This is a genomic window from Streptomyces sp. NPDC107522 (assembly GCF_055657525.1).
On record NZ_JBVKAU010000006.1, the window covers coordinates 1 to 55,587 of the forward strand.

54 protein-coding genes, 1 rRNA gene and 2 pseudogenes (1 of these 57 only partly in view) are annotated in these 55,587 nt (G+C 70.0%); 20 read left to right on the forward strand and 37 right to left on the reverse strand.

The window, feature by feature from the left end; genetic code table 11:
* Together rrf and ACZ7L6_RS20185 are read left to right on the forward strand one after the other, a co-directional pair.
* Positions 1-105 (forward strand): 5S ribosomal RNA (gene rrf, locus ACZ7L6_RS20180); the annotation flags it as partial.
* Positions 106-175: 70 nt separating this feature from the next.
* Positions 176-721, forward strand: a complete 546-nt coding sequence (locus tag ACZ7L6_RS20185) for a GNAT family N-acetyltransferase (protein WP_471925732.1) — start codon at positions 176-178, stop codon at positions 719-721.
* Positions 722-747: 26 nt separating this feature from the next.
* On the opposite strand, the gene ACZ7L6_RS20190 is transcribed toward ACZ7L6_RS20185, so the two are convergent.
* The 6 genes from ACZ7L6_RS20190 to ACZ7L6_RS20215 all read right to left on the reverse strand — a co-directional run bounded on the left by ACZ7L6_RS20190 (position 748) and on the right by ACZ7L6_RS20215 (position 8,195).
* Positions 748-2,565 carry a type IV secretory system conjugative DNA transfer family protein gene (locus ACZ7L6_RS20190; protein WP_471925734.1) on the reverse strand — a complete coding sequence of 606 codons (1,818 nt, stop codon included), beginning with the start codon at positions 2,563-2,565 and terminating at the stop codon, positions 748-750.
* 13 nt (positions 2,566-2,578) lie between these two features.
* Positions 2,579-3,991 carry an ATP-binding protein gene (locus tag ACZ7L6_RS20195; protein WP_471925736.1) on the reverse strand — a complete coding sequence of 471 codons (1,413 nt, stop codon included), beginning with the start codon at positions 3,989-3,991 and terminating at the stop codon, positions 2,579-2,581.
* Positions 3,992-3,997: 6 nt separating this feature from the next.
* Complete coding sequence (locus ACZ7L6_RS20200; protein WP_471925738.1) at positions 3,998-5,554, reverse strand: SCO6880 family protein; 1,557 nt, start codon at positions 5,552-5,554, stop codon at positions 3,998-4,000.
* Positions 5,551-6,876, reverse strand: a complete 1,326-nt coding sequence (locus tag ACZ7L6_RS20205; protein WP_471925740.1) for an energy-coupling factor transporter transmembrane component T family protein — start codon at positions 6,874-6,876, stop codon at positions 5,551-5,553. Before ACZ7L6_RS20205 ends, ACZ7L6_RS20200 begins: the two co-directional genes overlap by 4 nt.
* Complete coding sequence (locus ACZ7L6_RS20210; RefSeq protein WP_471925742.1) at positions 6,866-7,699, reverse strand: hypothetical protein; 834 nt, start codon at positions 7,697-7,699, stop codon at positions 6,866-6,868. The genes ACZ7L6_RS20205 and ACZ7L6_RS20210 overlap by 11 nt, the downstream gene beginning before the upstream one ends.
* A 187-nt stretch (positions 7,700-7,886) precedes the next feature.
* On the reverse strand, positions 7,887-8,195 hold the full coding sequence (locus ACZ7L6_RS20215) for a hypothetical protein (protein WP_004000049.1): 309 nt from the start codon (positions 8,193-8,195) through the stop codon (positions 7,887-7,889).
* 870 nt (positions 8,196-9,065) lie between these two features.
* Here ACZ7L6_RS20215 and ACZ7L6_RS20220 point away from each other — a divergent pair.
* Complete coding sequence (locus ACZ7L6_RS20220) at positions 9,066-9,371, forward strand: hypothetical protein (protein ID WP_471925744.1); 306 nt, start codon at positions 9,066-9,068, stop codon at positions 9,369-9,371.
* A gap of 156 nt (positions 9,372-9,527) precedes the next feature.
* On the opposite strand, the gene ACZ7L6_RS20225 is transcribed toward ACZ7L6_RS20220, so the two are convergent.
* Positions 9,528-10,130, reverse strand: coding sequence for a TetR/AcrR family transcriptional regulator (locus ACZ7L6_RS20225; RefSeq protein ID WP_471925746.1), 603 nt, complete (start codon positions 10,128-10,130; stop codon positions 9,528-9,530).
* A gap of 90 nt (positions 10,131-10,220) precedes the next feature.
* Between ACZ7L6_RS20225 and ACZ7L6_RS20230 the strand changes: the two genes are divergently transcribed.
* Positions 10,221-11,141, forward strand: a complete 921-nt coding sequence (locus tag ACZ7L6_RS20230) for an oxidoreductase (protein ID WP_471925748.1) — start codon at positions 10,221-10,223, stop codon at positions 11,139-11,141.
* A 36-nt stretch (positions 11,142-11,177) separates the two neighbouring features.
* Here ACZ7L6_RS20230 and ACZ7L6_RS20235 read toward each other — a convergent pair whose 3' ends face one another.
* The 4 genes from ACZ7L6_RS20235 to ACZ7L6_RS20250 form a co-directional block, all read right to left on the reverse strand.
* On the reverse strand, positions 11,178-11,525 hold the full coding sequence (locus ACZ7L6_RS20235; protein WP_471925750.1) for a DUF1330 domain-containing protein: 348 nt from the start codon (positions 11,523-11,525) through the stop codon (positions 11,178-11,180).
* A gap of 114 nt (positions 11,526-11,639) precedes the next feature.
* On the reverse strand, positions 11,640-11,867 hold the full coding sequence (locus ACZ7L6_RS20240; RefSeq protein ID WP_471925752.1) for a DUF397 domain-containing protein: 228 nt from the start codon (positions 11,865-11,867) through the stop codon (positions 11,640-11,642).
* Positions 11,860-12,102 carry a DUF397 domain-containing protein gene (locus tag ACZ7L6_RS20245; protein WP_471925754.1) on the reverse strand — a complete coding sequence of 81 codons (243 nt, stop codon included), beginning with the start codon at positions 12,100-12,102 and terminating at the stop codon, positions 11,860-11,862. The genes ACZ7L6_RS20240 and ACZ7L6_RS20245 overlap by 8 nt, the downstream gene beginning before the upstream one ends.
* 11 nt (positions 12,103-12,113) lie before the next feature.
* Entirely contained in the window at positions 12,114-12,959 is an 846-nt protein-coding gene (locus tag ACZ7L6_RS20250; RefSeq protein ID WP_471925756.1) for a helix-turn-helix domain-containing protein, read from the reverse strand.
* 185 nt (positions 12,960-13,144) lie between these two features.
* On the opposite strand from ACZ7L6_RS20250, the gene ACZ7L6_RS20255 reads away from it, so the two are divergent.
* The 4 genes from ACZ7L6_RS20255 to ACZ7L6_RS20270 all read left to right on the forward strand — a co-directional run bounded on the left by ACZ7L6_RS20255 (position 13,145) and on the right by ACZ7L6_RS20270 (position 16,370).
* The gene (locus ACZ7L6_RS20255; protein WP_471925758.1) at positions 13,145-13,573 is read left to right on the forward strand and encodes an ATP-binding protein; all 429 of its coding nucleotides are present in this window, start codon (positions 13,145-13,147) and stop codon (positions 13,571-13,573) included.
* A gap of 36 nt (positions 13,574-13,609) precedes the next feature.
* Positions 13,610-14,401: a trypsin-like serine peptidase gene (locus ACZ7L6_RS20260; RefSeq protein ID WP_471925760.1), complete on the forward strand. Its 792-nt coding sequence runs from the start codon at positions 13,610-13,612 to the stop codon at positions 14,399-14,401.
* 36 nt (positions 14,402-14,437) lie between these two features.
* Positions 14,438-15,445 (forward strand): C40 family peptidase, encoded by a 1,008-nt coding sequence (locus ACZ7L6_RS20265; RefSeq protein ID WP_471925762.1) that lies wholly within the window; start codon positions 14,438-14,440, stop codon positions 15,443-15,445.
* A 214-nt stretch (positions 15,446-15,659) separates the two neighbouring features.
* Positions 15,660-16,370, forward strand: a complete 711-nt coding sequence (locus ACZ7L6_RS20270) for a phosphatase PAP2 family protein (RefSeq protein ID WP_471925764.1) — start codon at positions 15,660-15,662, stop codon at positions 16,368-16,370.
* A gap of 142 nt (positions 16,371-16,512) precedes the next feature.
* On the opposite strand, the gene ACZ7L6_RS20275 is transcribed toward ACZ7L6_RS20270, so the two are convergent.
* The 3 genes from ACZ7L6_RS20275 to ACZ7L6_RS20285 all read right to left on the reverse strand — a co-directional run bounded on the left by ACZ7L6_RS20275 (position 16,513) and on the right by ACZ7L6_RS20285 (position 20,264).
* Entirely contained in the window at positions 16,513-18,114 is a 1,602-nt protein-coding gene (locus ACZ7L6_RS20275) for an FAD-binding oxidoreductase (RefSeq protein WP_471925766.1), read from the reverse strand.
* 522 nt (positions 18,115-18,636) lie between these two features.
* Complete coding sequence (locus ACZ7L6_RS20280) at positions 18,637-19,635, reverse strand: inorganic phosphate transporter (protein ID WP_471925768.1); 999 nt, start codon at positions 19,633-19,635, stop codon at positions 18,637-18,639.
* 8 nt (positions 19,636-19,643) lie between these two features.
* Complete coding sequence (locus ACZ7L6_RS20285) at positions 19,644-20,264, reverse strand: DUF47 domain-containing protein (protein WP_015659485.1); 621 nt, start codon at positions 20,262-20,264, stop codon at positions 19,644-19,646.
* A gap of 236 nt (positions 20,265-20,500) precedes the next feature.
* On the opposite strand from ACZ7L6_RS20285, the gene ACZ7L6_RS20290 reads away from it, so the two are divergent.
* Positions 20,501-20,878 carry a metal-sensitive transcriptional regulator gene (locus tag ACZ7L6_RS20290; RefSeq protein WP_471925770.1) on the forward strand — a complete coding sequence of 126 codons (378 nt, stop codon included), beginning with the start codon at positions 20,501-20,503 and terminating at the stop codon, positions 20,876-20,878.
* 15 nt (positions 20,879-20,893) lie between these two features.
* Here the strand turns inward: ACZ7L6_RS20290 and ACZ7L6_RS20295 are convergent, their stop codons facing one another.
* From ACZ7L6_RS20295 to ACZ7L6_RS20360, 14 genes and pseudogenes are all read right to left on the reverse strand, one after another.
* Positions 20,894-21,082 carry a hypothetical protein gene (locus ACZ7L6_RS20295; protein WP_471925772.1) on the reverse strand — a complete coding sequence of 63 codons (189 nt, stop codon included), beginning with the start codon at positions 21,080-21,082 and terminating at the stop codon, positions 20,894-20,896.
* 110 nt (positions 21,083-21,192) lie between these two features.
* Positions 21,193-22,032: an SCO4651 family lipoprotein gene (locus ACZ7L6_RS20300; protein WP_471925774.1), complete on the reverse strand. Its 840-nt coding sequence runs from the start codon at positions 22,030-22,032 to the stop codon at positions 21,193-21,195.
* 592 nt (positions 22,033-22,624) lie between these two features.
* A complete protein-coding gene (gene pstB / locus ACZ7L6_RS20305) occupies positions 22,625-23,401 on the reverse strand; it encodes a phosphate ABC transporter ATP-binding protein PstB (protein WP_471925776.1) in 777 nt (258 codons plus the stop codon).
* Between the two features lie 48 nt (positions 23,402-23,449).
* The gene (gene pstA / locus ACZ7L6_RS20310) at positions 23,450-24,505 is read right to left on the reverse strand and encodes a phosphate ABC transporter permease PstA (protein WP_471925778.1); all 1,056 of its coding nucleotides are present in this window, start codon (positions 24,503-24,505) and stop codon (positions 23,450-23,452) included.
* Complete coding sequence (gene pstC, locus ACZ7L6_RS20315; RefSeq protein WP_471925780.1) at positions 24,502-25,509, reverse strand: phosphate ABC transporter permease subunit PstC; 1,008 nt, start codon at positions 25,507-25,509, stop codon at positions 24,502-24,504. Before pstC ends, pstA begins: the two co-directional genes overlap by 4 nt.
* A gap of 145 nt (positions 25,510-25,654) precedes the next feature.
* On the reverse strand, positions 25,655-26,782 hold the full coding sequence (gene pstS, locus ACZ7L6_RS20320; protein ID WP_471925782.1) for a phosphate ABC transporter substrate-binding protein PstS: 1,128 nt from the start codon (positions 26,780-26,782) through the stop codon (positions 25,655-25,657).
* A gap of 244 nt (positions 26,783-27,026) precedes the next feature.
* Positions 27,027-27,449 (reverse strand): NUDIX hydrolase, encoded by a 423-nt coding sequence (locus ACZ7L6_RS20325; protein WP_471925784.1) that lies wholly within the window; start codon positions 27,447-27,449, stop codon positions 27,027-27,029.
* An 80-nt stretch (positions 27,450-27,529) separates the two neighbouring features.
* On the reverse strand, positions 27,530-28,621 hold the full coding sequence (locus tag ACZ7L6_RS20330) for a CHAD domain-containing protein (RefSeq protein WP_471926783.1): 1,092 nt from the start codon (positions 28,619-28,621) through the stop codon (positions 27,530-27,532).
* Between the two features lie 198 nt (positions 28,622-28,819).
* A pseudogene (locus tag ACZ7L6_RS20335) lies at positions 28,820-29,125 on the reverse strand (CHAD domain-containing protein); the annotation flags it as partial.
* Positions 29,106-31,484: an RNA degradosome polyphosphate kinase gene (locus ACZ7L6_RS20340; RefSeq protein WP_471925786.1), complete on the reverse strand. Its 2,379-nt coding sequence runs from the start codon at positions 31,482-31,484 to the stop codon at positions 29,106-29,108. The gene ACZ7L6_RS20340 and the pseudogene ACZ7L6_RS20335, both read right to left, overlap by 20 nt.
* A gap of 177 nt (positions 31,485-31,661) precedes the next feature.
* A complete protein-coding gene (locus ACZ7L6_RS20345; protein WP_471925788.1) occupies positions 31,662-32,606 on the reverse strand; it encodes a hypothetical protein in 945 nt (314 codons plus the stop codon).
* Entirely contained in the window at positions 32,603-33,589 is a 987-nt protein-coding gene (locus ACZ7L6_RS20350) for an ABC transporter permease (RefSeq protein WP_471925790.1), read from the reverse strand. Before ACZ7L6_RS20350 ends, ACZ7L6_RS20345 begins: the two co-directional genes overlap by 4 nt.
* Entirely contained in the window at positions 33,586-34,473 is an 888-nt protein-coding gene (locus tag ACZ7L6_RS20355) for an ABC transporter ATP-binding protein (protein ID WP_471925792.1), read from the reverse strand. Before ACZ7L6_RS20355 ends, ACZ7L6_RS20350 begins: the two co-directional genes overlap by 4 nt.
* Positions 34,470-34,856, reverse strand: a complete 387-nt coding sequence (locus ACZ7L6_RS20360; RefSeq protein ID WP_471925794.1) for a GntR family transcriptional regulator — start codon at positions 34,854-34,856, stop codon at positions 34,470-34,472. The genes ACZ7L6_RS20355 and ACZ7L6_RS20360 overlap by 4 nt, the downstream gene beginning before the upstream one ends.
* 101 nt (positions 34,857-34,957) lie before the next feature.
* On the opposite strand from ACZ7L6_RS20360, the gene ACZ7L6_RS20365 reads away from it, so the two are divergent.
* The gene (locus ACZ7L6_RS20365) at positions 34,958-35,719 is read left to right on the forward strand and encodes a hypothetical protein (protein ID WP_471925796.1); all 762 of its coding nucleotides are present in this window, start codon (positions 34,958-34,960) and stop codon (positions 35,717-35,719) included.
* A 30-nt stretch (positions 35,720-35,749) separates the two neighbouring features.
* Here ACZ7L6_RS20365 and mshD read toward each other — a convergent pair whose 3' ends face one another.
* Positions 35,750-36,676, reverse strand: a complete 927-nt coding sequence (mshD, locus tag ACZ7L6_RS20370) for a mycothiol synthase (RefSeq protein ID WP_471925798.1) — start codon at positions 36,674-36,676, stop codon at positions 35,750-35,752.
* A gap of 166 nt (positions 36,677-36,842) precedes the next feature.
* On the opposite strand from mshD, the gene ACZ7L6_RS20375 reads away from it, so the two are divergent.
* Positions 36,843-38,663 (forward strand): bifunctional metallophosphatase/5'-nucleotidase, encoded by a 1,821-nt coding sequence (locus ACZ7L6_RS20375; protein WP_471925800.1) that lies wholly within the window; start codon positions 36,843-36,845, stop codon positions 38,661-38,663.
* Positions 38,664-38,756: 93 nt separating this feature from the next.
* Complete coding sequence (locus ACZ7L6_RS20380) at positions 38,757-39,977, forward strand: LmeA family phospholipid-binding protein (RefSeq protein ID WP_471925802.1); 1,221 nt, start codon at positions 38,757-38,759, stop codon at positions 39,975-39,977.
* 95 nt (positions 39,978-40,072) lie between these two features.
* Here ACZ7L6_RS20380 and ACZ7L6_RS20385 read toward each other — a convergent pair whose 3' ends face one another.
* Together ACZ7L6_RS20385 and ACZ7L6_RS20390 are read right to left on the reverse strand one after the other, a co-directional pair.
* A complete protein-coding gene (locus tag ACZ7L6_RS20385; protein WP_471925804.1) occupies positions 40,073-40,828 on the reverse strand; it encodes a carbonic anhydrase in 756 nt (251 codons plus the stop codon).
* A 153-nt stretch (positions 40,829-40,981) separates the two neighbouring features.
* On the reverse strand, positions 40,982-43,057 hold the full coding sequence (locus ACZ7L6_RS20390; RefSeq protein WP_471925806.1) for a pectinesterase family protein: 2,076 nt from the start codon (positions 43,055-43,057) through the stop codon (positions 40,982-40,984).
* 218 nt (positions 43,058-43,275) lie between these two features.
* Between ACZ7L6_RS20390 and ACZ7L6_RS20395 the strand changes: the two genes are divergently transcribed.
* The 4 genes from ACZ7L6_RS20395 to ACZ7L6_RS20410 all read left to right on the forward strand — a co-directional run bounded on the left by ACZ7L6_RS20395 (position 43,276) and on the right by ACZ7L6_RS20410 (position 45,971).
* Entirely contained in the window at positions 43,276-44,004 is a 729-nt protein-coding gene (locus ACZ7L6_RS20395) for an ABC transporter ATP-binding protein (RefSeq protein ID WP_471925808.1), read from the forward strand.
* The gene (locus ACZ7L6_RS20400) at positions 44,001-45,110 is read left to right on the forward strand and encodes an ABC transporter permease (protein WP_471925810.1); all 1,110 of its coding nucleotides are present in this window, start codon (positions 44,001-44,003) and stop codon (positions 45,108-45,110) included. The genes ACZ7L6_RS20395 and ACZ7L6_RS20400 overlap by 4 nt, the downstream gene beginning before the upstream one ends.
* A gap of 187 nt (positions 45,111-45,297) precedes the next feature.
* Positions 45,298-45,645: a DUF6247 family protein gene (locus ACZ7L6_RS20405; RefSeq protein ID WP_471925812.1), complete on the forward strand. Its 348-nt coding sequence runs from the start codon at positions 45,298-45,300 to the stop codon at positions 45,643-45,645.
* Entirely contained in the window at positions 45,642-45,971 is a 330-nt protein-coding gene (locus ACZ7L6_RS20410; protein ID WP_471925814.1) for a hypothetical protein, read from the forward strand. The genes ACZ7L6_RS20405 and ACZ7L6_RS20410 overlap by 4 nt, the downstream gene beginning before the upstream one ends.
* Here ACZ7L6_RS20410 and ACZ7L6_RS20415 read toward each other — a convergent pair.
* From ACZ7L6_RS20415 to ACZ7L6_RS20440, 6 genes are all read right to left on the reverse strand, one after another.
* Positions 45,968-47,464, reverse strand: a complete 1,497-nt coding sequence (locus ACZ7L6_RS20415; protein WP_471925816.1) for a sensor histidine kinase — start codon at positions 47,462-47,464, stop codon at positions 45,968-45,970. The genes ACZ7L6_RS20410 and ACZ7L6_RS20415 overlap by 4 nt on opposite strands.
* Entirely contained in the window at positions 47,461-48,198 is a 738-nt protein-coding gene (locus ACZ7L6_RS20420) for a response regulator transcription factor (RefSeq protein ID WP_471925818.1), read from the reverse strand. The genes ACZ7L6_RS20415 and ACZ7L6_RS20420 overlap by 4 nt, the downstream gene beginning before the upstream one ends.
* A gap of 98 nt (positions 48,199-48,296) precedes the next feature.
* Positions 48,297-48,506, reverse strand: a complete 210-nt coding sequence (locus ACZ7L6_RS20425; RefSeq protein ID WP_471925820.1) for a hypothetical protein — start codon at positions 48,504-48,506, stop codon at positions 48,297-48,299.
* Between the two features lie 39 nt (positions 48,507-48,545).
* Positions 48,546-49,610, reverse strand: coding sequence for a S1C family serine protease (locus tag ACZ7L6_RS20430; RefSeq protein WP_471925822.1), 1,065 nt, complete (start codon positions 49,608-49,610; stop codon positions 48,546-48,548).
* 228 nt (positions 49,611-49,838) lie between these two features.
* The gene (locus ACZ7L6_RS20435; protein WP_471925824.1) at positions 49,839-50,861 is read right to left on the reverse strand and encodes a LacI family DNA-binding transcriptional regulator; all 1,023 of its coding nucleotides are present in this window, start codon (positions 50,859-50,861) and stop codon (positions 49,839-49,841) included.
* 127 nt (positions 50,862-50,988) lie between these two features.
* Positions 50,989-51,768, reverse strand: a complete 780-nt coding sequence (locus tag ACZ7L6_RS20440) for a winged helix-turn-helix transcriptional regulator (RefSeq protein WP_471925826.1) — start codon at positions 51,766-51,768, stop codon at positions 50,989-50,991.
* A 171-nt stretch (positions 51,769-51,939) separates the two neighbouring features.
* Between ACZ7L6_RS20440 and ACZ7L6_RS20445 the strand changes: the two are divergent.
* From ACZ7L6_RS20445 to ACZ7L6_RS20460, 4 genes and pseudogenes are all read left to right on the forward strand, one after another.
* Positions 51,940-52,813 (forward strand): annotated as a pseudogene (locus tag ACZ7L6_RS20445) (alpha/beta hydrolase).
* Between the two features lie 46 nt (positions 52,814-52,859).
* Positions 52,860-53,114, forward strand: coding sequence for a MoaD/ThiS family protein (locus ACZ7L6_RS20450; RefSeq protein WP_232033391.1), 255 nt, complete (start codon positions 52,860-52,862; stop codon positions 53,112-53,114).
* Positions 53,115-53,116: 2 nt separating this feature from the next.
* The gene (locus ACZ7L6_RS20455; RefSeq protein WP_471925828.1) at positions 53,117-54,436 is read left to right on the forward strand and encodes a hypothetical protein; all 1,320 of its coding nucleotides are present in this window, start codon (positions 53,117-53,119) and stop codon (positions 54,434-54,436) included.
* Between the two features lie 431 nt (positions 54,437-54,867).
* Positions 54,868-55,587, forward strand: the 5' portion of a protein-coding gene (locus ACZ7L6_RS20460) for an LmeA family phospholipid-binding protein (protein ID WP_471925830.1). Its footprint extends 18 nt past the window's final position; only the first 720 of its 738 coding nucleotides appear in the window; the start codon lies at positions 54,868-54,870; its stop codon lies beyond the right edge, outside the window.

The following is a 55,587-nucleotide window of genomic DNA, read 5'->3' on the forward strand; positions in this document are numbered from 1 at the left end:
AGCGTGAGGGAAACGCCCGGTTACATTCCGAACCCGGAAGCTAAGCCTTACAGCGCCGATGGTACTGCAGGGGGGACCCTGTGGGAGAGTAGGACGCCGCCGAACAAATCTTGAGAAAACCCCCGGCCGGGGATACCGGTTCGGGGGTTTTCTGCGTTCCGCTACCGTGGCGTGCATGAACTACGTGATCCGTTCGATACGTGCCGACGAGTGGCCCGCTGCTAAGGAGCTCAGACTGGTCGCGCTGCAGGATCCCGTCGCGCACCTCGCCTTTCTGGAGACCTACGAGGATGCCCTGGCCCGGCCTGATTCCTTCTGGCAGGAGCGGGCCGCCGGAGCCTGTGAAGGGGCCGACAAGGCGCAGACGATCATCGCCGAGGGGCCGGACGGGCGGTGGGTCGGCACGGTGACCGTACTTCTGGAGGAGCCGGGGACGACCGACTGGGCCGGCTTTCCGGTGGAGCGGAAGCAGGGGCATCTCGTCGGTGTGTTCGTACGGCCCGAGGAGCGGGGCAGTGGACTGACCGAGGTGCTGTTCGATGCCGCCCTGGAGTGGGCCTGGGAGCGGGGTGCCGAGCGGGCGCGGCTCATCGTGCACGAGGACAACGGGCGGGCGGCGCGGTTCTACCGCAGGGTGGGGTTCCTGCCGAGCGGTGTTGTGGTGCCGCTGGGCGGGAAGCCGGACGAGAAGGAACTGGAGTTCGTCCTCGAGCGGCCGTAGTGGGCGGGTCTGCTGAGCGGCTGGTCCTACACCGGCAGTTCGGTGTGCGGCCAGCGCGAGCGCGCCTGTTCCCTTGACCGGAGCAGGGCCAGGGTCGGCATACCCCGGTCCGCTCCGGTGGCCAGCAGCTCCGGGAGCTGGGGAAGCGGAGCCACGGCGGCGACGTCGTCCAGGACGAGCGTCAGTGGTGGGTCGAGGCGACCGGAGGATGACCGTTCGGCCATGCGCCGGCCGCGCTCGACCACGCTTGCGGCGAGGGCCGTCAGGAGTGGCATGGCGCCCGGGTTGGCTCGGGGGTCCTCGATGGATTCACCCACCAGATAAAGCGTGCCCCCTTCATGGACGTAGGAATCCAAGGCGAGCGCATCAGTTCGGTTTGGAGTGCAGGCCTCTCGGACGTTGACGGTGTGGAGGGCGGAGAGGGCCCTTGTGGTCAACTCCTGGGCCATGTCACGGCGTTCCGGATGGGCCGTGAGGGCCGCTTCTAGTTCGCCTGCCGCGCCTGGGGCCGCCTTCGGGTTCGTACGGAGGATTCGTACGGCGTCCTGGACCTGGGTGCCCTGGGACCAGCGGTGGACGTGGCGGATGGTGCGGCCGTCGATGGCGGCGGCGTGGAGGTAGCTGCGCAGGAGCGTTTCGGCTACCGCCGCGAGGGCCTGGTCGAGTTTGGAGGTCGGGCGGACCGGGGCGAGGAGGGCGGCCGCTCGGTCCGTTGCCGTCTTCTTGTCCTCGCAGCCTGTGGTGGGGGACCAGTGGAGGCGGGCCGGGGTGTCACAGAGGTGGGTGGGGTCGTAGAGGTGGATCGGGCCCAGTTTGGCTCTGGCGTCCTTGGTCTGCTGCCAGAGGGCTGGGTTTGAGGTGACCACCAGGGTGGGGCCTTCCGCGTCGCGTACCGCTCGGGTGGCGGTTTGTTGGCGGCTCTCCCTTGGGGCTACGAGGATTCTTTCCCAGCCGCCCACCCGTTCGGCAAGCAACGGGCTGTGGAGCCCCGCCTCAGGAGCCGCCCCCTCGCTGCGTTCCGTCGCCCCCACCACCGTCGTCGGTCGGCCCGCGCCAGGACGTACCCCCTGCGGCTGGTACCCACCCTGCCACGCCCCCGTCGCCTGCCCCTCCGCCCGCGGCGCCGGCACCTCACCCTGCGCCGCCGCCGGACCGGCCCCAGTGCCTGGGGCGCCAGCGCCCGCTGCCTCAGTCCCCGAGCCCCAAGCACCTGCGGCGCCAGCCCCCGCCCGCTCCGTGCCTGAGCCCCACGTGCCCGTGGCCCCAGTGCCGGCGGTGCCCGTACCCGAGTCCCAGGCCCCCACACCCTCGGCCGCCGCGCCTCCACCGCCCGAGAACCCCGCCGAGCCGGCTGAAGCCGCAGATCCCGCCGAGGCCGCAGACCCAGCCGACTCCACCGACTCCCGCGCACCCCCCGTCTTCCCCACACGCCGCCCCGCCCGGACCGCGCGCCACCTCGCCACCGTTCCCAGTACGAAGACAGTCAGGACGACCAGCACCATGCACTGGCCGATGAACAGGCCCCAGAACAGGCCGTAGCCCGAGAGCTGGCCCGGTGGGGTGGCCGGCCAGGCGCCGGGGATGTCGTGGGGCTTTTCGATCAGGTGGCGCATGGCGAGGGGGGTGCGGGTGAAGGTGACCCCGGACGGCCAGGTGCCGTGGGCGAAGAGGGCTGCCAGGCCCGTTGCCGTCCAGACCAGCAGCGTCATGCCGAGGAGGAAGGCGAGTATGCCGATCAGCAGGCCGTCGGGGATGCCTCCCTGGCTGCCACGGCCTTCCCGAATGGCCCGGAAATCTCGGCTGTCCCGGCTGTCCCGGTGTCCGTGGTGGTCGTCCGGTCTCACGCTGTCTGCCCCCTTACGCCACCGTCGATTCGGAGTCGCCCAGGTGTTGTTCCACGAAGGCCGCCGCTCGCTCCTCCGCCTCCAGCTCGGCGGCGCGCAGGGCATCGTCGGTGAGGTGGTCGGTCGATGATTCGGTCATCGCGCGGTCGGTGAAGACGAGGGGGCGTTCGGTCTCGGTGACCAGGTGTTTGACGACCTGGACGTTACCGTTGACGTCCCACACCGCGATGCCGGGAGTCAGGGTCGGGATGATCTCCACCGCCCAGCGGGGGAGGCCCAGGACGCGGCCCGTCGCTCTCGCCTCGTCGGCCTTCTGGGCGTAGATCGTCCGTGTCGACGCCATCTTCAAGATCGCGGCCGCCTCCTTTGCCGCCGCTCCGTCCACCACGTCCGACAGGTGGTGGACCACCGCCACGAAGGACAGACCCAGCCGGCGGCCGAACTTCAGCAGGCGCTGGAACAGCTGGGCCACGAACGGGCTGTTGATGATGTGCCAGGCCTCCTCGACCAGGAAGATGCGCTTCTTCCGGTCGGGGCGGATCCAGGTGTGCTCCAGCCAAACGCCGACGATCGCCATCAGGATCGGCATCGCGATCGAGTTGCGGTCGATGTGGGACAAATCGAACACAATGAGCGGCGCGTCGAGGTCGATGCCGACCGTTGTCGGGCCGTCGAACATGCCGCGCAGGTCACCGTCGACCAGACGGTCCAGCACCAGCGCCACGTCCAGGCCCCACGCCCGTACGTCGTCTATGGCGACGTTCATCGCCTCGGCCGACTCCGGCTCGGGGTGCCGTAGCTGTTCGACGATGTCGGTCAGGACCGGCTGGCGTTCGATGATGGTCTCGTTGACGTAGGCGTGCGCGACCTTCAGGGCGAAACCGGAGCGCTCGTCGAGGCCGTGGCCCATCGCGACCTCGATGATGGTCCTCAAGAGCGCCAGCTGGCCCGTCGTCGTGATCGCGGGGTCGAGCGGGTTGAGGCGGATCCCCATGTCCAGGGCGGCCGTCGGGTCCAGGCGGATCGGCGTTATCCCCAGCTCCTGCGCGATGAGGTTCCATTCGCCGACCCCGTCCTCGCCCTGGGCGTCCAGGACGACGACCTGGCGGTCGCGGAAGCGCAGTTGCCGTAGGACGTAGGTCTTCTCCAGGGCCGACTTGCCGTTGCCGGACTCGCCGAGGACCAGCCAGTGCGGGGCGGGGAGCTGCTGGCCGTACAGCTGGAAGGGGTCGTAGATGTAGCCCTTGCCGGAGTACACCTCGCGGCCGATGATCACTCCCGAGTCGCCCAGGCCCGGCGCGGCGGTCGGGAGGTAGACCGCCTGGGCCTGGCCCGTCGACGTGCGCACCGGCAGCCGGGTCGTCTCGACCTTCCCGAAGAGGAAGGACGTGAAGGCGTCGGTGAGGACGGACAGCGGGTCCCGCATCAGGTCCTACCTCCGAATGCCGGTGGCGAAGGGGAGTGTGTTGACGAATGCCCGGTGGTGCTCACGGTCGCACCATTCCAGCTTCAGATACGACTTTCCGGCGGACGCCCGGATGGTCCGCTTGTCGCGGGCCAGGGCCTCGGGGGTGCGGGAGGAGACGGTGATGTAGCCGACGAGGTTGACGCCGGCGGCTCCGCTGGCGAGGTCCTCGCCGCGCTGGTCGAGGCGGTTGTGGGCGGCGACGTCGCGCGGGTCGACCGTGCGGTTCATCTTGGCGGCGCGGCTCGCCTCGGCCTCGTCGTTGGTCTTCTCGGTCAGCATGCGCTCGATGGCGATCTCGGTGGGTTCGAGGTCCATCGTGACGGCGACCGTGCGGATGACGTCGGGCGTGTGGACGAGTAGGGGCGCCAGGAAGTTGACGCCGACCGGGGTCATCGGCCACTCCTTCACCCAGGCCGTGGCGTGGCACCAGGGCTGCCGGGTGGCGGACTCCCGCGTCTTGGCCTGGAGGAACGTCGGCTCCATGGCGTCCAGCTCGGCCGGCCAGGCGTTGCGTTTCGTCATCGCCTGGATGTGGTCGATCGGGTGGTCCGGGTCGTACATGGAGTGGATGAGGGAGGCGAGGCGGCCCTGGCCCAGGGGCTGCCGTACGCGGATGTCCGCCTCCTGCAGGCGCGAGCAGATGTCGGTCAGCTCGCGGGCCATGACGACCGCGAGACCGGAGTCCCGGTCGACCTTGCCGCCGTGTGGGCGGGCCGCGCGGGCCATCGCCATGGCCTCGGCAGCCAGTTCGCGCGTGTAGTGCATGCAGGCGACGAGGTAGGCGCGGTGCTGCTCGCTGCTCGTCGACACCATCGACTGGAGTTGGTCGTACGACTGCTGCAGCCATCCCGGGGCCCGGTCGTCGCCGCGTACGGCTACGTCCTTGGCGTGGGCGTCCGGGTCGGCGGGGAGGGTGCGGGCCAGCATCTGCAGGCGCGTCACGAAGCCGTCGCCGTTCGCCACGTGCTTGAGCAGGGTGCCGAAGCGGTCGACGAGGGCTTCCTGGTCCTCGGAGTCGCGCAGGCCCACGCCGGGCCCCTCGATCTCGATCGCGGCCGTCACGGTCCGGCGGTCGGCGTGGAGCAGTACGGCGATCTCGTCGGGGCCGAAGGGGGCGGCCAGCCAGGTGATGCGGCCGATGCCGGGCGGGGGGCCGACCTCGACCTCGCGGCCGTCCAGGCGGGTGCCGGCCTCCATGGCGCCGGAGCGGTAGGTCGTGCCCTGGCGGAGGGTGCGCTTGTAGCTGCGGTTGATCTCGAACCACTTGTAGAAGGTCCGGTGCTTGTACGGCACGTACACCGCGGCCAGCGCGAGCAGCGGGAAGCCCATGAGCAGCACGATGCGCGCGGACAGGACGGGGACGAGGAGTCCGCACATCATGCCGAGGAACGCGCCCGCGATGATCAGCGCGATCTCGCCGGTCTCGCGGTTGCGGCCGACGATCGCGTTCGGCCGGGCGCGGCCGATCAGATATGTACGGCGGGGCGTGACCGGATGGGACACATGGGACTCGGTCGTCAACGCCCGTCACCTCCTGAACGAGTGCTGCTGTTGCGGGTGTTGCTGGCGTGGGGGGTGTTCACGGGGCTGCTCGAACGGGGTGCGGGTGCGGCGGAGGGGACAGATCCGCCGCCCCCGTTCGAGGAGCGCGAACTGTGCGCGGCGACGCCGCCGGAGGCGGGGTTCGAGGGGCGGGGGGAGCTCGAGCCTCCGCCGCCGTTGTTGTCCGCGCGGGAGCTGTGCGTCTTGATGCCCTGGGCGACGAGGGTCGCCGGGGAGCTGATCACGGCGGCGGCCTTGCTTTCGGCGCCGCGCATGATGCGGTTGTTGCGGGTGTTCGCGATCTCGTCGCCGAAGCCGGGGACGAAGCGGTAGATCATCGCCGAGGCGAAGATCGCGAGCAGGATGATGGCGAGGCCGGAGACCACGGCGGCGAGGGAGTCGGGGCCCTCTTCCGTGGCGAGGGCGCCGGCGAGGCCGAGGACGATGACGATCACGGGCTTGACCAGGATGACCGCGATCATGATGCCGGCCCAGCGGCGGACGTGGCCCCACAGGTCCTTGTCCACGAGGCCCGCGTAGACGACGACGCCGAGCAGGGCGCCGACGTACAGCAGTACGGCCCGCAGGTACAGCTCCAGGTAGAGGATGCCCGCGGCGAGGATGGAGATCAGTGACACCAGGATCAGCATGATCGGGCCGCCGCCGATGTCGTTGCCCTTGTCGAGGGCCTCGGAGAACGTGCCGAAGAACGTGTCCGTCTGGTCGCCGGTGGCCTTCGCGAGGACGTCACTGACGCCGTCGGTCGCCGAGACCACGGTGTAGAGGATGAGCGGTGTGAAGGCCGACGCCAGCACGGTCAGCCAGAGGAAGCCGATGGCCTCCGACAGGGCCGTCGCGAACGGCACGCCCCGCACGGCCCTCTTGGCCACGGCGAGCAGCCACAGGAGCAGCGTGAGGATCGCCGAGGCCGCGAAGACCACGGCGTAGTGCTTCAGGAACGTCAGGTTCGTGAAGTCGACGGTCGCGGTCTCCTTCACGGCCTTGCTGAGCTGGTCGACGGTCCAGGAGGCGGCGTCGGCACAGCCCTTGGCGAGGGAGGAGAGGGGGTCGAGGGTGGAGGTGGGGTCGGTGAGGGAGGGAGTGCGGCTGGCTCCGCCGGATCCGCCGTTGTCTTGTTCGCAGTAGTCCTTGGCGGGGCCACGGATGAGGTCGCAAGGGTCATTGCTGGCCGAGGGAGTGGGCGTGGGTGCGGCGATGGCGCGGGTGGCCAGCAGCACGGCTGTGGTTTGTACGGTGGCGAAGACCGCGGTGACCTTGAGGAAGCGGCGGTTAGCGCGCATAGGTGAACCCTCCGTACTCCTCGACGGCCTTCGTCATGTCGTCGGCAGTGGAGGCCCTCTGGTCCCGTCCGACGGGCACGGGTCCGTCCTTCTGCTGGAAGTCGGTGACTTTCCAGTCGTGGTCGACCCACTTCAGCTGGTAGGTCGTGGTGTACCAGCTCTCGGACACCGGGTTGGTCGAGCCGTCGCCGGAGAGGCCGAAGAGGGACGTGTACCAGACCTCGACAGTGGCGGCACTCTCGGAGAACGAAGTGGTCTTGGTGCCCACTGGGATGACCCGGGAGACGAACGTCTGGCCCGCCGGTGCGGCGCCGTCCTTGTCGAGGCCGATGTTCGTCAGGAACTGCTCGCTGGAGTACGCGTTGTCCAGGTCCGCCTGTCGGCTGGCGGCGACATCGGGGGCGTAGACCGTGCTGACGATCTCGTGCCGTCTGGCCGTGTTGAACATCTCGGCGGAGCCCAGGGCCACGGAGTAGTTGGTCGCCGCGCTCTGAGCCCCCTGCTCATCACGCGTGAACCCCGCCGGAATCCCCCCGTTCTTCCCCTCCACCGGCCGCACACCACTCGCCGCCGTCGCCGAAGACTTCGGCTGGTTCTCGTCGCCCCCCGCGGAAGCGGAGTCGTCGCCTCCACGGTTCGCGAAGGCGATCGCTGCGATGAGGAGGGCCACCACGCCGACCACCGTGACCAGGCTCCGGGACGACGAGCGGCCACCTCTGCGCGCGCCCCCGTACACGTCACCGCCGCCTTCCGGCAGGCGGGTGCGGGTCTGACCCGTGCCTCCGTAACCGCCGGAGGCCTCCCGCTCGTCTCCGAGACTCATGCCGCGTACGCCCCCTCGGCGTCGGACGAAAACACGTTGGAGTACGACGGTAGCCGTGCTGGTTCCCGCATGGGCGCGGTGTGGTGACTCGACATCAGGGAAACGCAACCTCAGCCGGTGGGCACGACGGGTGGGTAGGGGGCGGGGGGACCGGGCGTGCCCGGAGCGGACGGAGGAGAGGGAACGGTCAAACGGCCATGCCGTACACGATGGTGAACAGCGTGCCCAGTGAGCCGATGATGAAGACGCCGGTCAGCCCCGCGATGATGAGGCCCTTGCCCTGTTCCGCGCTGAAGGTGTCGCGCAGGGCCGTCGCGCCGATGCGCTGCTTCGCCGCGCCCCAGATGGCGATGCCGAGGCAGATCAGGATGGCCACCGCCATCACGACCTCGATCATCACCTTCGCCTCGTTGCCCAGGCTGCCGAAGGGGCCCCAGTCCGGAGCGATCCCGCCGATGATGGTGTTGATGTCGCCCTTATCGGCCGCAAAGAGCATGTAAGTCACCGCCCCTGTTGGGTAGTTCCGCAGTCCCCTGCGCCGCGCAGAGGTCAGGCCTCATTCTCGCCGACATTGTCGCCGTCGTATGTCGACTTGGCGTCATTGATGGGCGGGATTCGTACGAATACCTCGTACGGTCACTCTGTGTATCACGGCAGGTCACGCCGGGCAACGAGGCCTGAGCGGAACCTGTCGTGTGGTTGCGTCGTTAGCCCTCTTCACGCCGTGTGCCGTTTCTGACGGCCGGTCGGGTGACTGGCTGGGTGGCGGTTCGCGCCGTTGTTCTCCGGGTGAAGGCTACCCGGCGGCGTCACCTGTGGGTCCGATGGTCCGCCCGCGTGCGACTGGTGACGGAGGGTCAACCGGTGTGCGTTCTTCCCCTCGTCCGCCTCCACGTCGGCCCGATGCTCCGGCTTCGTCCGTCCCCTCCGCTTGCAGGGCGCCGACCGCTCCGCCGCCGGCGAGCGCGTGCCCCGACGTCGAGACGACAGACGACCTGGCGTCGGCATTGGACCGGGCAAAGATCCCCTGCCCCGTCCTCGGCAGGTCGCCCAGCGGTGACGCCACCAGATGCGGTGCCGAGTTCGGGAACGGGGAGCCTGTCGAACTCGAACTCCATCTGGACACCCCCAGCAACATGGGTACCGCCCTTGCCCTGCGCCGCAACCCGCCCTACCAGCACCCCCTGGTAGCCGCCGGCAACTGGTACATCCGCGTCATGGACCCCGACTTCGCACCCCGCGTGGCCAAGGCCCTGCGCGCTGTCGTTCTCAGGCCCCTGGGCGAGACCAGTTCTCCGACCAGCCTCCGTACGAGGACCAGCTTCCCGGGATTCCGGACAAACCCACCTACAAGAACCTCGACGCGTTGGCCGACAAGGTGGACGCTGCCGTGGGATGTACGGGCCGGGACGAAGGTGTCAACGACCCGGCACTGAGCTGGAAGTCTCTGAACTGCACCACGGGCAGGGGAGGGCAGCAGCACCAAGAGCACTGCGCTGACCTCGCCATCTACGACGATGCGCGGTCGCGCGACGAGGGGCTCTGGTCGAAGATCACCGGTGGGCAGACTCCCAAAGGCCTGGTCGCCGGCTCCAACTGGTCGGTGGCCCTGTGCGACGAGGCTCTGGTGGACGACGTGGTGAAGCGAGTGGGCGGGGTCGAAGTCCGGTGACTCACCGCCAGGGGGGACGACTCCCTTCCTGCGGAGGGTGAACCGGGAAGGGATCAAGGTCCTCGCTCCACGACGCTCGGGTGAGCGACCGCAGGATGTTCGGCCGTGACCGAATGCGCACCCCACCGCGCCGGGCGCGGGGTTGCCGTTGGATCGTCAGCGGGGTTTCAAGCCGTGCAGCAAGTGGTGGACCAGGTCCTGTACGCCCGCCAGCGCTGCCTCCGGCGTCAGCCAGCCGGCCGCGATGAAGCCGGCCACTCCGTGGAGGGCGGCGCCTGTGACGAGGTTGAGGGATTCCGGGTCGCCCTCGATGATCTCGCCGCGTTTCTGGGCGTCGGCGAGGACGCGTTCGAGGCTGCCCACCGTCTGCTCGACGGCCGCCGCCATCTGTTCCGAGGCGTCGGGGTCGTGCTTGCGTGCGTACATGAGCTCCAGGAGCTCGGCGTTGTCGATGGCGAAGGTGAGGTAGGCCCGGGCCAGGGCGGTGAGGCGGGGCTCCAGGGGGAGCGCTGAATCCTCGGCCGCCGTCAGTGCCTGGGCGAGCCGCTCGTATCCGGCCAGGGCCAGGGCGTTGAGCAGGGCCTGCTTGTCCTTGAAGTGCCGGCCGGGGGCGGCATGGCTGACGCCGACCTCGCGGGCCAGTTCGCGGAGTGAGAGGGAGGCGACGCCCTTCTCACGCAGGGTGCGTTCCGCGGCGGCGAGCAGGGCGGCGCGCAGGTCTCCGTGGTGGTAGGGGCGGCTCTCGGGCATGGACACCATCGTAGCTTGATGTTGGCGGTGCCATCTTTGTTGGCGCCGTCAGCATTGTTGTCATTGACAGCATTGTTGGCGGCGCCTACATTCGAGGGCATGGCTGATGACAAGACGAAGAAGACATGGGATGCGGCCCGCCTCTCCGACCTCGCCGGCCGCACGGCCGTCGTCACCGGCGCCAACAGCGGCATCGGCCTCAGGGCCGCGGACGCTCTGGCCGGCGCCGGCGCGCACGTCGTGTTCGCCGTGCGGGACCTGGAGCGGGGCCGGGCGGCAGCGGCGACGGTGAACGGCAGCACCGAGGTGCGGCGGCTGGACCTGGCGGATCTCGCCTCCGTACGGGAGTTCGCGGACGGCTGGCAGGGGCGGCCCCTGGACCTGCTGATCAACAACGCGGGCGTGATGATGCTGCCGCAGCAGCGGACCGCGGACGGCTTCGAGATGCAGTTCGGCACGAACCACCTCGGCCACTTCGCGCTCACGAACCTGCTCCTGCCGTACGTCACCGACCGGGTGGTGACGGTGTCGTCCACCGCCCACCGCTGGTTCGGCGCGAGGATCCGCTTCGAGGACCTGAACTGGACCTCCGGCTACGACCCGAACCGCGCCTACGCCCAGTCCAAGCTGGCCAACCTGCTCTTCACGCTGGAACTCCAGCGCCGTCTGACGGAGTCGGGCTCCGGCGTCCGCGCCTTGGCCGCCCACCCCGGCTATTCCGCCACCAACCTTCAGAGCCATGCGGGGAACCCGGTGATGCGGGGGCTGATGAAGATCGGCAACAGGTTCTTCGCCCAGGACGACAAGGCGGGCGCGCTGCCGACCCTGTACGCGGCGACGCAGGATCTGCCGGGCGCGAGCTACGTCGGCCCCGACGGGCTGGCCGAGATGCGGGGCGCGCCGACGCTGGTCGGGCGGACCGCGGCGGCGAGTGACGCCGAGGCGGCGCGGCGGTTGTGGACGGTGTCGGAGGAACTGACGGGGGTGAGCTGGCCGTTGGAGCAGGTGGGCATCGAGTGACCAACCCGGACGACGCGAGGAGGCCGGCGAACGCGGTTACGTCTGCTGCAGCGCCTCCCGCATCGCCTTCGCGGTGGTGGCCGGGTCGTAGTCCTCGGGGACGCCCTCGACGAGGATGATGTCGCCCTCGATGTGCCGGGAGCGCAGGGGCGCGATCTCCTGGTAGGCGGGGGAGTCCCACCACGCCCTCGCCTCGGCGATCCCGGGGAAGCCGATCACCACGACGGCCCCGGGCCAACTGCCCTCCTTCGTCTCGTGCGGCGTGATATGCACGAGGAAGCGGCCGCCGTACGGTTCGAAGGTGGCCGGGATGCGCTCGATGTACTCGGCGATCTCCGGGTGCGGGGCGGCGTCCCGGAGGTGGGCGATGGCGTAGGCGGGCATGGCGTCCTTCCGTTCGTTCCGTTCGTTCCGTTCGGTCGGGTCCTTGCGCTCACGATCGTGGCACGTGGGTTCGCCGGGATCGATGACCTGCCAGGTAATGGGACGCCGGGGACGTCACTCCACGAAGTGGTCGAACTCGCCTGCCTGGACGCCGAGTACGAAAGCGTCCCACTTGCGGCGGTTGGTGGTGACCACGTTGTCCGGGTCGCTGGTCTCGCGGATGTAGACGGGCGCCTCGCCGTCTTCGCCCTCGCCGAAGGCGATCTCGATCCAGGGGCCGGGGCCGGTTGCCTCCGGCGGGGCGGCGCGTTCCCAGGTGAGGTTCGGGGGGATGTCAGGCACGGGCGGTTTCTTCCTTGAGGGTGGCGAGGAGGGCTTCGAAGGCGGCCGGGGTGGCCTTGAGTATGGCGCCGGTGGGGTCGCTGCTTTCGGTCAGGCGGATCGTTTCGGTGGTGGCGGCGACGTGGACGCAGGAGTCGCCTTCGCCGCAGGACGAGGACTTCTGCCACGTTCGGGCGACGTGGACGCAGGAGGCGCCCTCGGAGCAGTACGAGGACTTCTGCCAGTGGGGGTTCACGGGGATTCCCTTCAGAACTCTCGCATCACGTTGTAGATGAGGTCACGGGTTTTCTCCGGGGGGAGAGCGATGGCCTGGATACGGCCGAACAGGGTGCGGTACTTGTGCAACTGCGCCTCGGCGTCGAGGAACAGGAGGCCGTGGGCCTGGTCGAGATACACGGTGTCCAGCTGCGGTACGGAGCCGTGGGCGTAGTGGATCGACTGCCCGGATCCCGGGTAGGCGCCGACATCGAAGGTGACGGTGCGCAGGGTGATGTGGTCTCGGTCGCTCATGTCGAGCAGGTGCTGCAATTGCCGGCGGGCGACCGTGGAGCCGCCCACTCTCATACGCAGGGCGGCCTCGTGGATGATCGCCTCGTACGGGACCGGGTCGTTTTCCCGGAAGAGGACCGCTTGCCGCTTGATGCGGAACGACAGGCGGTGCTCGATGTCGGGCGGTGAGAGCTCGGTGACCGCCTGACGGAAGATCTCGAGTGCGTACTCGCGGGTCTGGAGCAGGCCGGGGATGCGGGCGGTGGTGGAGTCGCGCAACGAACGGGCGTGGTGCTCCAGTTCGGCCAGATCGAGCAGCGGCTGGGAGAGCGAGTCGCGGTACTGCTCCCACCAGCCGCGTGTGCGCTGAGAGGTCATTTCGCTCAGTGCGTCGATGAGGGGCTGGTCGGAGCAGTCGTAGTGGCAGGCGATCGTGTGGACGCGCTCGGGGCTCACGCCTACGCGACCGGCCTCCATGTTGCTCACCTGGGCCTGCTTAATGCCGAGGAGTTGACCGGCTTGGGTGGAACTCAAGCCTGCGCGCTCGCGCAGTTTCCGCAGCTCCGCGCCGAAGCGCAGTTGGCGACCCGTTGGGTTCCTCACGGGCTTGCCGCCTCCTTGCTGTCACTCACACGGGTGGTAGTGAAGGAGAAGCCTCAATTTCGGTGAAGACCTTCACTGCTCACCGCTACCTTACAGCTGGGCCCCTCGCTCAGAAGTGCACCGTCCGACGGGGCGGCACCGCCACTGAGTAACCGTCCAACTCCCTGCCGTGATCGGAGACTTCCATGGCCACCGTATCCCCGTCCTGGGCCTACACCCTCCAACTCCCGCGCGATCCACGCGCACCGGGTATCGCCCGCGCAACCCTCCGCACCGTCCTCGCCGCCCACGGCCTCGCCGACGTCACCCCCACCGCCGAACTGCTCGCCGCCGAACTCCTCGCCAACGCCCACCGCCACACCACCGGGCCCTACGCCCTCCGCGTCCGGCCGATGGACCCCGGTCGCCTCCGAGTCGCCGTATGGGACACAGACCCGAGGGTCCCACCGGGATTCGGTGCCGAAGCCGCCCTGCCTCCCGACGACGCCGAGGACGGGCGGGGTCTCCATCTCCTACGCGCATACGCGGACGCGACCGGCGTCTCCGTGCTGCGGGAGCTCGGGGCGTCGCAGGGCGGGAAGCTGCTGTGGGCCGAGTGTGAAGGGGCCGTTTGACGGTTCTCTCACCTTCGTCGGCCACAGTGGCACTCGATGAAGCGCACCTCCCGTACCTCCCCTGCCTCCCGCCTCTCGCTGTACGCCGTCACCGTCCTGCTCGCCGTCACGTCGGCCTCGGCGGCGGCCGCGGGTGACGGGCTGGGGCCCTTCGGGGTGACCGGCACGGCGATCGCCGCCGTGCCGTCCGCCCGGGTCGGGGCCCTCTTTCCCGCCGACCGCCGCTCGCGACTGAGCGGTGGCCACTTCTGCACCGCGTCCGTCGTACACAGTCCGCACCGGGATCTCATCCTCACGGCGGCGCACTGTCTGGACGACAACCCGGGGGATCTTGTTTTCGTGCCCGGATATCGGGACGGCGAGGCGCCCCACGGAGTGTGGACGCTCGGGCGGCGGTTTCTGCCCGACGGGTGGGCCGAGGGGAAGGACGAGGACAGTGACGTGGCCTTCGCGGTGGTCGAGCGGCAGGGTGGGCGGGGCGTCGAGGACGTCGTCGGCGGGAACCGGTTCGCCGGCGGGACGGCCACCGGGGCCACCGCGGTGACCGTCACCGGGTACCCCAACTCCCGTGAGACGCCGATCAGGTGCAGCAACAAGCCCGCCCTGCAGAGTCGTAGGCAACAACGCATCTCGTGCCCCGGGTTCAGCGGGGGAACGAGCGGGAGTCCCTGGGTGAACGGGGACGGGCAGGTCGTGGGGGTGCTCGGCGGACATGAGGGGGGCGGGGCCACGGCCGACGTGTCGTACAGCGTGGTGTTCGGGTCGGAGGCGGCGAGGCTGTACCGCGAGAGCGCCGGTTGCGGCGAGTCCCCGGGGGGAAGCTCCTAGACTGGCGCGGGCGGACTCCCGGTGGGCGAGGGGCGGTTGACGGTGCGTAAGGCATGGATCGTGGCGGGTGCCGCTGTCGCGGCGGGCCTCAGCTTCGTGATGCTGCTCGTCGTCGGCGTCTTCATCGTCGCCGGGAACCTTGCCAATGGAGTCGGCGGAGCGGCCAGGTCGCTGGCCAAGGGGGCCGTGCCGGCCGCGTATCGGGACCTCGTGCAGAAGTGGGGCAATCTGTGCCCCGCCATCAACCCCGCGCTGCTCGCCGCCCAGCTGTACCAGGAGAGCGGGTTCAACCCGAAGGCGCAGAGCGCGGCGGCCGCGCAGGGGATAGCGCAGTTCATCCCGGGGACGTGGGCCACGCACGGTATCGACGGGGACGGGGACGGCGACCGGGATGTCTGGGACCCGAATGACGCGATTCCGTCGGCCGCGAAGTACGACTGCACGCTCGCCTCGTATGTGAAGGACGTGCCCGGTGACCCCACCAAGAACATGCTCGCGTCCTACAACGCGGGCGCGTACGCGGTCATCAAGTACGGGGGCGTCCCGCCGTACAAGGAGACCCAGAACTACGTGAAGACGATCACCACGCTGGAGGAGAGCTTCGCCGCGCCCGTCAGCCGGGTGGATCCCAGCAAGCAGGCCGCGGGGGCTATCTACTACGCGCAGAAGAAGCTGGGTACGCCCTACCTCTGGGGTGGGGAGGGCACCGCCGCGGACGGTGGGCGGTTCGACTGCTCGGGGTTGACGCAGGCCGCGTACGAGAGTGTCGGGATCACGCTGCCGCGCGTCGCCAACGACCAGTACAACGCGGGGCCGCATCCGGCCAGGGACGAGCTGCTGCCCGGCGATCTGGTGTTCTTCTCGAAAGACCTCAGCAACTCCCGGGCCATCCACCATGTCGGGATTTATGTGGGTGGGGGATACATGATCGACGCGCCGAGAACGGGTGCTGTGATCCGGTTCGACCCGATCGACACCCCGGAGTACTTCGGGGCCACCCGGGTCACCGAAGATGGCGCGAAAGCGCTGCCCACGACGGTGTAGACGGAGCGTGAACCGTCCCCCTGAGCTGCGGCGACGGGTCTCTCTTCGATAACGTCTGAGTGATCATTCAGTGGAGTGTGGAACGTATCAGCGGGGGCCGTGCGTTCCTGGTGTCGTAGCCGGATCTACAACCACGGGGATCTACAACCACGGGGGTGGGCGGAGCGGCGTACGCAACACTGCGCCGAAGAGACGATGAAGGGGCCACGGCATCATGGCTGGACTCGCAGCATCCGGGTCGAACCCCGACGTCGAGCTGCTCTACGACATCAATGGCCTGGCCAAGGACGCCCCGCGCTGGTTCGACCGGGTCATGGAGTACGTCGGTGAGTACGGGCTGCTGCTCGCCCTGATCCTTCTCGTGGTGTGGTGCTGGTGGTCCGTGCGGCGGCGAGGCGCGGAGGACGCCGCCTCCTCGGTGGCCGCGCTCGTGTGGACGCCGCTTGCCGCCGCGATCGCCGTGCTGGTGAACGTGCCCATACGGGGGTTCGTCGAACGGCCCCGGCCCTTCAACGATCACCAGGGCCTTGAAGTCCTGGTGACCGGCAAGACCGACTTCTCGTTCGTGAGTGATCACGCGACGATCGCCATGGCCCTGGGGGTCGGGCTGTTCGTCGCGAACCGGAAGTTCGGGCTGGTCGGTATCGGGCTCGCCCTTCTCGAAGGCTTCTGCCGGGTCTACATGGGCGTGCACTATCCGACCGACGTGGTGGGCGGGTTCGCGCTCGGCACCGCCGTCGCGCTGCTGCTGTCGCCGCCGGCCATGGCCGTGCTGACGCCCGTGATGTCCGCCGTCGAGCGGTCGCCGAGAGGTGGGTGGCTGATCAGGTCGCGGGGACGGTCCCGGGTGGGTGGGCAGGACGCGTTGATTCCGGGCGCTCGGAAGGAGACCGCGGGGGCTGAGGAGCGGGATCTGGCCGCGTAGGCCCCCGGGGGTCTCCGGTTTGGAGGCCTTCGGTTTTGGGAGGTCCGCGGCTTGGCAGGTCTGCGGCTTCAGAGGGTCGCGGTTTCAGAGGGTCTGCGGCTCCAGAGAGTCTTCGGGTTCAGAGATCTGTGGCTTCAGAGGGCTACAGCGCCTGCGGGTACGTGAAGAACCTCTCCGGGTCGTACTGCTTCTTCAGCCTCGTCAGGCGCGTCGCCGCATCCCCGTAGTAGGCCTTGCGCCAGTCGCTCAGGCCGGGGTCGGAGTAGTTCTGGTACGCCGCGCCCGAGGCGTGCGGCCGCATCGCGTCGTGTGCCGACTTCAGCCAGGCCTGGGCCGCGGAGCCCGTCGTGCCGGCGCGCCACGAGGCGATGTACTGGGCCAGCATGCGGGAACGCCGGTGCACGAAGGCCGTCGCCGTGGGGGAGACGCGGTTGACGGCTCCGCCGAGGGCGGTCAGCGCGATGCTGCCGGAGCCGCCGCGGACCGACTGGACCTGCTTCATGAGGGTCTGGATGCCTGCGGAGGAGAGCGAGCGGTCGAAGAAGTCCGACTTCGCCGCGTATGTCTCGCGGCCCAGGGCGCCCTGCGGGGAGCGGCCGGGAGTGGAGCCGGGGAGGTGGCACTGGGCGTCGGTCGAGAAGGAGGAGCAGCCGGCGTACAGCTCCATCGACTCCTCGTACGAGCGGCGCTTGAGGGCGACGTTGCTCGCGGGGCCGGGGCCGCCGGGCCGGTCGGCGAGGCGGTCCACCGCGTTCTGGAGCTCGCGGTAGGTGCCCAGGGAGAACGCGGCGACGGAGATGGTGGGGGTGCCGCCGACGTGGTTCGCCAGGTGGAGAGAGGACCAGATCTCGTCGGGCTGGGACGGGCCCCACTCCTGCCACGCCTTGATCAGCGCGGCCGCCTTCGACCAGGGCCACGTCATGTATGCCGTTACGGCCTGGGGGGCGGGGTGGGTCTTGAAGTGCAGTTCCGTAACGACACCGAAGTTGCCGTTGCCGGCGCCGCGCAGGGCCCAGAAGAGGTCCTTGTTGCTGGTGGCGTTGGCGGTGAGCTGCTTGCCGTCCGCGGTGACCAGGGTGGCCTGGGTGAGGCTGTCGCAGGTCAGGCCGTAGGCGCGGGAGGTCACGCCGTGGCCGCCGCCGAGGGTGAGGCCGGAGACGCCGACGGTGGGGCAGGAGCCGGCGGGGATGGTGACGCCCTTGGCGGCGAGGGCTCGGTAGACGTCTATGAGTTTGGCGCCGGCGCCTATCACCGCGGTGTTGCCCGAGGAGCGGATGCGGTTGAGCTTGGAGACGTCGATGATCAGGCGGTTGTTGCCGGAGGACCAGCCGGCGTAGGAGTGGCCGCCGTTGCGGATGGCGACTTGGAGGTTGTGGGCCCGGGCGTAGGCGAGGGTGGTGCGGATGTCGTCGGGGTGGGCGACGTAGGCGACCGCCGTGGGCTTCAGGGAGTCGAAGCGGGTGTTGTAGAGCTGGTGGGCGGACTTCCAGGCGGCGTCGCCGGGGCGTATGAGGGGGCCGTCGAGGTCCCTTGCCAGGGCGGACCAGTTGGCGGGGGTGGCGGCTGGGCGGCGGGAGGCGGTGGCGGTTTTGCTGGTGGCGGTGGTTTCGGTGCGGGTGGCTGTGCTGGTGCCTGCGCCTTCGCCGGCGCCTGTGCCCGTGTCTGTGCTGCCCTTGCAGGCGGTTGTTGCGAGGGCGGTGAGGGCTGCTGCTGCGCCGCCGCCGATGAAGGTACGCCGTTCCATGTCGCCTCCTGGTGGTTCCGTGGAACGAGACGGGGGCGTGGGGGTCGGGGTTCCATGGTGGCGGGGGTCTGTTGGGTGCCGGCCGGGAGGGTTCTTCGCCCCCGCCGCCCCTACCCGTCCCATCCTCCAGGGGCTCTGCCCCTTCGACCCCGGTCCTGGGGGCTGCCGCCCCCAGACCCCCGCTTCGGCCCTGAAGGGGCCTTGTCCTCAAACGCCGGACGGGCTGGAGTGCCTGGACCGGCGTCGAGAGGTGGAGCCCCTTGGGGGTGGGTGGGGGCTTGGGATGGTGGTGGCTTGTTCTCGGGTGCCGGGCGGGCTGGATGATGCCGGTCGGCGTCGAGATGTGCGGCCCCTTGTGGGCGGGCTGAGGAATGCGGACGGTGCTGGGAGGTGGCCGTTGGAGGTGTGTGGCGAAAGGCACCTGGGTTTGGCCGGGGCGGCGTCCAGTGGGGCGGGTTCTCCGTCGTGGACCGGCGGCCGTCCGCAGGGGCAGGGCACCGATGGGCCGTGACCCCCGGACGGCTAGAGGAACGCCAGATGTACGACCCCGAACGCCGCCGCCGCCACCGTTGCCGCTGCCGGCATCGTGATGAACCAGCCGAGGACGATGTTCTTGGCCACGCCCCACCTCACGGCGTTCACCCGTTTCGTCGCGCCGACGCCCATGATCGCCGAGGTGATGACGTGGGTCGTGGAGATCGGCGCCTTGAAGAGGAAGGCCGTGGTGAACATGATCGACGCGCCGGTCGTCTCCGCGGCGAAACCCTGCGGCGGGTCGAGTTCGATGATCTTGCGGCCGAGGGTGCGCATGATGCGCCAGCCACCCGCGTACGTCCCCAGCGACAGCATCACCGCACACACGATCTTGACCCACACCGGAATCGGGTCGCCGTAGTCCTCGACGTCGGCGATGACCAGCGCCATCACCACGATGCCCATGGTCTTCTGCGCGTCCTGAAGACCGTGCCCGAGCGCCATCCCGGCCGCCGAGACGGTCTGCGCGATACGGAAGCCCCGCTTGGCCTTGTGCGGATTGGCCCGGCGGAAGATCCACATGATCGCCGTCATGACCAGGTAGCCCGCGCACAGGCCGACGAGCGGCGACACGAACATCGGGATGACGATCTTCTCCAGCACCCCGTGCCAGTACACCGTCGTGCCGCCCGCGAGCGCCGCCCCCACCATGCCGCCGAACAGGGCGTGGGAGGAGGACGAGGGCAGGCCGAAGTACCAGGTGATGAGGTTCCAGGTGATGGCCCCGACAAGAGCGGAGAAGAGGATGCCCATCCCCTTCGAGCCCTCAGGTGTCTGGATCAGGCCCTCACTGACCGTCTTGGCCACGCCCGACCCCAGGAAGGCACCGCCGAGGTTCATCACCGCGGCCATGAGGAGCGCGGCCCGCGGGGTCAGCGCCCGTGTCGACACGGACGTGGCGATGGCGTTCGCGGAGTCGTGGAAACCGTTGGTGTACGTGAAGAAGAGCGCGACCGCGATGGTCACGACCAGGGCGAAGGTGTCCATGGAAGGGCTCAGGACTCCTTGACGGCGATGGTCTCCACCGTGTTCGCCACGTGCTCGAAGGCGTCCGCCGCTTCCTCAAGCACATCGACGATCTGCTTGAGCTTCAGGACCTCGATCGCGTCGTACTTGCCGTTGAAGAGGTGCGCGAGGAGCTTGCGGTGTATCTGGTCGGCCTGGTTCTCGAGCCGGTTGACCTCGATCCAGTACTCGGTGAGGTTGTCCATCGTGCGCAGGTTCGGCATCGCCTCGGCCGTCAGCTCGGCCGCCCGCGCCAGCACCTCGATCTGCTGCTCGACGCCCTTGGGCAGTTCCTCGACGTTGTAGAGGACGACCAGGTCGACGGCCTCCTCCATGAAGTCCATGATGTCGTCGAGGGACGAAGCGAGGGAGTAGATGTCCTCGCGGTCGAACGGCGTGATGAACGAGGAGTTCAGCTGGTGGAAGATCGCGTGCGTGGCATCGTCACCCGCGTGTTCCGCGGCCCGCATACGTTCTGCGATCTCGGCCCGGCCGGCGGTGTCCGCCCCGAGCAGTTCCATCAGGAGTTTCGAGCCCGTGACGATGTTGTCCGCGGACGCGGCGAACATGTCGTAGAAGCTCGTCTCCCGGGGGGTCAGACGAAATCGCACGTGGGGTCCTCAGGAAGCATCGGTTTCGGTCAGGCTGATGCTAGGCGCATCATCCGGCCACGGCTAATGGGCCGTCCCCCAGTGTCGCCCATCAGGCACAGTGGTCGGCACGGGGGCTGCCCAGTGGTCCAGTCCAACGGCCGTCCGCGGCGTCGGCCACAGGGCCCTATACCCAGCAAAGTTCGGTACGATATACCCGGTAGGGGTATGGAAGCGGTTTACGTCGGGAGGACGCGATGACGACCACAGAGGCCGGCGCGGGTGCGCCCTCCGCCGCCGACGAGGCCGTGGAAACGGCCGCCACGGACATCGTGACGGACCACGACCGGGGCGTCCACGGCTACCACAAGCAAAAGGACGAGCACCTCAAGCGCCTGCGCCGCATCGAGGGCCAGATCCGGGGCCTGCAGCGCATGGTCGACGAGGACGTCTACTGCATCGACATACTCACGCAGGTGTCCGCCTCCACGAAGGCCCTGCAGTCCTTCGCCCTCCAGCTCCTGGAGGAACACCTCCGCCACTGCGTCGCCGACGCGGCCCTCAAGGGCGGCTCGGAGATCGACGCGAAGGTGGAGGAGGCGACGAAGGCGATCGGCCGCCTGCTGCGGACGTAAGGGGCGGGTGGCCCGTCAGGCTGTCGGCTCTGCGCCGGAGGCGTCCCGCTCCTCCGCGACTCTCAGCACCTCGTCGATGCTCTCCAGGCTGAGCCGGTCCTCGCGGGCCGCCGAGGCCGCGATGATCAGCTCTCCGCACAGCTCGATCTCGGCGAGGGCGACGTGGTCCTGAACTGCCGTACCGCCGACCGGAGCCACGTGCATCACCTCTTCTCTGCCGTTACCGACTTCCTAGAGTAGGGAGCGGCCTACACGCCGCGCATGGCACGGACGGGCTAGTTCTCGACGGCCGTCACGCACGCATACGCCGGCCCTCACTCCTCGGCGATCTTGCCGGCGAAGATGTCGTCGTCGTCCGGCAGCCGTACGTCGACGGGGGCCCCGAAGTCGTACAGCAGGGTCGTCGAGGCCACGGCGACGGCGTCGCTCTGCCGGCCGTTGACGAAGCTGAAGCGATGCCGGACCTTCCGGATCCGGCCGTCGTCGTCCAGGTACACGTCGAACGGCACCTGATCCGTGGCGAACCCTTTCGCCGCTGCCGCCAGGGCTTCCTTGTTCCCGCCGGACGCGTCCCGCGCGGCGGCGTCGAGGTCTGCCGTCCCCCGGTAGTGCCGCACCGGCGTACCGGAGACCTCTTTCCGCCCCACGTACGTCGCCGTCCGTGCGCCGCGCAGCACCTCGGCGGCGGCGAACGGGTCCGTGGCCCCGCCGGTGACGAGGTTCCCGTCCGACAGCGACCGGGTGTCGACCCGAACCCACTTGTCGGCGGGCACACCGGCACCGCGGTTCTTCATGTACAGGGCACCGGGGGCGAGCAGCTCCATGATCGGCCGGTGCGCGGTGGCGCCGGCGGGATCCTGCGGCAACAGCACCTTCAACCGCCCCACCCGCCGACGGAAGTCGTACACCCCCTCGCCGCGGATGGTGACGCGGGTGCCGCCGGTGGCCATCTCCATGGACGTACGGGCCTTGGAGCTGCGGGTCCCGACGAGCGCATCGGCGGCCCGCTGCACCACCTCCACGGCGTCCCGCCCACGCGAGTCCTCCACCGCGGCGCCGCTCTGCGCGCACCCGCTGCCCGTGAGACAGACGCACAAGAGCCCGGCCGCGACGCCCGCCCCCTGCCTCCGCCTGTGCTGCTGCCGCTCCGTCATCGCCTGCCTACCCCCAGCCGGTACGTCCGTCACGGGCCCCCTGTCGTTCCGGTTAACGACGGGTAGGTGCCCCCGTCACGCCGCCCGGAGGCGTTGCGCTTACTTGCCTTGGGTAACGTTGTCTGCGTGGCGCATCAGGACGGATCGACGTCCCCCCGAAAACACCGCGACTCCGGCGAGCACCGCACGACGACGGTGGAGAAGGGCCGCTTCTGCACAGCCTGCTGCAGCTGCGGCTGGCGGGGTCCGGCGAGACGTGCGCGCAGCTTGGCGCGGGCGGATGCGGCGGAGCATGTAACGCCGTGACTGCGGCGCCGCGCCACACTGCGGATGCCGTCGGCTTGGGGGTTGCCCGGCGTGGGGGCCGGGCGGGGTGGGTCGCGCAGCCCGGCGTTGACGGGGTGCCGTCGCTGTGGGTCGGGAGCCGCCCCAGCGGCACGACTGCCCGCAGCTGGGTGGGCACGACAACAACGCGCGTCCCCGACCACACAGACGGACCCGCCCCCCGGGAGCCAGGGGGCGGGTCCTTTATCTGCCTCGCGGTGGCACCGCCATGCAGCACCGCGAGGGGTTCATATCGTCGGGCGTCGGCTCAGCCGAAGCGGCCCGAGATGTAGTCCTCCGTGGCCTGGACCGACGGGTTGGAGAAGATGCGCTCCGTGTCGTCGATCTCGATCAGCTTGCCGGGCTGGCCCACGGCCGCCAGGTTGAAGAACGCCGTTCGGTCCGAGACACGCGCCGCCTGCTGCATGTTGTGCGTCACGATGACGATCGTGAAGCGTTCCTTCAGCTCGCCGATCAGGTCCTCGATGGCGAGGGTGGAGATGGGGTCAAGGGCCGAGCAGGGCTCGTCCATCAGCAGGACCTTGGGCTCCACCGCGATCGCCCGCGCGATGCACAGACGCTGCTGCTGACCGCCGGAGAGGCCGGAGCCCGGCTTGTTCAGGCGGTCCTTCACCTCGTTCCAGAGGTTCGCGCCCCTGAGGGACTTCTCGACGACTTCCTGCAGCTCGCTCTTCTTGTAGTTGCCGTTCAGGCGCAGGCCGGCGGCCACGTTGTCGAATATCGACATCGTGGGGAAGGGGTTCGGCCGCTGGAAGACCATGCCGACCTCGCGGCGCACGGACACCGGGTCGATCCCCGTGCCGTACAGGTCCTCGTCGTCCAGCAGCACCTTGCCCTCGACGCGGCCGCCGGGGGTGACCTCGTGCATACGGTTCAGCGTGCGCAGGAACGTCGACTTGCCGCAGCCGGAGGGGCCGATGAAGGCCGTCACCGAGCGGGGCTCGACCGTCATCGAGATGTCTTCGATCGCCTTGTGGGAGCCGTAGTAGGCGGTCAGACCGCTTACGTCGATTCGCTTGGCCATGTGGATCACTGCTTCTTTCAGAGGTATTCGGGTCGCCGATCGGCCGCGTCAGCGGCCCGTCTTCGGGGCCTTCCAGCGGGCGATGCCGCGGGCCACCATGTTGAGGATCATCACGAAGGCGATCAGCGTGAGCGATGCCGCCCAGGCTCGGTCGTACGCCGGGGTCTCGCCGGAACCGTACTGCTGGTAGATGTACAGCGGCAGCGACGCCTGCGCACCCTCGAAGGGGTTGGCGTTGATGAACTTGCTGCCGAACACCAGCAGCAGCACGGGCGCGGTCTCACCGGCGATACGGGCGACGGCCAGCATGATGCCGGTGGTGATGCCGCCGACCGAGGTCGGCAGGACCACCTTGAGGATGGTGCGCCACTTGGGCACGCCCAGCGCCAGGGAGGCCTCGCGCAGCTCGTTCGGGACGAGCTTGAGCATCTCCTCCGTGGAGCGGACGACCACGGGCATCATCAGGATCGCCAGAGCCAGCGAGCCGGCGAAGCCGAACGGCTGCATGTCGAACATCAGCATGAGGCTGAGGATGAACAGACCGGCGACGATCGACGGGATACCGGTCATGACGTCGACGAAGAAGGTGACGGCCCGGGCGAGGTTGCCACGCCCGTACTCCACCAGGTAGATCGCGGTGAGCACGCCGATCGGCGCGGCGATCAGCGTGGCGAGGCCGACCTGCTCCAGGCTGCCGAGGATGGCGTGGTAGATGCCGCCGCCCGGCTGCGAGTCGGCGACCACGCCCATGGAGTGCGTCAGGAAGTAGACGTCCAGGACCTTCACACCGCGAGCGATGGTCGTCCAGACCAGGGAGACCAGCGGGACGACCGCCAGCAGGAAGGCGACCCAGACCAGCGAGGTCGCGATGCGGTCCTTGGCCTGGCGCCGGCCCTCGACACGGGCGGCGATGACGTACGTACCGACGACGAAGAAGAGACCGGCGATCAGGCCCCACTGGACGCGGCTGTCGAGGCCGGCGGCCAGGCCGATGCCGACCGCGACGGCGACCGAGCCGGCCGCGATGGCGTACGGGGACCACTTGGGCAGGCGGGCACCGCGCAGGGTGCTGGGCTGCCTTTCGGTGACGGCTGCGTTGCTCATGCGTTGGCCCCCGAGTACTCCTTGCGGCGGGCGATGATCGCGCGGGCCGCGCCGTTGACCAGCAGGGTGATGACGAACAGGACCAGGCCGGAGGCGATCAGCGCGTCCCGGCCGAATTCGGTCGCCTCGCTGAACTTGCTGGCGATGTTCTGGGCGAAGGTTCCACCGCCCGGGTTGAGCAGGCTGGCGTGGATGATGAAGTCGGGGGAGAGGACGGTGGCCACGGCCATCGTCTCGCCGAGTGCGCGGCCGAGGCCGAGCATCGAGGCGGAGATCACGCCGGAGCGGCCGAAGGGGAGGACCGCCATGCGGATCACTTCCCAGCGGGTGGCGCCGAGCGCCAGGGCCGCCTCCTCGTGCATCTGCGGGACCTGCCGGAAGACCTCGCGGCTGACGTTGGTGATGATCGGCAGGATCATGATCGCGAGCAGGATGCCGACCGTGAACATCGAGCGGGGGGCGCCGCCGTCCCAGGAGAAGATGCCGGTCCAGCCGAGGTACTCGTCCAGCCAGCCGAAGAGGCCGTTCATGTGCGGCACGAGGATCATGGCGCCCCACAGGCCGTAGACGATGGACGGCACGGCGGCGAGCAGGTCGATCACGTATGCGATGGCGCCGCTGAGCCTGCGCGGGGCGTAGTGCGTGAGGAACAGCGCGATGGCGACGGCGATCGGGACCGCGATGACCATGGCGATGATCGAGGAGACGATCGTGCCGAAGGCCAGGACGGCGATACCGAAGACCGGCGGGATCGTGCTGGTGTTCCACTCCGAGGTGGTGAGGAAGTTGCCCTCGTCCTCGCTGATCGCCAGGGCGGCGCGGTAGGTGAGGAAGACCGCGATGGCGGCCATGATCACCAGCAGCAGGATGCCCGACCCGCGGGAGAGACCGAGGAAGATCCGGTCACCGGGTCGGGTGGCACCGCGGGCCGCGCGCTTCTGCTCGGTCACCGTCGGCTGTGGGGCGGGGGGAGGTGCTTGAGTGTTGTGTGTCGATATGTCCATAGAGAGTTCTCCGGTCTGCGGAGCCGTACGCGGTCTGCGGCGGCTCGGTGGAGCCGTGCGCGATCGGCGACGGCTCCGGGCGGCGGTGCACCGGACGATGCGGTCCGGTCCGGGGTTTCGGGCCCTGGACCGGACCGCACTCAGGTCAGCTCAGGCTCGAAATGGTCTTGCGAACCTCGGTGATGATCTCTTCGGGCATCGGGGCGTAGTCGTTCTCCGTGAGGATCTTCTGGCCGTCCTCGGAGGCGATGTAGTTCAGGAAGGCCTTCGTGGCGGGGAGGGTCTCCGCCTTGTTGCCCTTGTCGCAGACGATCTCGTACGTCACCAGGACCATCGGGTACGCACCCTCGACCTTGGTGTTGTAGTCCAGCTGGAGCGCGTAGTCCGAGCCGGTGCCGACGCGCTTGGCGGCGGCGATGGCCTTGGTGGCGTTCTCGATGTTCGCCTCGACCGGGGCGGAGGCGCCGGTGTCGAGCTTGGCGGCCTTGATGTTGTCCTTGACGTAGGACAGCTCGAAGTAGCCGATGGCGCCGTTGGTCTGCTTCACCTGCTGGGCCACGCCGGAGGACTGCGGAGCGGACTGGCCGCCCTTGGCCTGCCAGGCCTTGCCGCCCTCGTAGGGGAAGTCCTTCTTGGCGGTGGCGATCAGGTACTTGGTGAAGTTGTCCGTCGTGCCGGACTCGTCCGAGCGGTGGAACGCCTGGATCTTGAGGTCGGGAAGCTTGACGTCGGGGTTCAGCTTCGCGATCGCCGGGTCGTTCCAGTTGGTGATCTTGCTGTCGAAGATCTTGGCGATCGTCGAGGCGTCCAGGACCAGGTTGTCGACGCCCGAGACGTTGTAACCGACCGCGATCGGGCCGCCGACCATCGGCAGGTCGATGCCCTGGCCGCCGGTGCAGATCTTCTTGGAGGCGGTGACCTCTTCGGGCTTCAGCGCGGAGTCGGAACCGGCGAAGGCGACCTGACCCTGGGTGAACGCGGTCACGCCGGCGCCGGAGCCGCCGCCCTTGTAGTTGATCTGCACGTCCTTGCAGGCGGCGGTGAACTGCGCGACCCAGGCGTCGATCGCGTTCTTCTGCGCGGATGAGCCGTCGGCGAGCAGCTGGCCCTTGGCGTCGTCACACTTGATGTTGGCGGCGTTGGCAGGCGCGGAGGCGTCGCCGCCGTTGCCGTTGCCGGTGTCGTCGGAGCCGCACGCCGTGAGGGCCAGGGCGCCGGAGACGGCGAGAGCGCCGAGAGCGAGAGCCCGCCGGTTCTTGCGCTGAAGCTTCACTTGAGGGAGTTCCTTCCAGGAGCCGCCGTCCTGAATCCGGCGGCGTGCGAAGACTGGGTGATGCGGACACGTCCCCCCGGGGCGCGGTCCGACATCGTGCAAGGCTGAAATTAGGCAGAACAGGTGAAGCCGCCGAAGGGCGTAAATGAACGAGGGGTGAACCCCTGGGGACGGTGCGGTGAGGTCACGGAACGCTCACGTTGAGGACACGGGTGTATTCCGAGGCTTTGTGGGGTGCTTCGGACTATGCCAGGTGGAGCGATTCCAGCAGCGCGTCCACGAGGCTGCGGTCCCTCGGCTGGGTCAGACGGCCCCGGGCGGCCGTGGGGGAGAGCCACAGAAGGCGGTCCACCTCGGTCCCCGGGGTGAAGGTGCCGGGGACCGCCTCGGCCGCCCAGTAGCGGACCTCCTTGGGGCGGCCGTTCGCCAGATACCGCAGAGTCGGCAGCTCGGCGCCGGGCTGAGCGGAGTGCCCCGTCTCCTCCGCCACCTCGCGCAGGGCACCGGCGAGGGCCTCCTCGCCGCGCTTCAGCTTGCCTTTTGGGTGAGACCAGTCGTCGTATTTCGGTCGGTGGATCAGGCATATCTCCAGCTCACCGTCTACCGGTGAGCGGCGCCACAGGACACAGCCGGCCGCGTGGACGGTGAGGTCGTTCGCTTGAGTCACCGGGGATGCCTCCTTCGGGGGTGCCGGCGGGCGCCCGTGGGCCCGGGGCGCCTGCCGTCCTCAGGGATGCCTGGGGGTGCCTAAGGGGTGCCTACCGTCTGCATCTGCCAGGACTGCTGGAACGCGAACCGCGCCGCCTCCACCTCGTGTCGCTGGTCGGCGTGCAGCACGCCGAGGGCGTAGGCCGTCGCCGGGGCGATGCGCGGGGTGCGGGCCGCCTGGGCCGCCGCCGCGGCCGCCTCGGAGGCGTCGCGGTGCCGGTTCAGGGCCTGGCCGGACGCCAGCAGCCGTACGTCCACCGGGTGGTCGTCGCCGTGGAGGACCTCGCGGGCGTAGCGGTGCAGGCGCAGCAGCAGGCGGACCTGGTGCCAGGGGGCGTCCTGCGGGTGCGGGGCCGGGTCCGGGGACAGGCCGTGGATCAGGGCCTCCGCGTTGTAGGGGTGGCCGGCGGTGAGCAGGGGGAGCGCTGCGACCGCGTCGGTGAGCCGTTCCTCGGCGGCTGCGGCGAGGGGGCGCAGGTCGGCGGTGGCCGCGGCGGGAGTGAGGGGGACCTCGCTGGCCAGTACGGCGATGTTGTCCGCCACGGCGTGAAAGCGGCTGCTTCCGAGGGCCTGGAGGGCGCTGGAGTGCGCTCGGGTCCGGGCGAGGGTGAGCTGGCGCTCGAGCAGGGCGCCTGCTTTGGCCGCGCCGACTGTGAGGTTGCCGCGCTCGGGGGTGGCCGTCGGGGTGGGCGGGCCCGCATGGGACGGTGCCGCTTTCTGTGGGACGGGCGCCGGCCCAGCGGCACGACTGCCCGCAGCTACGTCGGCACGGCTGACCTGGGCCGCGTCCGCGCGTCGGCCCGCAGCTCCGTCGGTACGCCTGTCCCCGGCTTCGTCCGTACGGCTGCCCGTGGTCACGTCGGTACCGCCGCCCGCGGTCGCACCGGTACGACGGCCCGCTGCAGCGTCCGTGTGGCCTGTGTCTGCTTCGATGCGGCTGGTCGCGGTAGCGTCGGTGCGGCGGCTCGTGGCTGCGTCCGTGCGGTGCCTGGTGGCTCCGTCAGTACGACCGCCCGCAGCTGCGTCAGCGCTGCCGGACGCAGCCAGATCCGCACGAGTGCCCGCGGCTGCGCCCGTACGGTTGCCTGCGGCTGCCGTGGCCGAGCCGCTGCCCGCGCCCGAGCCGGACACGCCACCCGCACCCGAACCGGCACCCGCACCCGAACCGGAGACAGACCCCGCGCCCGCCCCCGACCGGCCTCCCGCCCCGGTGGACAGACCCCCTGCCCCCACACCAGCCAAGCCCCCCAGCCCCGGCTGCGTAGGCAGTGCAGTCGCCCCTGACAAGCGGTGGAGTGCCAGGAGCAGGCGTTCCAGGCGGGCCGCGTAGGCGTGTTCCATGGCCAGCGTTCCCGAGAGCCAGGCCAGTTCCGGGCGGATGGCCTCCGACCAGTCGGTGTCCAGCAAGGGGCGGAACGTGTGCAGGCTGGCACTGATGCGGCGGGCCGAGCGGCGTAGCGCCCGGGCCGCGTCGACGGCCTCCTCCGAGCCGTTGGCCGCACCCGCACCGGTCTCGCGGTGCAGGCGCAGGGCTCGGAGGAACTCCGTGGCCTGGGCGCGCAGATAGCCTGCAAGGGCATCCCCTGTAACCACCCCGGCCGTGGGGTCCGTCGGATCAAGGTGTTGCTGTGCCACGCCGGCGCCTCCGGGCGTCTATGAGCATCTCCTGGACGTTGCGCAGGGGCTGGCCGTCCCCGTCCGTCGCATGCCGGGTCCACTCGCCGTCCGGGCCGAGGTGCCAGGACGCGGTGGTGTCGGACATACCGGTCTCCAGGAGCCGGTTGAGCGCGGCGCGGTGGGCCGGGTCGGTGACCCTGACCAGGGCTTCTATACGACGGTCGAGATTGCGGTGCATCATGTCGGCGCTGCCGATCCACACCTCGGGTTCGCCGCCGTTGCCGAAGGCGAAGACCCGGGAGTGTTCGAGGAAGCGGCCGAGGACCGAGCGGACGCGGATGTTCTCCGAGAGCCCCGCCACACCCGGGCGGACCGCGCAGATGCCGCGGACCCAGATGTCGACCGGCACGCCCGCCTGGGACGCGCCGTAGCAGGCGTCGATGATCGCCTCGTCGACGAGTGAGTTGACCTTGATGCGGACATAGGCGGGACGTCCGGCACGGTGGTGCTGGACCTCCTTGTTGATCCGCGAGACCAGGCCGTCGCGCAGGGACTTGGGGGCCACCAGAAGCCGGCGGTACGTCTCCCGGCGGGAGTAGCCGGAGAGACGGTTGAACAGGTCGGAGAGGTCCGCGCCGACCTGCGGGTCGGCCGTCAGGAGCCCCAGGTCCTCGTAGAGCCGCGCCGTCTTCGGGTGGTAGTTCCCGGTGCCGACGTGGCTGTAGCGCCGTAGCGTCTCGCCCTCCTGGCGGACCACCAGCGACAGCTTGCAGTGGGTCTTCAGACCGACGAGGCCGTAGACCACATGGCAGCCGGCCTCCTCCAGCTTGCGCGCCCACTTGATGTTGGCGTGCTCGTCGAAGCGGGCCTTGATCTCGACCAGGACGAGGACCTGCTTGCCGGCCTCGGCCGCGTCGATGAGCGCGTTGACGATGGGGGAGTCGCCGGACGTCCGGTACAGGGTCTGCTTGATCGCGAGGACGTCCGGGTCGTCGGCCGCCTGCTCCAGGAATGCCTGCACCGAGGTGGAGAAGGAGTCGTACGGGTGGTGGAGGAGGACGTCCCGGTTGCGCAGGGCCGCGAAGATGTCCGGCGCGGACGCCGACTCGACCTCGGCGAGATCGCGATGGGTGCCCGCGACGAACTTCGGGTACTTCAGCTCGGGCCGGTCGATGGAGGCGATGCGGAAGAGGCCGGTGAGGTCCAGGGGGCCGGTCAGCGGGTAGACCTCCGCCTCGCTGATCTTCAGCTCGCGCACCAGCAGGTCCAGGACCTCCTGGTTGATGTTCTCCTCGACCTCAAGGCGCACCGGCGGCCCGAAGCGGCGCCGCATGAGCTCCTTCTCCAGGGCCTGGAGGAGGTTCTCGGCGTCGTCCTCCTCGACCTCCAGGTCCTCGTTGCGGGTGACCCGGAAGGCGTGGTGCTCCAGGACCTCCATGCCCGGGAACAGCTCCTCCAGGTGCGCGGCGATGACGTCCTCGAGCGGGACGAACCGGCCGGGGGAGGCCTCCAGGAAGCGGGAGAGCAGCGGCGGGACCTTGACGCGGGCGAAGTGCGGGGTGCCGGTGACGGGGTTGCGCACCCGCACGGCCAGGTTCAGGGACAGGCCGGAGATGTACGGGAAGGGGTGCGCCGGGTCGACCGCCAGCGGGGTCAGCACCGGGAAGATCTGGTGCCGGAACAGGGTGAACAGGCGGGCCTGCTCCTTCTCCTGCAGTTCGTTCCAGCGGACCAGGTGGATGCCCTCCTCCGCGAGGGCGGGGGCCACGTCCTCGTGGTAGCAGGCGGCGTGCCGGGCCATCAGCTCGCGGGAGCGGGCCCAGATCATCTCCAGGACCTCGCGGGGCTGCAGGCCGGACGCGGACCGGGTGGCGACACCGGTGGCGATACGGCGCTTCAGACCGGCGACGCGGACCATGAAGAACTCGTCCAGGTTGCTGGCGAAGATCGCCAGGAAGTTCGCCCGCTCCAGGAGCGGGGTGTTCGGATCCTCGGCGAGTTCGAGGACGCGTTCGTTGAACGCGAGCCAGCTGCGCTCCCGGTCCAGGAAGCGGCCCTGGGGCAGCTGGACGCCGTCGATCTCGGTGACCTCGTACGCGTCGAGGTCGGCGTCGATGTCGGGTTCCAGTTCGGAGACGACCGCCGCCGAGGTGACCGTGTGCGGGCGGTGCGCCGCTATGGAGCCCACGGAGGGCTGCGCGTGCTGGACCGTGGCCTGGGCGTTTGTGGACTGGCTCATATGCCCATTGTTCCGCGCGTCGAGGCTTACAGGCGCGTCGGAAAGCGCGGGTGGGAGCGTAGGGGGGAGGCGTCGTGCGTCCCCGTTCCTCGCGCTCCCCTCCCGGGGCGGCGAAGGCTCTGGCACGGCGGGGGTCATTGGCCGAGCGTCGCAAGTCCGTCTGAACCAATGGTTACGGAGACATGGCGTGTGGGATAGCGGGGGGCGGCTCGCGGGCGTCTACATGCCGGACCGGCTGTCCGAGCATATGCCTGAGCCGCACGTCCCTCCCCCCGTGGAGGGACGTGCGGCGGACTTTCCGGGATTTGCCGGTCTTTACGGGGTGCGGCGGCGCAGCAGCCAGAAGGCGGCGGCTGTCGCGGCGGCGGCCACGGCGAGCAGGAAGCCGGTCTCGACGTACTGGAGCGGCCAGAAGTGGGACTGGGGGTGGAAGGTCGCGCTGGTGGACACCGGGGTGCCCTCCCCGGGGTACCGGCCCCAGACGGCGTCCCAGTGCGTCTGCCAGGCCGACCGGGGCAGCTCGAACTCGCCCTTCTCGGTGCGGGTGACCGTCGGCCAGAGGTCCTCGCGGTAATAGTCCAGGGTGTTGTAGAGGACGAGGGCGGCCGCGAGGCCCACCCCGGCGGCGGGCAGCGCCCGGCGGAGCAGCAGTCCGGCGAGCCCGCCGAGAGCGAGCCCGGCGAGGGCGTAGGCGACGGCCACCGGGCCGGTGCCGGTGAACTGGTCGGGGCCGTACCAGTCCCCGACCAGGTTCGGGTTGTCGTCCGTGCGGGCCCAGGTGTTCAGCAGCAGGACGGTAGCGGTGCCGGCGGTGAGCAGCACGGCCGGGACGGCGAGCTTGGCGGCCAGCCAGCGGGTGGGGCTGACCGACTGGGTCCAGGCGAGCCGCGCGCTGCCGTTCTCCAGCTCCCGCCCGATGAGCGCGCCGCCCGCCCAGGCGGCCACCGGGAAGATCACCCAGGACAGGGCCGTGGTGATCAGGGCGATGCCGTCGGAGTAGAGGTCGTCGGCGGTGATCGCCTCGATCGCCGAGCACGAGGGGAGTCCGTCCCTGGGCGGTTCGGAGCATCCGCCGTAGGCCGGGCGGGCGTCGTCCGCGATGGCGTACATCCAGATCAGGACGGCGGTGGCGGCGGCAAGCGCCAGCCCCCAGAAGACCAGGGCCGTGCGGTGCACCCGCAGGACGGCCCAGACCAGACCCCGCGGTCCGCGCGGGGTACGGGCGGCCGGGGCGGTCGTGGCAGCGAGGGCGGCGGTCATACGGCGGCTCCGGTACGGCGGCGCAGCAGCCGGAAGGCGATCAGGACCGCCAGGGCCGCGACGGCGAGGACGATGCCGGTCTCCATGAGCTGGAGGGGCCAGAAGTGGGAGGCGGGGTGGTAGTCGGCGTAGAAGTCGGTGATGTCGCGGGCGGCGAGGCAGCCGGGCTCGCCCGCGCAGTCGGGAATCGGGACGCGGGCGCCGGTGGAGGTGAGGGCGCCCTCGCCGGTGACCATCCCGTGTGGCTCGGATGTCGTCGTCGCGGTCGGCCACAGCTGCGGGCGCAGCTCTCCCAACACGAGCCTGAGGCCGAACAGGCCCACGAGCGCGATCCCGAGCGCGGGCAGGGCACGCTGCACGAGCAGACCCACGAGTGCGCCGACGGCGAGGCCGAGGAGGGCGTAGGCGGTGGCGAGGGTGCCGTTGGCCACGAAGGTGCTGCCCTCGTGCCACTCGCGCCAGCCGAACGTCAGCCGGAGCCGGGCGTCCGACGACCACAGGAGGCGGTGCAGCAGCGTCAGGAGGAGTGTCCCGGCGACGAGCAGGGCGGCCGGGACGGCCAGCTTGGCGGCCAGCCAGCGCACCGGGGAGACGGACTGCGTCCAGGCGAACCGGGCGGTGCCGCTTTCCAGTTCGCGCCCGATGAGCGCGCCGCCCGCCCAGGCGGCGGTGAGGAGCGGTACGAGGCTCAGGATGCCGACGCCGAGGGAGACGGCCCGGTCGTACAGGGTGAATGCGGGGCCGGGGAGGTCGCAGCCCATGCCCCGGTTCGGGTTGTCGCAGTCCATCGCCCGGTACTCGGCCCAGGCACTGTCCGCCCCCGGGCCGTACGCCCACAGCAGCACGCCGGCGCCGACGGCCACCAGCAGCAGCCAGAACCACAGCGCCGAGCGGTGCAGCCGAAGCATCGCCCGGACCAGGCCGCGTGGCCCCCGGGAGGGTGTGACGGCGGTGGGCCGCTCGACGGTCACGGCGACGGTCATACGACGGCCTCCTGCACGGCGTCGAGTCTCAGCGCCGGCGCCTCGGGAGCGCGCAAGTGGGCGAGGACCAGCTCTTCCAGGGTCGGGACGGTGCTCTGCCAGCCGTCGCCGAGGGGGCCGTCGGGCCGTACGAGTGCGGTGAGTTGACGGCCCGTCGTGCGGGACTCGACCACCGTGTGCGGGTCCAGGGACGCGTCCGCCCGGCCCGTGACGAGCCGGTGGGCGTCGAGCAGGTCGTCCAGGGGGCCGGCGAGGCGGACGCGGCCGGCGCCGAGGAGCAGGAGGTGGTCGCAGGCGCCCTCCAGCTCGGCGACGACGTGCGAGGACATGACAACCGTGGTGCCGCGTTCGGCCGCGTCGGCCATGAGCGTGGCCATCAGCTGGTGCCGGGCGAGCGGGTCGAGGTCGGCCATCGGCTCGTCCAGCAGCAGCACCTCGGGGCGCTTGCCGAGGGCGAGGGCGAGCGCGACGCGGGTGCGCTGGCCGCCGGAGAGCGTGCGGACCTTGGCGCCCGGGTGGAGGTCGCCCTCGGCGACGATCCGCTCGGCGACGGCGGCGTCCCAGTGGCGGGGGTTCAGTTCCCGCCCCAGGCGCAGGGTGTCGGCGACGGTGAGCTGGGGGTGCAGGGGCTTGTCCTGGGCGACGTACGCGAGTCGCTCGCGCGCGGCCGCCGGTGCCTGGCCGAGGACGGTGATCGTGCCGTCGGTGGGGCGCAGCAGTCCGGCGGCGAGGGAGAGCAGCGTCGACTTGCCCGCGCCGTTCGGGCCGACGACGGCGCAGACCCGGCCCGTCGGGAGCCGGAAGGCGCAGCCGTCCAGGGCCTGCTTCCGGCGGCGCCCGAACCTCTTGCTCAGCGCGGCCGCCTCGATGGCGGTCTCGGTCATGCGTCGTCCCCCTTGAAGTACGTGTCCAGTACGGAAGTGAAGAGAGCGTCCACGTCGTCGCGGTCCAGCCCGGCCTCGCGGGCCCGTACGGCCCAGGCGTCCAGTTCGGTGCGCAGGGGCGAGTCGGCCGGGGCGGCGCCCAGTCCGCGTCGCACGAACGTGCCGAGTCCCCGCCGCGCCTCGACCAGGCCCTCGCGTTCCAGTTCGCGGTAGGCCTTGAGGACGGTGTTGGGGTTGATGGCGGTCGCCTCGACGACCTCACGGGCCGTGGGCAGCTTGTCGCCCGGCTCCAGCAGGCCCAGGCGCAGGGCCTGTTTGGTCTGCTGGACGATCTGCACGTAGGTGGCGACGCCGGAGCGCCGGTCGATGCGGTACTCGACCATCCGTTCCACCACCCTTTCACTAATTGAGTAGTGAAAGGGTGGTGGAAGGAGATCAGGAAGTCAAGCGGGGAGCTGTACGAGAGGGGGAGGAGCGCGCGAGCATGCGGGATATGAGGGTGGTCGCCGTCGACGTGGGTTCCGTGCGGACCGGCTCCTTCGCCTGGGCCGCGGTCGATGTGCCGGGAGAGGCCCTCACCGGGCACGGCGCCGACCCGGCGACGGCCGTCGAGTCGGTCACGGAGACGCTGCTGGCCGGCGGGCGTGCGGTACTCGCCTGGGAGGCGCCGATGGCGGTGCCCGTGCCGGGGAGCGACGAGTGGCAGCACCTGGGCCGGGGCCGTGCCGGGGAGGGGAATCGCCCTTGGTCGGCGCGGGCGGGGGCGGCGGCAATGGGGACGGGGCTCGTGCAGGCCGGGTGGATGCTGGCCGAGGTGGGACGGGTGGTGCCCGGGCTGACGGTCACGACGCAGGTGCGCCGCTGGACGGACCCAAGGGGCGCGGGGCGGTATCGAACATGCGGCTTCCGCCGCGCGGGCGCGACCAGCCACAACGAACCCGCAGACGCGCGACGGCATAGCGAGGCACGTCGGAGCGCTCCGCTGTTGCTCGTGGAGGCCTTCGTCTCAGGCGCCGGAAAGCCCGTGCCCACCGTCCTCGGCCAGCACGCCGCAGACGCCGAGGCCGCCGCCCGCGCCGTGGCGGAACGCCTGGCGGGCGGCGGCGAGACCGATGTGCTGTGCGCACCGCACCGGGCGTTCAACCTGCTGGCGGCCGGGGCGATGTGGGCGGGGCTGGAGATCGCCGGGGACGAGCTGGGGATGGACGTGCTGGTGGTGCGGGCCCGGCCGGTGGGCGGAGTCTGACGAAACGCTCGTCCGGCTGCACCGCAGGGCTCACGTCTCCGTGCGGTACATCAAGTCCGTCTCGTACGTCACGAACCCCAGCCGCTCGTACACCGAAACCGCCGCCTTGTTGTCGGCATCGACATACAGCATCGCCGTAGGCAGCCCCTGTGCCGCCAGATGACGCAGCCCGATCGTCGTCAGGGCCTTGCCCAGGCCGCCGCCCTGGGCGCCCGGGCGGACGCCGAGGACGTACACCTCGCCGAGTCCCTCCGCCGCGTGGACCTTCGTCCAGTGGAAGCCGATGAGTTCGCCCTCCCGTTCCGCCAGGAAGAACCCCGCCGGGTCGAACCACGGCTCGGCCTTGCGGTCGTCGAGGTCGCGCTGGGTGAGGGAGCCCTGTTCGGGGTGGTGGGCGAAGGCCTCGGCGTTCACCGCGAGCCAGGCCCTGTCGTCCTGGCCGGGGACGAAGGTGCGGACAGTCACGCCCTCGGGGAGTACCGGGTCCGCCAGCTGAAGGTCCGCCAGTGAGCGGCGCATCTGGCGCAGTTCGCGGAAGAGGGTGAGGCCGAGCACCTGGGAGAGATGCCGGGCGGCGGCGTGGCCTCCGTGGGCCCACACCCGCAGCCGCTTGCCGGACGCGGCGAGGAGGGCGGCGCCCAGCGCGCGGCCGTGGCCGTGACCGCGGTGCGAGGGGTGGACTACCAGCTCGGCGGCCGGGGCCTCGACCGGGTCGGTGTCCTCCAGCTGGGCGTAGCCGACGAGTTCACCGGCGACGGTGAGCAGCAGATGCGAGACGCCCTCGCGCGCGCCGCCGCGCAGTTGCAGCCGGCCCTGCTCGGACACCGCCTGCTGCCCGTCGTTCCGGGCGGCCTCCGCCAGCAGTTCGAGTACGGCCTCGGTCTGCTCGGGGGAGAGCGCGGAGTGGGTCTCGATGGAACGGGAGGGGAGAGGGGGTGCGGTGTCGTCGCTGGTCATGCGTACGAGGGTAAGGGGAGCGCCCGGCAATGTGGGGCAAAGGGGCGAGCAAAGAGGCAGGCAAAGGGAAACCAGAAAGTAACCATGAACCCTCTGTCGCGCTACGCGCGTTGACTCTAGGCTGCGCCCGACGGGGCCATGTCACTTTCGACCCACAGGGGGGCGTATGCCAGCCGAGTCACGGGCGCACGAGCGCCGCAGACGCCGTACTCACCTTCTCCTCGCCGGAGCCGCCGGTCTCGCCACCGCGGGCGCGCTGGCCGCGGCGCTCCCCGCGACGGCGACGGCGGAGGAGAGTTCCGCCAAGCACGGCGGCGGATCAACGTACAGCCGCTACCAGGACGTCCAGCTGCTGTCCTTCAACGACCTGCACGGCAACCTGGAGCCGCCCGCCGGTTCCTCCGGCCGGGTCACCGAGCTCCAGGCGGACGGCACGACGAAGACCATCGACGCCGGTGGTGTGGAGTACCTGGCCACCCATCTGCGCCAGGCCCGGGAGGGCAAGAAGTACTCCATCACCGCCGCCGGCGGTGACATGGTCGGCGCCTCCCCGCTGATCTCGGGCCTCTTCCACGACGAGCCCACCATCGAAGCGCTGAACAAGCTCGACCTGGACGTCACCTCGGTCGGCAACCACGAGTTCGACGAGGGCGCCAAGGAACTGGCCCGCCTGCAGAAGGGCGGCTGCCACCCGACGGCCGGCTGTTACGTCGAGGGCGAGGAGTTCGAGGGCGCCGACTTCCCGTACCTCGCCGCGAACGTCCTCGACGAGAAGACGAACAAGCCGATCCTCAAGCCCTACTGGGTGTGGAAGAAGCGGGACGTCAAGGTCGGCTTCATCGGCGTGACCCTGGAGGACACCCCGGGTGTCGTCTCCGCCGAGGGCGTCAAGGGCCTGAAGTTCAAGGACGAGGTCGAGACGATCAACAAGTACGCGCGCGTGCTCCAGGCACAGGGCGTGAAGTCGATCGTCGCGCTGATCCACGAGGGCGGGGCCCCGGCCTCCGGCTCGTACAACTACAACTGCGACTCCCCGGGCGCCGGCGACGGCATCTCCGGTCCGATCGTCGACATCGCCAAGAACATCACGCCGCAGGTGGACGCGCTGGTCACCGGCCACACGCACGCCGCGTACGTGTGCACGGTCCCCGACCCGTCGGGCAAGCCCCGCATGGTCACCTCGGCCGCGTCGTTCGGCCGCCTCTACACGGACACGACGCTGACGTACGACCGCTTCACGGGCGACATCGCCCGTACGGCCGTGAAGTCGGCGAACCACGTGGTCACCCGGGACGTCCCCAAGGCGCCCGACATGACCGAGCTGATCTCGAAGTGGAACACCCTCGCGGCGCCCATCGGCAACCGCGCCATCGGTTACATCTCGGCCGACATCCCCAACACGGGTACCGAGTCCCCGATGGGCGACCTCATCGCGGACGCGCAGCTGGCGTACGGCAAGGAGCTGGATCCGGAGACGGACCTGGCGCTGATGAACCCGGGCGGTGTCCGGGCGGGCCTCACCTACGCGGCGAAGGGCAGTGAGGGCGACGGCGTGGTCACCTACGCCGAGGGCTTCACCGTGCAGCCCTTCTCCAACACCGTGAACCTGCAGGACTTCACCGGCGCTCAGCTCATCCAGGTCCTCAAGGACCAGGTGAGCGGTGTGAACGCGAGCGCGCCGAAGATCCTGCAGCCGTCGTCGGGCCTGACGTACACGCTGGACCTGACCAAGACCGGCGCGGACCGGATCGTCGTCGACTCCGTGAAGCTGAACGGGGCGGCCATCGACCCGGCGGCCACCTACCGCGTCGCGACCAACAGCTTCCTCGCGGGCGGCGGCGACGGCATCACCACGCTGGGCCAGGGCACCAACGACCTGGTCGGCGCGGACGACCTGGCGGCGCTGGAGAGGTACCTCACGGCCAACTCCTCGGCCACGAACCCGATCGCGCCGCCGGCGGCGAACCGGATTACGGTCGTGAAGTAGTTCGTTGAACCAGTTCGTGCAGTGGCGTGAACTAGATCGCAAACCTCCGGTAGAGGTTGCGGGTGGGGGGCGTGCGCATGGTCGGATGGGCCGATGCGTTCCCCCCACCACATAACGACGCATCCTTATACAAACCCATATGAGGAGCTCGCCGCCCTGGATGATGGTCCGCTGGACGAGTTCCTCCACGAGGACAGACCGGAAGAGCGGGACGAGGCGGAGGCCCAGGACGATCCCTGGGCCCCGCCCAACCACCGCCGCAACGGCCGCCGCCGGCGCCGCGGCCGTTTCGCGGGTCTGCCGCTCGCGCTGAAGGCGGTCGTCGGCCTCGTCGTCCTCGCCGCCTTCCTCACCCTCGCCGACCGCTGGGCCCTGCTGTACGCCGAACGCAGAGCGGCGGACACCCTCAAGGACCGCATGCATCTGGCGGCGGCCCCCGAAGTCGAGATCAGCGGCTTCCCCTTCCTCACCCAACTCGCCGACGAGCGGCTGGACTCGGTCAAGGTGACCGTCCCCGACGTGGCCGCCGACCGGGTCTCGCTCGCGCAGGTCACGGCGACGGCACGGAACGTACGACTGGACACCGACGGCCCGACGTCGGTGCGCGGCGCCGACGTCCCCGAGCTGGAGGGCGACGTCCTGCTCTCCTTCGCGGACCTGAACCGTGAACTCGGCGCCTCCCAGGTGACGTTCACCGGAGAGGGCCATGACCGGGTGCGGGCGCGCGGCACGCTGCCGGTCGCCGGACACGACCTCCGGCTGCGTGCCGAGGCCCGGATCGTGCGCGAGGGTGACCGCGGCATCGCCACGCACATCGGCGGAATGCGCCTGGACGTCGGGGACTTGGCCACGTACCGCCCCGGCGCCCGCGCCTCCGAGGGCCTGCACCTCAGCCGACGGTCGGTGGCCCGCCTCGCCGAGGAGACCCGCAAGGCGAAGGCGCTGCTGTCGGTCCCGTCGGTCGTACGGCGCCTCGGGGTCCCCGACTCCGTCGTGCGCGAGGCGCTGCGCAGCGAGTCCAAGCTGACCGAGCTGACCGGCACCCCGCGCTTCGCCCACCAGGCGATGAAGCTCAACCTCATCGACCTGGCCCTCGACCACCCCGAACTCCTCAAGCGCCTCGGCTTCGACCCCGCCCTCCTCGACGCCCTGCCCCGCCTCACCCGCCCCGTCCTAGCCGACCAGCTCTCCCTGGGCTTCCGCCTGCCGGAGCCGCCGAGCGGGCAGCTGCGGCTGCGGGATGTGCGGGTGGAGAAGGACGGGATCAGGGTGCGGCTGGAGGGGGCGGGGCTGGCGGTCGGCCGTGGCCGCTGATGCCACGCCGGAAGCGTGGACGGTGGAGACACTGATCCGCAGGCGCTGATCCGGACTTCCCCGGCATGCCCGACCGGCATGCCGGGGAACGGTCGTCACACCCGGTGGACGCGGTAGGTGTCCAGCTCGTAGCGGGCGCCGACGATGGCCAGTTCGCCGGAGGCCACCTTCGCGGCGAGGTCCGGTTCCGCGGCGAGGCGGGCGTGGACGGCCCGTACGTTGGCGTCGATGGTGGAGTCGACGCGGGCGGCGCCTTCCTTGGTGCGGTCTATGTTCGGCGCTATCTGGTCGGCGATGTACTGGATGTGGGCCGGCAACCGCTCGCCCGACTCGTCCGCCGCGACGGCGGCCTTCACGGCGCCGCACGACTGGTGACCGACCACCATGACCAGCGGGATGTCCAGTTCGAGCACGCCGTAGGCGACGCTGCCGAGGACTGCCTCGTCCAGCACCTCACCGGCGGAGCGCACGGTCATCAGGTCACCGAGCCCCTGGTCGAAGACCAGCTCCGGCGGGACGCGGGAGTCGATGCAGCCGAGGACGACGGCGAAGGGGTGCTGGCCCGACGTCAGGCTCTGCCGCACGGCGGGCGACTCGTCGGGGTGTCGTTCACAGAAGGTGCGCCAGCGCCGGTTGCCCGCGGCGAGCTCACGCAGGGCCTCGTCGGGGGTGCTGGGGCGGCGAGTGGAGGCGGGGGTGGGGGTGGCGGGGGCCGCGGCTGATGCGGTGGCGGAGCCGAGGGTGGCAGCGGCACCCAGGGCCGCCGCGCCCGTCAGCCCGGTGCGAAGGAGTGCGCGCCGGGCGAAGGTGGATATGGCCGGCTTGGAGCCGGCACCTCTGTCGGAGTTCACGGGGTGGAACGTATGCCCGATTCCGGTAGCGAGCGCTTGCGTTACCGATTCATGGCCGGGCGCGGGAGATTTCTGGGCGGACGTTGGTCCGCCCTTGACGATCCCCCGCGCCTTTCTTGACCTTTCAAGGAGTCGCAGGAGTCGCAGGAGTCGTCAGGACGCCGTGGGCGTCCAGTTCCCCAGCCAGTCCGCGATCTCCTGCTCGGCGGCCTGCGCGTCGGTCAGCTGCGGACGGTTGCTGCTCGCGGCACCCGAGCCCGCGCCGGTGTTCTTGTACTCGGCGAACCGGTCGTCCTTCCAGGAGAAGCCGCCCATGTCGGACCACGGGGTGGACTTGATCGCGGCGCTGAGGTTGGTCTCCCGGACCGTGGTCTGCGGGTCCACCGTCGTGTCGCCGCCGGGGTGCCAGTTGCGGCCGAGGAAGAAACTGCCGTTGCTCACGTCGCCGTTGACGGTCGAGCTGGTGATGAGGATGCCCTTGCGGTTGGCCTCGGTGCTGGGCGCGGTGACGTATCCGGCGGAGGTGCCGTCCCAGCGCTTCCTCAGCGTGATGACCGACCTGTCGATGACGGCGGTGCCGCGGCCGAAGATGAAGTCGACATTGCCGAGGATGTAGGAGTTCTTGACGTAGACCCGGCCGAGGGTGCCCTTGGCGGCCGTCTCCATCTCCAGGGTGTCCTGGTCGCCGGTGATGATGAGGCTGTCGAGGAACACCTTGTCGGCCTGGGTCAGCAGGGCGACGGCCTGGTGTCCGGAGAGGGACTGGTTGACGGCTTCGTTGAAGTCGTTGGTGACGCTGAGGTTGCGCACCTGCGTGTCGTCGGCCTTGATGCTGAGCGTGGCGCTGCCGGGCGTGCCGTACGTCCCCGACCCGTCGGGCTTGGTCATCCCGGCGGCGTGCCCCTCGACGATGACGGTGTCCTTGCGGCTCGCGCCGGTCCCGACGATCGTCACGTGCGGCTTGTTCGAGGGCACGGTCACGGCCTCGCGGTACGTCCCCGGCTTCACCTGGATGACGACACGGGAGGGGTTGTTCGCCGGTACGGCGTTGATGGCGGCCTGCACGGTCGAGTACTGGCCGGAGCCGTCCTTGGCGACGGTGAGGGTCGTCGCGGCCTTGGTGCTCACCGTGCCGCTGCTCGCCGTGCCGATGGAACTCCTCGGCCCGGCGCCCGACTTGAGCAGGGACGGCACGTTCGCCGCCGTGTCCAGCGAGTACGAGTAGTACGTCTTCGGGTCGAAGGCGGTACCACCGCTCTCGTTACGGCCACTGGTGCCCGAGAAGACGTTGCCGCGCTGGACGAGCGTCGCGGTGCTGTCCTTGATGACGGGGTTGTTGACGCCCTGGAAGTAGGAGTTCTCCAGCACCATCTTGGTCTTGCCGCGCGAGTAGTTGCCGTACGACGACTTGATGTCCGTCCCCGCGACGTCCTCCAGGAAGTTGTTGTAGAGGTGCGCGTGGGCGGCGTTGTCGGTGGACGGGTTGCGCTGCTCGGTCTCACGCACCCAGTTGTGGTGAATGGTGATGTCGGTGACGACGTTGTCCGTCCACCCGATGCCGAAGGCCTTGTTGTCCTGGCTCAGCCTGTTCCAGGACACGGTCACGTAGGTGCTGTCCTTGCGGACGTCGATGAGCCCGTCGGCCATGTGCCGCAGGTCGTTGTGATCGATCCAGACGTGATGAGCACCGTCCATCTGAATCGCGTCGAAGTCGTGGTCCTTGTCGTTCCAGGTGCCCTGGTAGGTGTCCCGGATGGTGAGGTTCCGGATGATCACGTTGTGAACGCCGGAGCCGAGGAAGAAGCCACCGCCGACGATCTGCCCGGAGGTCCCGGATCCGACGATGGTCTTGTCGCTCTGGACCTTGATCTCTTTCCCGACGGGGGAGATGTTGATGGTCCCGGCGACGACGATGACGTACGGCTCGGCGGCCGTGGCGTACTTCTCCAGATCGGCCTGCGTCCTCACGGTGACGATCTGCCCGTCCCGCCCGCCGTAAGTGCCGTTCTGGCCGAGGGCGTTGACGGAGGCGAACCCGTCGGCGGTCGCGGTGGCCCAGGCGGGGGCGGCGGAGGTCGCGGCGGCCGCCTTCTGCTGGGCGCCGGCGCCGAAGAGACCGAGGTCCGTGCCGTAGGCGAAGGTTCCGGCGGCGGTCAGGGCCAGCGGGACCCCGACCGCCAGGGCCTTGCGGCTTCTGCGGTGGCGGGCCTTGCCGTGCTGCTCGCTCATACGGTGATCCGTTCCGTGCGGGGGGATGGTCGCTGCGCGGATCAGTCGCCGCCCCGTGGGGAAAGGTTGCCGGGGCCGGCCTCGATGCGCTCACCACGGCTGACGGACTCGGACGCCTCCTGGTCCGCCTTCGTGCGCGGCGTGAAGGAGGCGGCGTCATCCCGCCGGGATGTCACGGCGGGGCCTGAGCGGATCATTCCGGGCTAACGTCGGTCGTTATGGCCACCGATGCGATCACAGTCGAAGGACTGCGCAAGCGGTACGGGGATGTACAGGCCGTCGACGGGGTCTCGTTCGAGGTCGAGCGCGGCGAGTTCTACGGCATTCTCGGACCGAACGGCGCGGGCAAGACCACCACCCTGGAGATCGTCGAGGGACTGCGCGAGCCCGACGAGGGCACCGTCACCGTGCTCGGCGAGGCGTCCTGGCCGCGCAACCAGGCCCTGTTGCCCCGGATCGGCGTCCAACTCCAGTCCTCCGCCTTCTTCGAGAAGCTCACCGCCCGTGAGCAGATCCACACCTTCGCCTCGCTCTACGGCGTCCCCGGGACAAACGCCGACGCGATGCTGGAGAAGGTCGGCCTGACCGAGAAGGCCGGCGTCCGCGCCGAAAAGCTCTCCGGCGGCCAGATGCAACGGCTCTCCATCGCCTGCGCGCTCGTCCACGACCCGGAGCTGGTCTTCCTCGACGAGCCGACCACGGGCCTCGACCCGCAGGCGCGCCGGAACCTGTGGGATCTGCTGCGCGACATCAACGCCGAGGGCCGCACCGTCGTCCTGACCACCCATTACATGGACGAGGCCGAGACGCTGTGCGACCGGGTGGCGGTGATGGACCACGGCAGAGTCCTGCGAGTCGGCCCGCCCGGCGACCTGATACGCGAGCTGGGGGTGGACTCCCTCGAGGACGTCTTCCTCCAGCTGACCGGACGGGAGTACCGGGAGTGACGACGAGGAAGACGAGGGAGGGGGCGGGGATCCAGTCCTTCCGCAGTCTCAGCAGGGCCATGACGCTGGGCCTGCTGCGTGACCGGACAGCGGTCTTCTTCATGCTGGTCTTCCCCTTGATGTTCCTGGTGTTGCTCGGCACCCTCCTCAAGGACGCCGGCGTCTCCGAGTCGAAGGTGATCCAGGTCGGCGATGTCGCCGTCCTGGACGAGATGCCCGACAAGGAACGCGAGCAGCTCCGTGACGTGCTGCGGATCGAGAAGACGGACGGGTCGGCGGCGGCCCGCGCGGACGCCCTGGAGAAGGTCCGCAAGGGCGACGCCGACGCCGCGGTCACCCAGACCGGGGGAAAGGTCGAACTGCGCTTCTCGGCGGCCGACCTGGTACGGGCGGGGAACGTACGGGGCATCCTGGGATCGATCGTCGAGCGGGCCAACCAGACCGCGACCGGCCGGCCGCCCGCCTACACGCTGACGTCCGGGCAGGTCGAGGACGAGTCGACCAAGCCGATCCAGTTCCTCACGCCCGGCCTGCTCGGCTGGGCGGTGGCCATGGGAGCGGTGTTCGGCACCGCGCTCAACCTGGTCAGCTGGCGCAAGAAACGCATCCTGCGCCGGTTGTGGCTGGCGCCGGTCGACGCCGGCTCGGTGATCGGTGCCCGTATCGGGGTGAACCTGGCCCTGGCCCTCGCACAGACCGCGATCTTCCTGGGCGTGGCCACCCTGCCCTACTTCGGCCTGCGCCTGACCGGCTACTGGTGGCTGTCCTTCCCGCTGATCCTGAGCGGCACGCTGGCCTTCATGTCCATCGGACTGGTCGTCGGCGCCTGGGCCAAGTCGGAGGAGGCCGCCAACGGGATGGCCCAGCTCGTCGTCCTCCCGATGGCCTTCCTCTCCGGCTCCTTCTTCCCGCTCGACTCCGCACCACAGTGGCTTCGTACGGTGTCGGAGATCCTGCCGCTCAAGCATCTCGGCGAGGCGCTGCAGGGCGTACTGTCCCGAGGCGAAGGCTGGTCCGCGGCCCTGCCTGTAATCGCCGGTCTGCTCGGCTTCGCCGCGGTCCTGACCTTGATCGCCGCGCGCCTGTTCCGCTGGGACGAGGCGTAACGCCATCGAGTGAAGCGGGCGGGAAACCTAGACGGAAATGGGTTCGGCCGGGTCACGGTGATCTCATGACAGAGAACGTGATCGTCGGGCCGCTGTCCCGGTCGGAGCCGGTGCGCGGACCGTCCGCGTCGGGACGGTGAGTGCGGCTATGGTCGTAGACACGGCGCGTCGAAGGAGGACATCGATCATGGCTGCACACGCTGCGGAACCCGGTCCCGTCGTCCCCCCCATGCCCGAGCGGACTCCGAAGGCGCTGCGCGAGGCTATTACCCAGCATGCCCCCCAGCTCCTGCCCGACTTCGATGAGCACTGGAAGTGGGCTATCGCCGATGCGTACGACCTTGGCCCCGTGCCCGCGTTCATGGCCCGCTGGTGGGGCGAGTACGCGCTCGCTCGCGACCCCGAGCTGGATGCGCATGTGCTCGACCTCGAACGCCGTGCCGCAGAATCCACCGACATCGCCGAAGCGAAAGCTCTCCTTGAGGAGGCCTCGCAGATTCACCACCGAGTGCAAAAACTGGAGCCCGGCGAGTGACCGACGGATTTATGGGGCCGCCTTGGCAGATGGACTGGCGGCTCGATGCTCTCGCCGTCTTCGAAGCGCTGCCTACGCATGTACGGGAGATGGTCTACGCCGCGCGCGCCGAACTTGTCACGGCGAAAGACCCGTATTTCCGGGGTATCGAGGCCGAAGCCGACCTTCCCGATGACATGAAGGTCAGACCAGACCGGTCCACTGATCCGAAGGGCCGCCACATCTTGTTCTTCGACAACGGACACGGCTGGCTGAAGTACGTTTTCGTACCCCGCATCGAAGACCCCCAGATCATCGTGGAACAGGTCTTCTGGCAGGGCATCTAGAGCACCCCTGGGGGCGCCTCCGGCGGAGCCGTAGCCGCCCCCGGCAGCCGCACCGTCGCCACCGTGCCGCCGCCCTCCGCGCGGGCCAAGATGACCTGCCCGCCCGCCTGCTGAACCGTCCGCGCCACGATCGACAAACCCAGCCCCGACCCCGGCAGCGCCCGCGCGCTCGGGGAACGCCAGAAGCGGTCGAAGACGTAGGGGAGTTCGTCGGCGGGGATCCCGGGGCCGTGGTCGCGGACCGTCAGGACGCCGTCGGCGAGCTGCACCTCGATCGTGCCGCCCTCGGGGCTGAACTTCACCGCGTTGTCGAGGACGTTGACCACCGCGCGCTCCAGGGCCGCCGGTTCCGCCCGTACGAACCAGGGCTGCAGGTCGGCGGTGATCGTCAGCTCCGGTCCGCGGAGGCGGGCGCGACGCAGGGCCGACTCGACCGTGTCCTCCAGCGAGATCACCTGGACGCGTTCGCCACGCTGACCCTCCGAACGGGACAACTCCTGCAAGTCGCCGATCAGGGACGCCAGTTCGGTCATCTGGGCCTTCACCGAGGCGAGGAGGGCCTTGCGGTCCGCCTCGGGGATCGGGCGGCCCGTCTCCTCGCTGCGGGTGAGGAGTTCGATGTTGGTGCGGAGGGAGGTGAGGGGGGTGCGGAGTTCGTGTCCGGCGTCGGCGATCAGCTGTTGCTGGAGTTCGCGGGAGCTGGCCAGGGCCGACGTCATGGAGTTGAAGGAGCGGGAGAGGCGGGCCACCTCGTCCTCGGAGTCCTCCTCGACCGGGATGCGGATGTTCAGGTCCTCGGTGCGGGCCACGTGTTCCACGGCCTCGGTGAGCTTGTCGACGGGGCGGAGGCCGGCGCGGGCCACTGCGAGGCCTGCGGCTCCGGCGCCGAGCACTCCTACGCCGGAGACGAGGAGGAGGATCAGGGCGAGGTCGTTGAGGGTGGACTGGGTGTTCTTGAGCGGGACCGCGATGAGGAGCGCGGTGTCGGGGTAAAGCTGGGGCGGGCTCAATGGGCCCTGGCTGACGACCAGAGGAACGGTATACACGCGCACGGCATTGCCGTCCGTGTCGGTGCCGTTGCGGGTGATTCCGTCGAGGACGTTCCCCGTGCTGCCGGCCGCGTCCTTGATCACGTCCTTGTCGGCGCTGGTGACCTTGACGGTGCCCGCCGATGTCGAGGAGACGCAGGGCGTACCGTCCGCCTTGACCAGCTGGATGTAGGTGCTCTGCATCCGCAGGCCGGTCACGATGCCGGTCTGGTCGGTCGGCACGGTCTGCGGGCAGGCATCGAGGAGCTCCACGACCTGGTTCGACCGCTGCGGCTCGGACATCTTCTTGAGGTCGGCGTCGACCTGGGCGTACAGCTTCCCCTGCACGATGAACCAGCACGTCACCGAAACCGCCGCCACCGCGAACGCCACCGCCGCCGCCACCAGCAGCGCCAGCCGCGACCGGATCGGCAGCGACCGGAACCGGCGCAGAAGCTTGCTCACTCCGCCCCGCCCTGCCGCAGCACATACCCCACACCCCGGACCGTGTGCACGAGCCGCGGCTCGCCGCCCGCCTCGGTCTTGCGGCGCAGGTACATGACGTACACATCAAGGGAGTTGGACGAGGGCTCGAAGTCGAAGCCCCAGACCGCCTTGAGGATCTGCTCCCGGGTCAGCACCTGGCGCGGATGCGCCATGAACATCTCCAGCAGCGTGAACTCCGTACGGGTCAGCTCCACCGGCCGCCCACCCCGCGTGACCTCCCGCGTCGCGAGGTCCATGCGCAGGTCCGCGAAGGTCAGCGCCTCGTCGTCCTCCGCCGGGCCCGCACCGGCCGCCGCCGCGTAGGAGCTGCGCCGCAGCAGGGCCCGGACCCGGGCGAACAGTTCGTCCAGCTCGAAGGGCTTCACGAGGTAGTCGTCGGCACCCGCGTCCAGTCCGGTCACGCGGTCGCCGACCGTGTCGCGGGCCGTCAGCATCAGGATCGGCGTGGTGTCGCCGGCGCCACGGATGCGACGGGCGGCGGTCAGGCCGTCCATGCGGGGCATCTGGATGTCGAGGACCACCAGGTCGGGCCGGTAGGCCGTCGCCTTCTCCAGGGCGTCGGCACCGTCGACCGCGACCTCGGTGCCGTACCCCTCGAAGGCGAGGCTGCGCTGGAGTGCTTCGCGCACCGCCGGCTCGTCGTCGACGATCAGGATGCGCTGGGGGTCACGGTCGCCATCGGCGGGGCTCATGGGCTCGGGATCCTCGGGTGTGATGGGGACAGGGGCTGAGCGGCTCAACGCCTTCAGCCTCGCATGATTCTCGGCTTTGTCGGCGTTCGCGGTTTTTCTCAGCCTCGTACGGTACGGCGGCGGCCGCGGGCCACGGCGGTCCGGCGGCCGGTGCCGGGACCGGCGGTGGTCGCCAGCTCAGGCGCCCGGGACGGGGCCGTCGGAGCGTGCAGGGCGCCGGCGATGGCGAGGGCCAGGGCGAAGTCGCCCGGGCCGACGCCGGTCGCGGTGTGCTCGACCCGCTCGATCTGCTCAACCTGCTGGATCATGACGTACTCCTTCGGCTCTGCGAGCTCGGCTCGGCGAGGTCAGCTCTGGGAACCCGACCGCAGCTTCGCGAGGTCGGACTTGACGGTGTTGATCGGGATGGCGAAGCCGAGGCCCACGCTGCCCGCGTCGGACGAACCCGAGCCGGAGGCCGAGTACATCGCGGAGTTGATGCCGATGATGTTGCCGTTCATGTCGATCAGCGCGCCGCCGGAGTTGCCGGGGTTCAGGGACGCGTCGGTCTGGATCGCCTTGTACGTCGTCGTCGACGAACCGGTGTCGCCGTTGAACTGCTGACCGCCGAACTCGAACGGCCAGCCACCGTCCGGCTGCTGTTGCTGCTGCCCCTCGTCCGTCGAGACGGTCACGTCCCGGTCGAGCGCGGAGACGATGCCGCTGGTGACCGTGCCGGTCAGGCCCTCGGGGGAGCCGATCGCCACGACCTCGTCGCCGACCTGGACGCCGTCGGAGTTGCCGAGCGTGGCCGGTGTCAGCCCGGAGGCGTTGTGCAGCTTGATCAGCGCGAGGTCCTTGCTGCTGTCGGTGCCGACGACCTCGGCGGTGTACTCCTTGCCGTCGCTGGTCTTCACCTTGACCGACGAGGCACCGGAGACGACGTGGTTGTTGGTGATGATCTCGCCGTCACTGGTGATGATCACGCCGGAGCCGGTGGAGGACCCGGCGTTGGACTGGGCGTTGATCTCGACGATGCTCGGGCTGACCGCCTTGGCGACCCCGGACACCGTGCCCTTCTGACTGGACGGGACGACGTTGGTGCTGGTCGAGCTGGCGGCGACGGTGTCGTTGCCGGTCAGCTCCTGTAGGCCGTACGCCGTCCCGCCTCCGATCGCCGCGGCGACGATCGCCACGGCGGCGAGCAGAGCGACGGGACCGCGATTGCGGCGCCGCGCCTTCGGCGCCTGGGCGACGGGCTCGGCGAGGAGAGCGGTGGGGGTTCCGCCGCCGCTCGCCTGGACCGTCGGCTCGTGCGCCGGCGGGGGCGGCCACTCGGGGTTCACCGGGGAGGAGGAGGCGTGCTGCTGGGCGCCCTGGTAGGGGTTCGCGTACTGCTCGTACTCGCCGTCGCGGCGGAAGCTCTCGGTCATGCCGATGAGCTTGTCGCCCGACCATGAGAGCTCCCTGAGTGCTCCCTGAGAAGCCCGGCAGAACCTCGTATGCCCGATATAAAGCCCCCACTGGGGCCACGGGCAGTCCTCTCAGAGAACGCTCAGAGAAGCCACCCAGGGGCGCGGGGAACTGCGCGACGAGCCACACACAACCGGTACCCGCACGCTGTCAGAACCCCTCGAGCTCTTAGGCGCACACGCAAGCTCTCAGGCGCACCCACACGACTTCCGTGCGACCAGCCGCGACGGAAACACCTTCAACCGCTCCCGCCGAGACCCGGCGACCCGCAACCCGTCATCAAGGACCAGATCCACGGCGGCCCGAGCCATGGCCGACCGGTCGGACGCGATGGTCGTGAGCGGCGGATCCGCCAGCGCCGCTTCCTTGATGTCGTCGAACCCGGCGACAGCCAACTCCCCCGGCACATCCAGGCGCAGCTCCCGCGCAGCCCGCAGCACACCGATCGCCTGGTCGTCGGTGGAACAGAAGATCGCCGGCGGCCGGTCAGGACCGGCAAGAATCTCGAGGGCCACGTGATACGCGTCGTAGCGGTTGTACGGCGCCTCGAACAGCCGCCCCTCCGTGGAGACCCCCGCCTCGGCCATCGCCCGCCGCCAGCCCTCGACGTGGTCGGAGACCGGGTCGCCGACCGCCGGTGTCTCCGCGGTGCCGCCCATACAGGCGACGTACTCGTAGCCGTGCTCAAGGAGGTGGCGTACGGCGAGCTGGGCGCCGCCCAGGTCGTCGGTGACGACGGCGACGTCGTCTATGGCCTCGGGCCGCTCGTGGAGGAGGACGACCCGGGCGTCCCAGGCCTCGATCTCGGCGGCGGCGAGGTCGTTCAGGGCGTGGGAGACGAGGATGAGCCCCGAGACCCGCATTCCGAGGAACGCCCGCAGATAGTGGACCTCGCGCTCGCCGACGTAGTCGGAGTTGCCGACGAGGACCATCTTCCCGCGCTCGGCCGCGGCCCACTCGACCGCGTGCGCCATCTCCCCGAAGAAGGGCTGGCGCGCGTCCGGCACGATCAGACCTATGAGATCCGTGCGCCGCGATGCCATCGCCTGGGCCACGCGGTCGGGCCGGTACCCCAGTTCCTTGATCGCGGCGAGGACACGCTCGCGCGTGGCCGGGGCGACCGGCCGGGGTCCGTTGTTGATGACATAGCTGACGACGGCAGTGGAGGTCCCTGCCAGCCGCGCCACGTCATCCCGAGTCACCTTGGCCACGCGCGGAGTCTACGCGGATGGACCCACTCTGGGCAGGGCGTGAAGGAGCTTCCCTGTCGCCCGGCTGCCACTCCGCTGTGCGAATGCGACGCCGGTGCGCCCTGTCCGAGCGGCCGCGTGTGCCTTTCTATGCCTCGGCCCGGAGCTCGACGCCGTCGAGAGCGGCCGTCTCGTCCGGATCTTCCGATTTCGGCCGGTCGGCCTTGGCCTTGGCCTCCTCGGCGGCCCGGTCGACCTTCTCCGGGGTAACGAATCGATAACCGACGTTCCGGACGGTCCCGATGAGTGACTCGTGCTCGGGCCCGAGCTTGGCGCGCAGCCGTCGTACGTGGACGTCGACGGTGCGGGTGCCGCCGAAGTAGTCGTAGCCCCACACCTCCTGGAGCAGCTGCGCGCGCGTGAAGACGCGGCCCGGGTGCTGGGCGAGGTACTTCAGGAGCTCGAACTCCTTGAAGGTCAGGTCGAGGACCCGGCCCTTGAGCTTGGCGCTGTACGTCGCCTCGTCGACCGACAGGTCGCCGTTGCGGATCTCCATGGGGGAGTCGTCGGCGACGATCTGCTGGCGGCCCATGGCGAGCCGCAGCCGCGCCTCGACCTCGGCGGGACCGGCCGTGTCGAGGAGTACGTCGTCGATGCCCCAGTCGGCGGTGACGGCGGCGAGGCCGCCCTCGGTGACGACGAGGACGAGGGGGCAGCCGGGGCCGGTGGAGCGCAGCAGCTGGCAGAGGCTGCGGACCTGCGGCAGGTCACGTCGGCCGTCGATGAGGATGACGTCGGCGCCGGGGGTGTCGACGAGGGCGGGTCCCTCCGCCGGTGCCACCCGCACGTTGTGCAGCAGCAGGCCGAGAGCCGGGAGCACCTCCGTCGACGGCTGGAGGGCATTGGTCAGGAGCAGCAGAGAACTCATACGTCTGGTTCCTCCTCGGTCCCTGCGAGGACATGTGCGGTACGGAACTGCTCTGCGATCCCGAAGGCCCCGTACACCTGCGGTTTCCCGCGTCGTATACAACGCTTCCGAAAGCACAAAAGGACCCGGGGGCTACGCTGCCCGAGTCCTCTGCCCAGCAGAATAGCCCACATGAGCAACGGTCCGGCAGGTCATGTGGCACGATCGACGGTTCGTCCGAACTCTGAGACATCCAGACGTACACCTTTGCGGACGTTTCTGCACACGGACGACGGCGTGACGATCGATTCCGTATACGACCCGGGTGCGGTCGTATACGACTCCTTCCGTCCACCTGCCGGTGACCTGGTGTTCGTCGTCGCCCACGGCTTCACCGGGGACGTGGACCGGCCACATGTGCGACGCGGTGGCGGAGGCCTTCACGCGGTACGGCGCCGTCGTCACCTTCTCCTTCCGGGGGCACGGGGCGTCGGGCGGGCGGTCGACCGTGGGGGACCGTGAGGTGCTCGACCTGGCGGCCGCGGTGCGGTGGGCCCGCGAACTCGGGCACGCGCGCGTGGTGACCGTCGGCTTCTCCATGGGCGGCTCGGTGGTGCTGCGGCATGCGGCGCTGTACCGGCCGGAGGGATCGGGGCGCGAGGGGCGCGCGGAGGCGCACGCGGATGCGGTGGTGTCGGTGAGCGCCCCCGCCCGCTGGTACTACCGGGGTACGGCCCCGATGCGGAAGCTGCACTGGCTGGTGACCCGGCCCGAGGGGCGTCTGGTGGGCCGCTACGGATTCCGTACCCGGATCCACCACCGGGAGTGGAACCCGGTACCGATGTCCCCGGTGGAAGCGGTCCCGCACATCGCGCCGACCCCGCTGCTGATCGTGCACGGCGACCGCGACGGCTACTTCCCCCTCGACCACCCCCGCATGCTGGCCCAGGCGGCCGGTGACCACGGCGAACTGTGGCTGGAGCCGGGCATGGGGCACGCCGAGCACGCGGCCACCGACGCTCTGCTGGACCGCATCGGGGGCTGGGCCGGCGCACAGGGCGGCTAGCCTGACGGAGTACACAGCCGATCGAATGAGTCGATTGAGGAACCGGATGCCAAAGGTCACGGTGCGCTACTGGGCCGCCGCGAAGGCCGCGGCCGGGATCGCCGAGGAGCCGTTCGACGCGGCCACGCTCGCCGAGGCGCTCGACGCGGTGCGTGAGCGACACCCCGGGGAACTGACGCGCGTACTGCGGCGATGCTCGTTCCTCGTCGACGGTGACCCCGTGGGCACCCGCGGACATGAGACGGTACGGCTGGCCGACGGCGGCACGGTCGAGGTGCTCCCGCCGTTCGCAGGAGGGTGACGATGACCGACCAGCCGTATCAGGGACAGGGATACGAGGGGTACGACCCGTATCAGCAGCCCGCGCCGACCCCGACCCCGGCGCCGCAGGCCTGGCCCGGGCAGCAGCCGCACGACGATCCGCAGGCCGCCCAGCAGTACACGCAGCAGTGGCAGGGGCAGACCTGGGAGACCCAGGTGCAGCCCCCGGTGCCGTCGGCCTCGGCGGCCGAGACGTCGTATCTGCCGTCGCAGGGGGCGGGGGCGGCGTATGCGGGGTACCAGGGCGGTGACTCGTCCGGGTACCGGGCGGGAGGCTGGGACGGGGTGCCGCAAGGCCGGCAGCCCCAGACCCAGCAGGCTCAGGCCCAGCAGGCCCACATGCAGGCTCAGGCCCAGCAGGCCCATATGCAGTCGCAGGCCCACGTCCACTCTCAGGCCCAAGCCCAGGCCCAGGCTCAAGCCCAGGGCCAGTTCCAGGCACCCGCGCAGCCGCGGAGCCACATGCAGGCTCCGGCTCCCCAGCCCGAGACGGAGGTAGAGCCGGGCGACGATCCCGGCTACGGCCCCGCCACTGTCTCCGGCAACGCCCGCATCACCGACGCCCAGCGGGCCCGGCTGGAGGGCCGTTCGCCGATCATCGAGCCGGGGATGCAGCCGGCCGCGCTCACGGCGCTGCTGGGGCTGCTGCTCTCGGCGACGGCGGCGGTCGGGACGTACGCCCTTCTGGTGCCCCTCGTCGTCCTTCAGGCCGTGACTGCGGCGGGCTGGTTCCGGCTGAACGGCATGTGGCCCGCCCGGCAGGGCATCGCGCTGGCCTTCGCGGGCGCGCTGACGGCGGACGTGGCGCTGCTGGTGGCCGACGGGGCGCCGGCGGCGATCCTCGGGACGCTGGGCGTGTGGGTGCTGCTGGCGCTGGTCCTGCAGCTCCGTTCGCACGCGGAGCCGGACGAGCGGATGTACGGCCTGATGGCGGCGGTTGCCTCGGCGGCGCTGTCGATCGTCGCGGCCGGGTATCTCGCGGCGGACGCGGATGCGGTGACCGTGGGTGCGATGGCGGTCGCGGTCGCCGTTCTGGCGCGGGCGCTGCCGTTGCCGACGCCGGCCTCTGTCGTGGTCGCCTTGCTTGCGGCGGCCGGGGCGGGGGTCGCCGGGGGCGCGATGACCGGGGCGGGGGCCGGTGGGGCGCTGCTCGGGGTGGGGGCTGGTGTGTGTGCGCTGATCGGCCACCGCGTCGCCAGTTACGACTATCCGTCGAGGTTCGTCCACTTCACGGCGGGCGTCGCGCTGCCGCTGTCGGCTGCGGCGCCGGTGGTGTACGTGCTGGGGCGGGCGCTGCTCTGACGCCGGGACGGTTCTTCGCCCCCGCCGCCCCTACCCGTCCCATCCTGAAGGGGCTCCGCCCCTTCGACCCCGCCAGGGGGCTCCGCCCCCTGGACCCCCGTCGGCCCTGAAGGGGCCTTGTCCTCAAACGCCGGACGGGCTGGACGACGCGGACCCGCGCTGAGAAGTGGCGGTCCGGCATCGTCCCCAAGGGGCGCGGGGAACTGCGCGACCAGCCCCCGACGGCCGTTCGTCGCGCACTCGGCGTCAGTCACCACGGCGCGAGCGAAGCCCCCCGCTGTCACAGGTGATCGACAATCCCCCGGTCTTCCCCCACCGCAGGGTTACGCTCGCGCTGGACGGCCACCCGGTCGTCCTGACCAATCGTGACCGATCCTGATCGTGTGACCGTCATCCTTTGATGACCGCCGAGGTGGGGGGAACACCACAACATGCGCGCCCTGCGGATACTGCTGATCACCGTCGTGATACTCGGCGGCCTCTTCGTGCTGGCCGACCGGCTCGCCGTCGGGTTCGCCGAGGACGAGGCGGCCGGCAAGCTCCAGGCCAACGAGAACCTCGCCGCCGCCCCGGACGTGTCGATCAAGGGCTTTCCCTTCCTGACCCAGGTCGCGAGCGGCACGCTGGACGACGTCGAGGTCGGCATCAAGGACTACGAGGCCACGACCGGCACCGACGGCAAGACGATCCGGATCGACGACCTCAAGGCGAACATGAAGGGCGTCGAGTTCTCCGGCGACTACAGCTCCGCCACCGCGGCCACCGCCACCGGCACCGCGTCCATCACCTACGCCGAGCTGCTGAAGACCGCCAAGTCCGAGCCCACCCAGGTCGCCCCCGGCGTCACCGCCAACGTCATCGGCCTCTCCGACGGCGGCAACGGCAAGATCAAGGTCGCCGTCGAGGCCACCGTCCTCGGTAACAAGCTGCCCGAGCCGGTCTACGTCCTCAGCTCCGTCACCGCCCAGGGCGACACCGTCCGGGTGCACGCCGACACCCTGCCCAGCTTCGGCGGCACCACCATCGCCGAGGCCCGGGTCCGCGCGATCACCGACTTCGAGCAGAAGATCGACGGCCTCCCCGGCGGCATCCAGCTCGACAAGGTCCAGGCGGCGAAGGACGGCGTCGAGATCACGGTGAAGGGTTCGAAC

Bases quoted from the DNA above. Each gene is read 5' to 3' on its own strand.
- ACZ7L6_RS20225 (WP_471925746.1), bottom strand. From the start codon at position 10,130: ATGGTGTCCATGCCCGAGAGCCGCCCCTACCACCACGGAGACCTGCGC.
- ACZ7L6_RS20365 (WP_471925796.1), top strand. From the start codon at position 34,958: ATGCGGGATATGAGGGTGGTCGCCGTCGACGTGGGTTCCGTGCGGACC.
- ACZ7L6_RS20270 (WP_471925764.1), top strand. From the start codon at position 15,660: ATGGCTGGACTCGCAGCATCCGGGTCGAACCCCGACGTCGAGCTGCTC.
- ACZ7L6_RS20295 (WP_471925772.1), bottom strand. From the start codon at position 21,082: ATGCACGTGGCTCCGGTCGGCGGTACGGCAGTTCAGGACCACGTCGCC.
- ACZ7L6_RS20355 (WP_471925792.1), bottom strand. From the start codon at position 34,473: ATGACCGAGACCGCCATCGAGGCGGCCGCGCTGAGCAAGAGGTTCGGG.
- ACZ7L6_RS20395 (WP_471925808.1), top strand. From the start codon at position 43,276: ATGGCCACCGATGCGATCACAGTCGAAGGACTGCGCAAGCGGTACGGG.
- pstC (WP_471925780.1), bottom strand. From the start codon at position 25,509: ATGGACATATCGACACACAACACTCAAGCACCTCCCCCCGCCCCACAG.
- ACZ7L6_RS20185 (WP_471925732.1), top strand. From the start codon at position 176: ATGAACTACGTGATCCGTTCGATACGTGCCGACGAGTGGCCCGCTGCT.
- ACZ7L6_RS20210 (WP_471925742.1), bottom strand. From the start codon at position 7,699: ATGAGTCTCGGAGACGAGCGGGAGGCCTCCGGCGGTTACGGAGGCACG.
- ACZ7L6_RS20260 (WP_471925760.1), top strand. From the start codon at position 13,610: ATGAAGCGCACCTCCCGTACCTCCCCTGCCTCCCGCCTCTCGCTGTAC.
- ACZ7L6_RS20300 (WP_471925774.1), bottom strand. From the start codon at position 22,032: ATGACGGAGCGGCAGCAGCACAGGCGGAGGCAGGGGGCGGGCGTCGCG.
- ACZ7L6_RS20195 (WP_471925736.1), bottom strand. From the start codon at position 3,991: ATGCGGGACCCGCTGTCCGTCCTCACCGACGCCTTCACGTCCTTCCTC.
- ACZ7L6_RS20230 (WP_471925748.1), top strand. From the start codon at position 10,221: ATGGCTGATGACAAGACGAAGAAGACATGGGATGCGGCCCGCCTCTCC.
- mshD (WP_471925798.1), bottom strand. From the start codon at position 36,676: ATGACCAGCGACGACACCGCACCCCCTCTCCCCTCCCGTTCCATCGAG.
- ACZ7L6_RS20390 (WP_471925806.1), bottom strand. From the start codon at position 43,057: ATGAGCGAGCAGCACGGCAAGGCCCGCCACCGCAGAAGCCGCAAGGCC.
- ACZ7L6_RS20375 (WP_471925800.1), top strand. From the start codon at position 36,843: ATGCCAGCCGAGTCACGGGCGCACGAGCGCCGCAGACGCCGTACTCAC.
- ACZ7L6_RS20290 (WP_471925770.1), top strand. From the start codon at position 20,501: ATGACGACCACAGAGGCCGGCGCGGGTGCGCCCTCCGCCGCCGACGAG.
- ACZ7L6_RS20205 (WP_471925740.1), bottom strand. From the start codon at position 6,876: ATGCGCGCTAACCGCCGCTTCCTCAAGGTCACCGCGGTCTTCGCCACC.
- ACZ7L6_RS20215 (WP_004000049.1), bottom strand. From the start codon at position 8,195: ATGCTCTTTGCGGCCGATAAGGGCGACATCAACACCATCATCGGCGGG.
- ACZ7L6_RS20440 (WP_471925826.1), bottom strand. From the start codon at position 51,768: ATGAGTTCTCTGCTGCTCCTGACCAATGCCCTCCAGCCGTCGACGGAG.
- ACZ7L6_RS20420 (WP_471925818.1), bottom strand. From the start codon at position 48,198: ATGAGCCCCGCCGATGGCGACCGTGACCCCCAGCGCATCCTGATCGTC.
- ACZ7L6_RS20350 (WP_471925790.1), bottom strand. From the start codon at position 33,589: ATGACCGTCGCCGTGACCGTCGAGCGGCCCACCGCCGTCACACCCTCC.
- ACZ7L6_RS20405 (WP_471925812.1), top strand. From the start codon at position 45,298: ATGGCTGCACACGCTGCGGAACCCGGTCCCGTCGTCCCCCCCATGCCC.
- ACZ7L6_RS20430 (WP_471925822.1), bottom strand. From the start codon at position 49,610: ATGACCGAGAGCTTCCGCCGCGACGGCGAGTACGAGCAGTACGCGAAC.
- ACZ7L6_RS20380 (WP_471925802.1), top strand. From the start codon at position 38,757: ATGCGTTCCCCCCACCACATAACGACGCATCCTTATACAAACCCATAT.
- ACZ7L6_RS20360 (WP_471925794.1), bottom strand. From the start codon at position 34,856: ATGGTCGAGTACCGCATCGACCGGCGCTCCGGCGTCGCCACCTACGTG.
- ACZ7L6_RS20425 (WP_471925820.1), bottom strand. From the start codon at position 48,506: ATGATCCAGCAGGTTGAGCAGATCGAGCGGGTCGAGCACACCGCGACC.
- ACZ7L6_RS20235 (WP_471925750.1), bottom strand. From the start codon at position 11,525: ATGCCCGCCTACGCCATCGCCCACCTCCGGGACGCCGCCCCGCACCCG.
- ACZ7L6_RS20345 (WP_471925788.1), bottom strand. From the start codon at position 32,606: ATGACCGCCGCCCTCGCTGCCACGACCGCCCCGGCCGCCCGTACCCCG.
- ACZ7L6_RS20255 (WP_471925758.1), top strand. From the start codon at position 13,145: ATGGCCACCGTATCCCCGTCCTGGGCCTACACCCTCCAACTCCCGCGC.
- ACZ7L6_RS20455 (WP_471925828.1), top strand. From the start codon at position 53,117: ATGACCGACCAGCCGTATCAGGGACAGGGATACGAGGGGTACGACCCG.
- ACZ7L6_RS20340 (WP_471925786.1), bottom strand. From the start codon at position 31,484: ATGACCCCCGCCGTGCCAGAGCCTTCGCCGCCCCGGGAGGGGAGCGCG.
- ACZ7L6_RS20280 (WP_471925768.1), bottom strand. From the start codon at position 19,635: ATGGACACCTTCGCCCTGGTCGTGACCATCGCGGTCGCGCTCTTCTTC.
- pstB (WP_471925776.1), bottom strand. From the start codon at position 23,401: ATGGCCAAGCGAATCGACGTAAGCGGTCTGACCGCCTACTACGGCTCC.
- pstA (WP_471925778.1), bottom strand. From the start codon at position 24,505: ATGAGCAACGCAGCCGTCACCGAAAGGCAGCCCAGCACCCTGCGCGGT.
- ACZ7L6_RS20450 (WP_232033391.1), top strand. From the start codon at position 52,860: ATGCCAAAGGTCACGGTGCGCTACTGGGCCGCCGCGAAGGCCGCGGCC.
- ACZ7L6_RS20275 (WP_471925766.1), bottom strand. From the start codon at position 18,114: ATGGAACGGCGTACCTTCATCGGCGGCGGCGCAGCAGCAGCCCTCACC.